The organism is Kitasatospora sp. NPDC041988, assembly GCF_055588525.1.
Map to the genome: position 1 here is coordinate 51,450 of NZ_JBVJCO010000032.1, position 45,994 is coordinate 97,443.

33 protein-coding genes and 9 pseudogenes are annotated in these 45,994 nt (G+C 71.1%); 20 read left to right on the forward strand and 22 right to left on the reverse strand.

Annotation, left to right across the window (positions count from 1 at the left end; genetic code table 11):
* Positions 1–118: 118 nt before the first annotated feature.
* Positions 119–1,381, reverse strand: a complete 1,263-nt coding sequence (locus tag ACZ6NC_RS28170) for an alpha/beta hydrolase family protein (protein ID WP_465736566.1) — start codon at positions 1,379–1,381, stop codon at positions 119–121.
* A gap of 197 nt (positions 1,382–1,578) precedes the next feature.
* Between ACZ6NC_RS28170 and ACZ6NC_RS28175 the strand changes: the two are divergent.
* Positions 1,579–2,106 (forward strand): annotated as a pseudogene (locus ACZ6NC_RS28175) (ATP-binding protein); the annotation flags it as partial.
* Positions 2,107–2,242: 136 nt separating this feature from the next.
* Entirely contained in the window at positions 2,243–2,971 is a 729-nt protein-coding gene (locus ACZ6NC_RS28180; protein ID WP_465736567.1) for an HAD family hydrolase, read from the forward strand.
* Positions 2,972–3,033: 62 nt separating this feature from the next.
* Here ACZ6NC_RS28180 and ACZ6NC_RS28185 read toward each other — a convergent pair.
* Together ACZ6NC_RS28185 and ACZ6NC_RS28190 are read right to left on the reverse strand one after the other, a co-directional pair.
* Positions 3,034–3,144, reverse strand: a pseudogene (locus ACZ6NC_RS28185) (transposase); the annotation flags it as partial.
* 13 nt (positions 3,145–3,157) lie between these two features.
* Positions 3,158–4,516: pseudogene (locus tag ACZ6NC_RS28190) on the reverse strand (ISL3 family transposase); the annotation flags it as partial.
* A 269-nt stretch (positions 4,517–4,785) separates the two neighbouring features.
* Between ACZ6NC_RS28190 and ACZ6NC_RS28195 the strand changes: the two are divergent.
* A pseudogene (locus ACZ6NC_RS28195) lies at positions 4,786–5,845 on the forward strand (MerR family transcriptional regulator); the annotation flags it as partial.
* A gap of 142 nt (positions 5,846–5,987) precedes the next feature.
* On the forward strand, positions 5,988–7,178 hold the full coding sequence (locus ACZ6NC_RS28200) for a hypothetical protein (RefSeq protein WP_465736568.1): 1,191 nt from the start codon (positions 5,988–5,990) through the stop codon (positions 7,176–7,178).
* Positions 7,179–7,411: 233 nt separating this feature from the next.
* On the opposite strand, the gene ACZ6NC_RS28205 is transcribed toward ACZ6NC_RS28200, so the two are convergent.
* From ACZ6NC_RS28205 to ACZ6NC_RS28215, 3 genes are all read right to left on the reverse strand, one after another.
* The gene (locus tag ACZ6NC_RS28205) at positions 7,412–8,305 is read right to left on the reverse strand and encodes an alpha/beta fold hydrolase (RefSeq protein ID WP_465736569.1); all 894 of its coding nucleotides are present in this window, start codon (positions 8,303–8,305) and stop codon (positions 7,412–7,414) included.
* A 93-nt stretch (positions 8,306–8,398) separates the two neighbouring features.
* Positions 8,399–9,403: an NADP-dependent oxidoreductase gene (locus ACZ6NC_RS28210; protein WP_465736570.1), complete on the reverse strand. Its 1,005-nt coding sequence runs from the start codon at positions 9,401–9,403 to the stop codon at positions 8,399–8,401.
* Positions 9,404–9,530: 127 nt separating this feature from the next.
* Positions 9,531–10,217 (reverse strand): SDR family oxidoreductase, encoded by a 687-nt coding sequence (locus ACZ6NC_RS28215; RefSeq protein WP_465736571.1) that lies wholly within the window; start codon positions 10,215–10,217, stop codon positions 9,531–9,533.
* Between the two features lie 110 nt (positions 10,218–10,327).
* Between ACZ6NC_RS28215 and ACZ6NC_RS28220 the strand changes: the two genes are divergently transcribed.
* The 3 genes from ACZ6NC_RS28220 to ACZ6NC_RS28230 all read left to right on the forward strand — a co-directional run bounded on the left by ACZ6NC_RS28220 (position 10,328) and on the right by ACZ6NC_RS28230 (position 13,108).
* Positions 10,328–10,888, forward strand: coding sequence for a TetR/AcrR family transcriptional regulator (locus ACZ6NC_RS28220; RefSeq protein WP_465736572.1), 561 nt, complete (start codon positions 10,328–10,330; stop codon positions 10,886–10,888).
* 73 nt (positions 10,889–10,961) lie between these two features.
* The gene (locus tag ACZ6NC_RS28225; RefSeq protein WP_465736573.1) at positions 10,962–12,146 is read left to right on the forward strand and encodes an IS630 family transposase; all 1,185 of its coding nucleotides are present in this window, start codon (positions 10,962–10,964) and stop codon (positions 12,144–12,146) included.
* Positions 12,147–12,478: 332 nt separating this feature from the next.
* Positions 12,479–13,108 (forward strand): class I SAM-dependent methyltransferase, encoded by a 630-nt coding sequence (locus tag ACZ6NC_RS28230; protein WP_465736574.1) that lies wholly within the window; start codon positions 12,479–12,481, stop codon positions 13,106–13,108.
* Positions 13,109–13,130: 22 nt separating this feature from the next.
* Here ACZ6NC_RS28230 and ACZ6NC_RS28235 read toward each other — a convergent pair.
* Both ACZ6NC_RS28235 and ACZ6NC_RS28240 read right to left on the reverse strand, forming a co-directional pair.
* A pseudogene (locus tag ACZ6NC_RS28235) lies at positions 13,131–13,622 on the reverse strand (transposase); the annotation flags it as partial.
* A 146-nt stretch (positions 13,623–13,768) separates the two neighbouring features.
* Positions 13,769–13,864 (reverse strand): annotated as a pseudogene (locus ACZ6NC_RS28240) (IS5 family transposase); the annotation flags it as partial.
* Between the two features lie 117 nt (positions 13,865–13,981).
* Here ACZ6NC_RS28240 and ACZ6NC_RS28245 point away from each other — a divergent pair.
* From ACZ6NC_RS28245 to ACZ6NC_RS28255, 3 genes are all read left to right on the forward strand, one after another.
* Entirely contained in the window at positions 13,982–15,559 is a 1,578-nt protein-coding gene (locus tag ACZ6NC_RS28245; protein WP_465736604.1) for an ISL3 family transposase, read from the forward strand.
* Between the two features lie 534 nt (positions 15,560–16,093).
* Positions 16,094–16,483: a hypothetical protein gene (locus ACZ6NC_RS28250; protein ID WP_465736575.1), complete on the forward strand. Its 390-nt coding sequence runs from the start codon at positions 16,094–16,096 to the stop codon at positions 16,481–16,483.
* Positions 16,484–16,660: 177 nt separating this feature from the next.
* Complete coding sequence (locus ACZ6NC_RS28255) at positions 16,661–17,530, forward strand: hypothetical protein (RefSeq protein WP_465736576.1); 870 nt, start codon at positions 16,661–16,663, stop codon at positions 17,528–17,530.
* A gap of 117 nt (positions 17,531–17,647) precedes the next feature.
* Here the strand turns inward: ACZ6NC_RS28255 and ACZ6NC_RS28260 are convergent, their stop codons facing one another.
* A complete protein-coding gene (locus ACZ6NC_RS28260; RefSeq protein ID WP_465736577.1) occupies positions 17,648–17,776 on the reverse strand; it encodes a hypothetical protein in 129 nt (42 codons plus the stop codon).
* 430 nt (positions 17,777–18,206) lie between these two features.
* Here ACZ6NC_RS28260 and ACZ6NC_RS28265 point away from each other — a divergent pair, with 430 nt between their 5' ends.
* A complete protein-coding gene (locus tag ACZ6NC_RS28265; RefSeq protein ID WP_465736578.1) occupies positions 18,207–18,770 on the forward strand; it encodes a hypothetical protein in 564 nt (187 codons plus the stop codon).
* 73 nt (positions 18,771–18,843) lie between these two features.
* The gene (locus ACZ6NC_RS28270) at positions 18,844–19,254 is read left to right on the forward strand and encodes an IS5 family transposase (protein ID WP_465736579.1); all 411 of its coding nucleotides are present in this window, start codon (positions 18,844–18,846) and stop codon (positions 19,252–19,254) included.
* Between the two features lie 404 nt (positions 19,255–19,658).
* Here the strand turns inward: ACZ6NC_RS28270 and ACZ6NC_RS28275 are convergent, their stop codons facing one another.
* Together ACZ6NC_RS28275 and ACZ6NC_RS28280 are read right to left on the reverse strand one after the other, a co-directional pair.
* Positions 19,659–20,498: a hypothetical protein gene (locus ACZ6NC_RS28275; protein ID WP_465736580.1), complete on the reverse strand. Its 840-nt coding sequence runs from the start codon at positions 20,496–20,498 to the stop codon at positions 19,659–19,661.
* Between the two features lie 215 nt (positions 20,499–20,713).
* Positions 20,714–21,277, reverse strand: coding sequence for a ricin-type beta-trefoil lectin domain protein (locus ACZ6NC_RS28280; RefSeq protein ID WP_465736581.1), 564 nt, complete (start codon positions 21,275–21,277; stop codon positions 20,714–20,716).
* 356 nt (positions 21,278–21,633) lie between these two features.
* Here ACZ6NC_RS28280 and ACZ6NC_RS28285 point away from each other — a divergent pair, with 356 nt between their 5' ends.
* From ACZ6NC_RS28285 to ACZ6NC_RS28305, 5 genes are all read left to right on the forward strand, one after another.
* Positions 21,634–22,587: a LysR family transcriptional regulator gene (locus ACZ6NC_RS28285; protein ID WP_465736582.1), complete on the forward strand. Its 954-nt coding sequence runs from the start codon at positions 21,634–21,636 to the stop codon at positions 22,585–22,587.
* Positions 22,588–23,603: 1,016 nt separating this feature from the next.
* A complete protein-coding gene (locus tag ACZ6NC_RS28290) occupies positions 23,604–24,551 on the forward strand; it encodes a WD40 repeat domain-containing protein (RefSeq protein WP_465736583.1) in 948 nt (315 codons plus the stop codon).
* 24 nt (positions 24,552–24,575) lie between these two features.
* Positions 24,576–25,628, forward strand: a complete 1,053-nt coding sequence (locus ACZ6NC_RS28295) for a hypothetical protein (protein ID WP_465736584.1) — start codon at positions 24,576–24,578, stop codon at positions 25,626–25,628.
* A gap of 1 nt (position 25,629) precedes the next feature.
* The gene (locus ACZ6NC_RS28300; protein ID WP_465736585.1) at positions 25,630–28,389 is read left to right on the forward strand and encodes a toxin glutamine deamidase domain-containing protein; all 2,760 of its coding nucleotides are present in this window, start codon (positions 25,630–25,632) and stop codon (positions 28,387–28,389) included.
* Positions 28,390–28,395: 6 nt separating this feature from the next.
* On the forward strand, positions 28,396–30,114 hold the full coding sequence (locus tag ACZ6NC_RS28305; protein ID WP_465736586.1) for a YrhB domain-containing protein: 1,719 nt from the start codon (positions 28,396–28,398) through the stop codon (positions 30,112–30,114).
* A gap of 82 nt (positions 30,115–30,196) precedes the next feature.
* On the opposite strand, the gene ACZ6NC_RS28310 is transcribed toward ACZ6NC_RS28305, so the two are convergent.
* The 4 genes from ACZ6NC_RS28310 to ACZ6NC_RS28325 all read right to left on the reverse strand — a co-directional run bounded on the left by ACZ6NC_RS28310 (position 30,197) and on the right by ACZ6NC_RS28325 (position 34,653).
* Positions 30,197–31,963 (reverse strand): serine/threonine-protein kinase, encoded by a 1,767-nt coding sequence (locus ACZ6NC_RS28310; protein ID WP_465736587.1) that lies wholly within the window; start codon positions 31,961–31,963, stop codon positions 30,197–30,199.
* Positions 31,964–32,509: 546 nt separating this feature from the next.
* Positions 32,510–33,745 (reverse strand): S1 family peptidase, encoded by a 1,236-nt coding sequence (locus tag ACZ6NC_RS28315; protein WP_465736588.1) that lies wholly within the window; start codon positions 33,743–33,745, stop codon positions 32,510–32,512.
* A gap of 46 nt (positions 33,746–33,791) precedes the next feature.
* On the reverse strand, positions 33,792–34,208 hold the full coding sequence (locus ACZ6NC_RS28320; protein ID WP_465736589.1) for a hypothetical protein: 417 nt from the start codon (positions 34,206–34,208) through the stop codon (positions 33,792–33,794).
* Positions 34,209–34,224: 16 nt separating this feature from the next.
* Entirely contained in the window at positions 34,225–34,653 is a 429-nt protein-coding gene (locus ACZ6NC_RS28325; RefSeq protein WP_465736590.1) for a hypothetical protein, read from the reverse strand.
* 619 nt (positions 34,654–35,272) lie between these two features.
* On the opposite strand from ACZ6NC_RS28325, the gene ACZ6NC_RS28330 reads away from it, so the two are divergent.
* A complete protein-coding gene (locus ACZ6NC_RS28330) occupies positions 35,273–35,917 on the forward strand; it encodes a dihydrofolate reductase family protein (protein WP_465736591.1) in 645 nt (214 codons plus the stop codon).
* Positions 35,918–35,945: 28 nt separating this feature from the next.
* Here the strand turns inward: ACZ6NC_RS28330 and rpmF are convergent.
* The 6 genes and pseudogenes from rpmF to ACZ6NC_RS28360 all read right to left on the reverse strand — a co-directional run.
* Positions 35,946–36,047 (reverse strand): annotated as a pseudogene (gene rpmF / locus ACZ6NC_RS28335) (50S ribosomal protein L32); the annotation flags it as partial.
* A 157-nt stretch (positions 36,048–36,204) separates the two neighbouring features.
* Positions 36,205–38,637 (reverse strand): glycoside hydrolase family 95 protein, encoded by a 2,433-nt coding sequence (locus tag ACZ6NC_RS28340; RefSeq protein ID WP_465736592.1) that lies wholly within the window; start codon positions 38,635–38,637, stop codon positions 36,205–36,207.
* A 124-nt stretch (positions 38,638–38,761) separates the two neighbouring features.
* The gene (gene larC, locus ACZ6NC_RS28345; protein WP_465736605.1) at positions 38,762–39,319 is read right to left on the reverse strand and encodes a nickel insertion protein; all 558 of its coding nucleotides are present in this window, start codon (positions 39,317–39,319) and stop codon (positions 38,762–38,764) included.
* An 81-nt stretch (positions 39,320–39,400) separates the two neighbouring features.
* The gene (locus tag ACZ6NC_RS28350) at positions 39,401–40,135 is read right to left on the reverse strand and encodes a FadR/GntR family transcriptional regulator (protein ID WP_465736593.1); all 735 of its coding nucleotides are present in this window, start codon (positions 40,133–40,135) and stop codon (positions 39,401–39,403) included.
* Between the two features lie 515 nt (positions 40,136–40,650).
* Positions 40,651–41,055: an RICIN domain-containing protein gene (locus ACZ6NC_RS28355; protein ID WP_465736594.1), complete on the reverse strand. Its 405-nt coding sequence runs from the start codon at positions 41,053–41,055 to the stop codon at positions 40,651–40,653.
* Positions 41,056–41,092: 37 nt separating this feature from the next.
* Positions 41,093–41,326, reverse strand: a pseudogene (locus ACZ6NC_RS28360) (beta-xylosidase); the annotation flags it as partial.
* A gap of 458 nt (positions 41,327–41,784) precedes the next feature.
* Between ACZ6NC_RS28360 and ACZ6NC_RS28365 the strand changes: the two are divergent.
* The gene (locus ACZ6NC_RS28365; RefSeq protein WP_465736595.1) at positions 41,785–44,196 is read left to right on the forward strand and encodes a SpoIIE family protein phosphatase; all 2,412 of its coding nucleotides are present in this window, start codon (positions 41,785–41,787) and stop codon (positions 44,194–44,196) included.
* A 76-nt stretch (positions 44,197–44,272) separates the two neighbouring features.
* On the opposite strand, the pseudogene ACZ6NC_RS28370 reads toward ACZ6NC_RS28365, so the two are convergent.
* Positions 44,273–44,897 (reverse strand): annotated as a pseudogene (locus ACZ6NC_RS28370) (ABC transporter permease); the annotation flags it as partial.
* 7 nt (positions 44,898–44,904) lie between these two features.
* On the opposite strand from ACZ6NC_RS28370, the gene ACZ6NC_RS28375 reads away from it, so the two are divergent.
* Entirely contained in the window at positions 44,905–45,891 is a 987-nt protein-coding gene (locus ACZ6NC_RS28375) for a discoidin domain-containing protein (RefSeq protein ID WP_465736596.1), read from the forward strand.
* Positions 45,892–45,994: the final 103 nt, after the last annotated feature.

Consider the following 45,994-nt stretch of genomic DNA (forward strand, 5'->3'; position numbering starts at 1 on the left):
GAAGAGGAAGCCGCGGTGGGGAGAGCGGTCCTCTTGACCACGTGGCGGGGTGGTAGGCAGGTTGGGGTGAGGGTGGGACAGCCTCCCTTTTGCGCCCCCCCCCCACGCCGTACCGGGTCTACGGGTGGTACACGACCTCCGGGAAGGCCTTCGACGGTCCGTCGAGCAGGTTGCCGCAGTGCCGGTTGCGCAGGTGGAGGTCGAAGAAGGCGCGCGGGTAGGCCTGCTGGATGAGGACGCCGCGGTCGGGGTCGATGGTGCCGACCTTGGACTGGATCTGCTGCTCGGTCATGCCGAGCAGCCTGCCTGCCTGGGGGATCAGCGTCATGTTGTCGCCGTACGAGGAGTGCACGGCGCCGGTGGCCTGGACGTCGAGGCGCCAGCCGCGCAGGTGGCCCCAGAAGGTCTCGACGTACGGGCTGGCGGCCCGGGTGTAGGCGGCGGTCATCATCATGAACGGCCGGTCGATGTCGGTGGTGATGGCGGGGTTCGACTCCATCCGGCCGTCCAGGGTGAGGCCGGCGCGGATACGCTGGTCGGCGACCATGGCGAGGGCGGCGGCGGTGCCGCCCTTGGACCAGCCGGCGACGCCGATGTTCCGCGCGTCCAGGCCGCCGAGCAGGCCGGCCGGCAGGGCGCGGCCGTCGACGTCGGGGTTGCGTCCGTTGGCGAGGTCGACGACGCGTTCGAGCAGGAAGAGCAGGTCGGCGGCGTAGTCCCTTGGGTACAGCCCCGGGGCGACGCCGTCCCGGGTGACGACGGTCCCGTCCGGGAACTCGGTGATGCCGTCGTGGGTGTGGTCGACGGTGACGACGGCGAAGCCGTGGCTGGCCAACTCCTGGACCACGATGGTGTGGTCGGCGCGATGGCCACCCGCGCCGTGCGAGTAGAGGACGACGGGCAGCGGCCGGCCGGTCCGGTGGACGGGCGCGCACTCGTGGCCGGCGGTGAGCGGGGCGAGCGCGAGAGGGAGCGGGAAGTCGACGTCGTCGAGGAAGGCCTTCAGGGCGCCCTCGGTCATCCAGGGGGCGAGCGGGTACGCGTCGGCGTCCGCGGACCGGGCGGGGTACCAGACGGTGGCCATCAGCTCGCGGAACCGTCCGGGCCTGGCATTCGGGTCGAGCCGGGACTCGTCGCGCAGGTGCAGCGGCACCATGCCCACCGGGAAGGGGCCGGTGGGAGCGGGCAGGGTGAGCCGTGCGGGGGAGCCGGTGCCGGAGCGGACGGTGCCGGAGGATGTGGGAGCGGGAGCTGCCGAGGCCGTGCGGGCGAGGCCCAGCGGCGCGACGGCGCCCAGGGCGAGGGCGGCGCCAAGCATACGGCGGCGGGTCGGTCCGGTACGGCGTGCGACCGGCGTGGTGTCCATCGGCGTGGTGTCCATGCGCGGAACGCTGTCACGCGGGGCGGGTGGGCGGCATCAGCCCACCGATTGATCCTCCGTCACCTCGTATTGGCCCAAGGGCTGATGCGGAACGGGTGCGGGCGGGACCCACTGCGGCCCTGGCCGACGGATAGCCGGATGATGGGAAGACTGGATGGCCGGAGGGACGGACGAACCCGAGTGTCGACTTCGCCCCCCAACTCCCCGCCGCCGCCATCCGCGACCTCGCGGCCCTGCGCTGGCTGCAGGGCGGGGAGTCGGTCATCCTGCACGGAGCCGTCGGCGTCGGCCAAACACACATGGCCACCGCCCTTGGCCACCTGGCCATCCGCCGCGGGGCCGAGGTCCGCTTCACCAAGACCACTCGCACCCTGGCCCAGCCGGCCGGCGGACGCGCGGACGGCACCTGGACCAAGCGCCTGCGCGACCCCGCCCGGCCGGCCGTGCTCATCCTGGACAACTTCGCCATGCGCGAGCTCACCCCCGCCCAGGCCGACGACCTCTACGAACTCATCGGCGAGCGCACGGGACAGTCCTTCATCCTGACCTCCTACCGCGCCCTGCCGACTGGTATCCCCCTGTTCCCCAACCCCGTCGTCGCCGAGTCCCTGCTCGACCGGCTGATCAACAACAGCCACCAGCTGTTCATGAACGGCCCCAGCTACCGGCCGAACAAGCGACCCAAGACCGACCCGACTGGCACTCCCACCCCCACCCAAACCTGAGCAACGACCAGAGCAGGTCGCACCTGGGAAAACGAACGACCTTGACCCGCGACGAGGACCGGCCACCATCACGGCAACGAGGAAGAATCGGGACCTCGCTCCGGCCGCTGGACGCGGTGACGCTAAGGTCCTGGCCATGCCCACCACCGCTGTCATCTTCGATTTCTTCGGGACGCTCACGCCCAGCACACCGACGAACGTGTGGGACGAACACGCCGCGCGGAGCGCGGCACCCCTTGGTATCCCCGCACCGGCCTGGCGCGCGACGTTGGACGCCTCGTTCCCCGAGCGGGCAACCGGAAGGCTGGGCGACCTGTCGGCGACATTGCGCGCCCTCGCCCGCCGCAACGGGATCGATCCGAGCGACGAAGCCCTGGCTGCCGCCTGCACCGCTCGGCTGGAAGCACAACGCGAACTCTTCGTCCTGCGTGACGACGCGGTCCCGACCTTGACCGAACTACGCGCCCGGGGAATGCGGGTGGGGGTGCTCAGCGATTGCGCTGCGGAACTGGCCGAGAGCTGGTCGCGCCTGCCTCTGGCCGAGCTGGTCGACGCCCGGGTGCTCTCCTGCGAGGAAGGCCGACGCAAGCCCAGTCCCGAGCTGTTCCACCTGATCGCACGCCAACTCGACGTCGCCCCAGAGGAGTGCCTCTACATCGGCGACGGTGGCGGGGACGAACTCACCGGCGCATCCAACTGCGGCATGCAGGCCTTCATGCTCCGGGCCTCAGACTGGGCCGACAACGACGCCCACCAACGAGAGGACGACTGGCCCGGCCCGGCGCTGCCCTCACTGACTGCAGTCCTGTCCCTGCTGTCCATCGGAGTGGCCACTCCGACTGGCGTCAAGGCCAAACCTGAGTAACGATCAAGCCAGGGCCGCACCTGGGGAATAACGGGTTCTGTCGCTGATCTTGTGATCGGTGGTCAGGTTCGGTGCAAGATCCGCTTCCGTAGAAGGTCGAAGTTGGCGCGGCCGTATCCGGCCCGCTTGATGAGCTTGACTCTCGTGTTCTGTCCCTCGACCTGGCCGGAGCTCCAGGGAGTGCAGCGCGGGCAGGGGGTCTTGCTCGACGCGCTCCATCCAGCCGGGCAGCTGGTCGCCGCGCAGGTCGCGCATCATCTCGGCGAAGTCGCGGACGTGGTCGGTCACCGCGTCGAGCTCGGGGCAGCCGGCGCGGATCTCCTTGAAGGTGAGGGCGTCCTCGTCGGTGAGGTTGCCTGGATTGGTCATGGTCCACCGGACAACGCGGCGGGGCCGTGGAGCGGGCCTGGGCGCCGGCGCGGGAGCCGAGGGGGTGAAGGTTCGCAGGTAGCGGCGGACGGCCTGGATGCTTCCGGTGAAACCAAGGGCGGTGATGTCGCGGTGCAGTTGGGCGGTGTCGTGGCAGCCCTCGTTCCACCGCTGGTGGAGGTAGGGCCGGTACTCGTCCAGGATCGTCGACCGGTTGACCGCCTTGACCAGGAGCTCGTCGATGCTGGTCGCGCGGGCGAAGCGGCGGACGGTGGAACGGTCCAGCTGGAGCCGGTGGCAGATCGACTCCAGCGAGGCGCCCTGGCCCAGCAGGTCCTGGACGAGGCTGAACCGTCCCCGGGTCCGGACCACCAGGCGGCGCTCGCGCCCGCAGACGTCCAGGGTCCCGACTGTCCCGACCGGTGCCGCCACCAGGCCTTCGTCATCAGTGGGCGCGTCGGTGGGGTCGGGGGCCGGCGGTCTCTCGAACACGGCCCGCACGCAGGCGAAATGAGCACCGACCGTCTTCTCCACCGCCTCGCCGACGTTCTTCCACAGGTGCCACGCATCGGCTACCTGCACCGCTTGCGGGGCACCAGTGCGGGCACCTTCCGCGTAGGAGCCGGCCCGGTCCCGACAGATCACCTCCACCTCAGGGTGGTTACGGAGCCAGGCGGGCAGCGGTTCTGCCTCGCGTCCCGGTAACACGTCGACGGGGCGTCGCCGCTCCAGGTCGACCAGGACGGTGGCGTACGAGTCGCCCTTCCGTAGCGCGAAATCGTCGACGCCCGGCACCCGGACCTGCCCGACTGGCTCCTCGGGGAAGGCTCTGAGCAGGCGTAACAGGGTGTCCTTCGCCACCGGGAGCCCCAGCGCGACCGCGAGTCGAACTCCAGCCCGCCCGGCCAACGCCAGCGCGATCGAGGTCAGCGTCCCGCGCATCAGCGGGGTGTAGCGGGCATGCGGGCTGGTCAACCCGGTGACCTGCTCGGCGAACGTCACGGCCGCGCAGGCGGCGTTGAGGCACCGGAAGCGGCGTATCAGCAGCTCGATGATCACCCGGGTGCCGCTGATCGCCGCGTCAGACAGCCGTCGCAAGTATCGGCCGTGCACCCGTCCCGATGTGCTCCGGCAGTGCGGGCACAGCGCGTCGGCCGCACGGACACGGGCATGCATCGTGATCCCGTCCGCCGACCGCTCGACCAACTCCACCACGACACCGGACAGATGAGGCAGAAGCACCTCGAAACTCCGCGAAGTACACGCCGGGCAGGATGACAGGCGCCACCGACAACGCCTGCTTCTCTGGACCAGACCATCGCTCTGGCTTGCAGGAGTCGCCTCAGACCGCTGCTTCGCGTTCGGCTCTTGATGCTGTGAGTGAGGCTCTTGACCCTCACGTGGCGTCAGGCTGCATAGTCGGTGCGGTGGACGATCACTGGACCGTGGGACACGTGGCCGAGCTGGCAGGGCGTGAGCGTCCGCACGCTACATCACTATGACGGGCTCGGGCTCGTTCGGCCGTCGGCGCGGACCGTGGCCGGCTACCGGACCTATTCGGCGGGCGACGTGGAGCGGCTGCGGGAGGTGCTGGCCTACCGGCGGTTGGGCTTCGGCCTGCGGGAGGTCGCCGAACTGGTCGGCGACCCGTCCGCCGACGCGGTCGCGCACCTGCGCCGACTGCGCGGCCTGCTGCTGGAGCGGCGTGATCGCGCCGACGCCATGGTGGCAGCCATCGACAGGGAACTCGAGGCACGGGCGAAGGGACTCAAGGTGACACCGGAGGAGTAACTGGAGATGCTCGGTGCACGGCTGTACGACGAGATCGGCGGTGCCTACACCGCGACACGGCGTACCGAGCCGCGGATCGCCGCGCAGATCTGGGACGCGCTCGGCGACGCGCAGACGGTGCTGAACGTCGGAGCCGGCACCGGCTCCTACGAGCCTGCTGATCGCGACGTGACCGCGGTGGAGCCGTCGGCGGTCATGCGGGGGCAGCGGCCTGCCGGCTCGGCGCCGTGCGTCGCCGCCGCCGCGGAGAGCCTGCCGTTCGAGGACCATTCCTTCGACGTCGCGATGGCCGTCTCCACCGTTCACCACTGGGGGGACCCGGTAGCGGGGCTGCGCGAGATGCGGCGCGTGGCCCGCCGCGTGGTGGTGCTCACCTTCGACACCGACGAGCCCGGATGGCAGGACCGGTTCTGGCTCACCCGCGACTACCTGCCCGAGTTCGCCGCCGTCCTCACGGAATTTCCCTCGCTTGCCGGGATGGCCGACGCGATCGGCGCCCGCGCCGAGCCGGTGCCCATCCCGTGGGACTGCACTGACGGCCTGTTCGAGGCGTACTGGCGCCGACCGGGGGCGTATCTGGAGGACCACGTGCGCCGTGCGATGTCGGTGTGGACGAGGGTCGGGCCGGAGGCCGAGCAGCGGGCGGTACGAAGCCTCAGTGACGACCTCGACTCCGGCCGGTGGGCCGAGCGCACAGCCCCGCAAGCCCCGATCAAGAAATCGCGACGGCAGCCGCGACCGGGCCCCAGCGTCCCTTTCTGTGCTCCTCCATGCCGGGCGTGCGCCATTGCCGGGGGCCCGGTTGTGGCGCTGGCCAGCGGCGGGCCCAGGGCGTCGGGGCAGCGAGAATGGCGGGATGGACGGACTGGGTGGGGCGCTGGCGCGCGCAGCTGCGGATGGCGATGTGGTGGACGGCTGGCTCCGGGGGCTGGCGAGTAATCGGGTGCTGCCGGTGGAGATGCTGGCGCGGCTGCTGGAGTTCGACGAGCTGCCGATGCCGGGCTCCTGGCTCAAGTACAGGACCTTGGATGCCGCGGCGACGGAGCTGCTGGTGGCTTCGCCGCGGATCCAGCACCGGCTGGACGTTGCGGAGAACGCGACGGCGGACGTCGACGTGCTGGCCCGGCTCGCGCGGGATCCGGAACCGCGGGTCCGGTTCGTGTACGCGGTGATGCTCTTCGAGTACAAGCGCCGTATTCCTGCCGGGGTGCTGGAGATCCTGGCGCAGGACCCGGAACCGAAGATCCGGCGGATCGTCGGCGCCGGTGAGAAGCCGCCCGTCACGGTGCGGGAGCCGCAGCCCGTACTGACGGCGGAGCAGCGGGTCGCGCACCCGGATCCGGCGGTGCGGATGAAGGCCGCCGCTGATCCCGAGGTACCGACCGTCCTGGCCCTGCGACTGGCGGAGGATCCCGAGAACGACGTCCGGCTCGCGGTGTCGATGCGGGAGGAGCTGACGGAGGAACAGCGCACGGCCATCCCTTGCACGGTGTGGCAGGACTTCTGGTCGCCGCCGTCCTGGATCGCACGGCAGGCGACCGATCCGGATGCGGCCGGCCGGATCGCGAGGTCGGCGCACGTGGGGCTGCGGCGGGTGCTCGCGGCTCAGCCTCACCTGGCGCCGGACGTGGTGGCCCTGCTGGCGGCGGACGAGGACGAGTGGGTGCGGCGCACGCTGGCCGAGCGGTGCGAGGACGCGCCGCACGAGCTGTTGGTGGAGCTGTACGCCACGGTGCAGGACCGGTACTGGTCGGGGTTCCGCTACCACCGTAACTTCGCCCGGCCCGGGTTGGCCCGGTTCGCCGACGACCCCAACCCGCGGCTGCGGCACGCCGCGTTGGACGACCCGGAGGCCGGACCCGAGCTGGTGCTGCGGCTCGCCGACGACCCCGAGGTGGGCGGCTGGGCGGTCGGCGACCCCAGGCTGCCCGCCGACGAACTGCTCCGGCGGCTCACCCTGCCGGCACATGCTGCGGCTGCCGCAGGCAATCCGGCACTGCCGGTGGCGGTCATGCAGCACCTGCTGGACCTCGCCCGGGCACGCTGACCTTAGTGGTCTGCGTCGTAAGTCCTTCGGGGGTTGACTTCGAGGCTGGGCGTCGGCGGGCTTGCGGCCAGGTGACGGGGTAGATCTGGTATGCGATGCCGAGGGCATTCTCGGGGTGCCGATGGGAATGCCGGCGTACAGGAGGCGTCTGATCGGGGCAGGCTGGCTCGCCCGGGCCCGCCTTGTCCCGGTCGCGCCTGGGGCGAGGCGGCGGAGGGATGTGGCGTCAGGAGTCAGGCCTCGGGCTGTGCTTCGAGGAATGCGAGGGCTCTGGCCACGAACTCGTTGTGGAACTGGAAGATCCCGCCGTGTCCGGCGTCCGGGTAGAGGGGGACGAGTTCGCTCCGGGGCAGGCGTGCGGCGAGGTCGAGGGTGTTCTCGCTCGGCACCATCCTGTCGCTCTCGCCGTTGGCCACCAGGACTGGCTGGTGGATGCGCGACAGGTCCGCGGGCGCTTGCAGGCCCCATCGGTGGATGGCCTTGAGCTGGGCGCGGAACGACGTCAGCGAGATGGCCCTGTCGCGGTCGCTGGTGCGTTCCTTCAGCCGTTCGAGGAAGGCGCGTGCTTCGCGTCGGCCGTGTTCGGTGTCGGTGAAGAAGAGGAACTGCTTGGGGTCCTTGCGGGTCAGGAAACCCTTCAGGATGTCCCGGAGGGTGAGTACGGTGACCTTGTCGATGCCGGGGCCTCCGGCGGGGCCGGTGCCCGCGAGGACGACCCTACGCACCAGCTGCGGTTCCTCGGCTGCGATGACCTGGGCGATGAAGCCGCCCATCGACAGGCCGAGCAGGTCGACCTGCTCGAAGCCCAGGGCTCGGATGAACAGCACCGCGTCACGGGCCATCGCTTCGATGGTGTCGGGGGTGGAGCCGCCCGACGCGCCGACTCCGCGGTTGTCGAAGGCGATCACCTGGCGCCGGGCGGCGAGTCCGTCGACGCCGCGGGGGTCCCAGTTGTCCAGGACAGCGGTCAGGTGGTGAAGCAGGATCAGTGGTACGCCGCCTCCTTCCGGGCCGAGCTGGCGGTAGACGAAGTCGACGCCGCGCACGGACACCGAACGGGTCGGTGCATCTTTGTACGACGACGACGGGGCGGGCGTGGGGGTGGGGGAACTGCGCGGTGCGCTCATGATCGGTTCCTGGGGGTGTGGAGGGTAGGGGTGGTGGGGGGCGGGATCCTCTCGCTGCCCGGGGCCTGGCGGTGGTGCGGCGGGGGCTGGTGCTCACACCGTCGCGATGACGACCTTGCCGGCCTTGGCGCGTCCCTTCTCGGCGTACTCCATGGCTTCGCGGGTCTGCTCGAAGGGGAAGACACGGTCGACGACGGGGCGGATCTTCCCGGCGTCGACGAGCCTGGTGATCTCGCGCAGCTGCTCGCCGTCGGCCTTCATGAACAGGAAGGAGTACGTCACGCCCCGGCGCTTGGCGTGGCGCCGGGTCGTGAAGCTCAGCGCGTTCATCGCCTGGCGCAGGACCGGGTTCGCGCCCAGCTCGCGGGCGAAGTCCGCGTCGGGGGGCCCGGCGATGCTGATGACCTTCCCGCCGGGCTTGAGGATGCGCAGGGACTTCTCCAGGGTCTTGCCGCCGAGGGTGTCCAGGACGACGTCGTAGCCGTCCAGGACGTCCTCGAAGTCCTGGGTGCGGTAGTCGATGACGACGTCCGCGCCGAGTTCCTTGACCAGGGCGGTATTGGCCGCGCTCGCGGTAGTGGCCACGTGTGCGCCCAGGTGCCCGGCCAGTTGGAGGGCGATGGTGCCCACCCCGCCGGAGCCCGCGTGGATGAGGACCTTCTGGCCCGGCCGGACCCGTGCCTTCTCGACCAGCGCCTGCCATGAGGTGAGGGCGACCAGGGGAAGGGAGGCGGCCTCCGCCATGGTGAGGGTGGCCGGCTTGTGGGCCAGGTCGTCCTGGTGGACGGCGATGAGTTCGGCAAAGGTGCCGATGCGGTCCTTGTCGGGCCGCGCGTAGACCTCGTCGCCCACCGCGAAGCGGGTGACGGCCGAGCCGACCTTGACCACCACTCCGGCGAGATCGTTGCCCAGGATGAGAGGCAGGCGGTACGGGAGGATCCGCTTGAAGGCACCGTCGCGGATCTTGACGTCCAGCGGGTTGACGCTCGCCGCGTGGATCTTGACCAGCACATCGTTGGCGCCCGGCTTCGGATCGGGCAGCTCGGCGGCGCGCACCGCGGACTGGTCACCGTACTTCTCGATCAGATACGCCTTCATCGTCATCTCCGTTTTCCGCCCGCAGGGGGACGGGGGCTCCGCTCGCTCCAGGCTTGCCCCGGTACGAGATACTTTCTCCTCTGCACTGCTGGTTCAGAGGGCTCCGCGCCGATGCGGCGGGGGTGCCTCACCCCGCATTCGGCGCGGCGGCCAGGCTCTGCTTCACGTGCCGGGTGACGTCGTCGGCGAGGATCTCGGGCAGGCCCGTCTCGATGCCCGACAGAGCCTGGGCGGCGACCTCGGCCGGGTCGGCCTTCTGCTCGGCGGGAACGCCGGCGGCCATGTCGGTGTCCATGTATCCGACGTGCAGCGCCGTCACGGCGATGCCGCGGAGCGCCAGCTCCTCCCGGACCGCACCGGTCAGCGCCCAGGCGGCGGCCTTCGCCGCGGCGTAGGAGCCGAGGCCGGCCGGGTGCAGCCAGGACAGGACGGACAGCACGTTGAGCACGGCGCCGCCGTCGTTGGACTCGATGACCGGGGCGAAGGCCCGGGTCACGGCGAGCGGGCCGAAGAAGTTCACCTCCATCTCCAGGCGCACCGCGTCCAAGCCACCCGCGATCAGCGGCGTGCCGGTGGAGATGCCGGCGTTGTTCACCAGCAGCGTCGCGTCGGAGGCGGTGCGGGCCGCCTCCCGGATCGACTCCGCGTCTGTCAGGTCGAGCCGCAGCGGGACGGCCCCGGGCAGGTCCACCGTCTCGGGGCGGCGGGCCGCCGCGTACACCTTGGCCCCGCGAGCCATGAGCTGGGCGGCCAGATGCCGCCCGAGCCCCCGGTTGGCGCCGGTGACCACCGCGACCGCGTCCTTCAGTTCCATGAGCACTCCCAGCGTTGAGGGCGGCGACGACCGCACGATAGATTGCATCCGTCATCTAAATCTCAGTCTAGAATAGATTTCACTCGACATCCAACTGGGAGGGGTGACCGATGGGCCGCGTATCGCAGGCACAGGCACAGGAGAACCGCCGACGGGTCGTGGAGACCGCCTCCCGGCTGCTCCGGGAGCAGGGCACCCACCTGAGCGTCGCCGACCTCATGAAGTCGGCCGGCTTGACCCACGGCGGCTTCTACAAGCAGTTCGCCTCCAAGGAGGCCCTCATCGACGAAGCCACCGCCCACGCGTTCTCCGAACTCGCCCAGCACCACAAGGACGGGCTCGATCAGTACGCCGGGCAGCGCGACGCCGCCCAGCGGGCGCTGATCGACGCCTACCTCTCCGTCGAGCACCGCGACAGCCCGGCTGACGGCTGCCCCGCCGCCGCACTCGCCACCGACATGGCCCGCGACGGAGGAGAAACCGAGGCCCGCCGCGTCTACACCCAGGGGGTGGGCGACTTCGCCGACTTCCTCGCCGCCAAGGACCAGGACGGCATCACCCGGCTGTGCACCATGCTCGGCGCACTCGTCCTGTCCCGAGCCACCAACGGCACCCCGCTCTCCGACGAGATCCTCACCGCCGCACGCACGGCACTGATCGGCACCAACTGACCGCAGAGACGGTGCAGGGCTGCACGCCGCAGGAAGGGCGCGCTTCTTTGCACCCTGTCGCCATCCACTTCTCGTGAACGGCTCTCCCGCGTTGCATCGCACCGCCGCACGCCCGATCTTCCTGACGGCCTCCGAGCGTGAGCGGCTGAAGAAGATGGCCTACGGCCACAAGACAGAGCACCGGCTGCGCCAGCGCGCCCAGGTCGTCTTGTACGCGGCTCGGGGCCGCTCCAACGCGCGCATCGCCCGCGAGACCGGGCTGCACGTGGACACCGTCCGCACCTGGCGCGACCGTTTCGCCGGGAACCGGCTGCCCGCCCTGTCCGACCGCAAGCGTTCCGGGCGTCCCGCCTCCTTCGCCCCGTTACAGAGGGCCCAGGTCAAGGCGCTGACCTGTCAACTGCCAGCGGAGAGCGGCACGCCACTGTCCCGCTGGTCGGCCTCGGAGCTGGCCCGCGAGGTCGTCGCCCGCGCCATCGTCGACACAATCTCCGCCTCCACAGTGCGACGCTGGCTCGTCCAGGACGCGATCAAGCCCTGGCAACACCGGTCCTGGATCTTCATCAGCGACCCCGGCTTCCGGCTCAAGGCAGCCCGTGTCCTTGACCTGTACACCCGCGCCTGGGACGGCGAGCCGCTCGGCGCGGACGAGTATGTGATCAGCGCGGACGAGAAGACCTCCATCCAGGCCCGCTGCCGCTGTCACCCCACCCTCGCCCCCGGGCAGGCCAGGGCGATGCGGGTCAACCACACCTACGGGCGCGGCGGAGCACTGGCCTACCTGGCCGCCTACGACGTCCACCAGGCGAAGGTGTTCGGCCGCTGCGAGCTGACCACCGGCATCGGCCCGTTCATGAACCTGGTCACCCAGGTCATGAGCCAGGAACCCTACGCCAGCGCGAAACGCGTGTTCTGGATCGTCGACAACGGCTCCTCCCACCGCGGCAAGGCCGCAGCAGCCCGGCTGACCACTGCGTTCCCGAACGCGGTACTGGTCCACACCCCCGTGCGCGCCTCTTGGCTGAACCAAGTCGAGGTCTATTTCTCCGCCGTACAGCGCAAGGCCCTCTCGCCCAACGACTTCACCGACCTTGGCCAATTCGGGAACCGGCTCCGAGCCTTCGAAGACCGCTACAACGCCACGGCACAGCCGTTCCAGTGGAAGTTCACCACCTCCGACCTGGACGATGTGCTGGCCAGGCTCGACCGACACGCCGCCGATCACCCAGACGAATCCTTGCCCCGACTCGCCGCATGATCAACCCCCGAAGGACTTACGACGCAGACTACTTAGGCGAGCGGCTGATGCACGGCCTGCGGGGCGATCAGCCCGCCGTCCAGCGAGAGGTACCCGACCACTTCGGCCAGCACCACCAAGGTCATCAGGCCTACGCAGCGTCACAAGATCAGCGACAGAGCCGAATAACGTGATCGTGGGCCTGGAGAATGACGGGCTCTGGCGCTGATCTTGTAACGCGGGCTGTAGGGCCTGCCCCGTGATCATGTGGCGGGACGGTAAGTCTCCAGGGGTGGGGGTCGGCACGAGGCCGGAGAAGCTGCGAAAGTGCGCGGATGCTAGCTTCGCTTCCCGTGATGGATCACCAGGGCGAGACCAGGGCGGCCTACGACGGGGTCGTCGAGCTGTATGCGTCGATGTTCGCTAATCGGTTGGAGACTCAGCCGTTCTCGCGGAACATGATCGGCACCTTCGCCGAGCTGGTGCGCGGGACGGGGAACCCGCGGGCAGCCGATGTCGGGTGTGGGCCTGGACATCTGACGGCCATGCTGCACGACCTGGGGCTGGACGCCTTCGGGCTCGACCTCTCCCCGGGCATGGTCGACCACGCCCGGCGGGCCCATCCGGCGCTGCGGTTCGACGAGGCACGGATGGAGGCCCTGCCGATCGAGGACTGCGCGCTCGGCGGCGTGCTGGCCCACTACTCGATGATCCATACCCCGCCTGGGGAATTGCCCGCGCTACTCGCCGAGCAGGTGCGTGTCCTGGCACCAGGGGGCCTGCTCCTGGTCTCGTTCTTCGCTACCGACGGACCGGAGCCGGTCCGCTTCGACCACAAGGTGACGCCCGCCTATAGCTGGCCGGTGGACCGGTTCGCCGAGTTGCTGGCCGAGGCCGGGCTCGTCACGTTCGCCCGGCTGCTCCACGACCCGGCCTCCGAACGAGGCTTCCTCGACGCCCACTTGCTGGCCCGCCTACACTAGCCTCCGCGTTTCGGTTGGGTCTGGCTGACTTCTCGGAGTGGCAGGTGACCAGGGTGGCGTCGATGTCCAGGACCAGGCCTGGCAGTTCACGCCCTCCGGCGTGCGCTGGAGGCAGGGTGCGTCCGGTCTCGTCCGCTTGCAGCCAGGCGACCTCGCGCGCTCGGGCCCGGGCTGTTCGCAGCGCGGCCAAGGCAGCCGGGCTGATACCTGCCAGCACCCGCCATGCGGTGGAGGTGGAGGCGACCGGACCGAACACGTCGCCCTGGTCTCGCAGCACGGCCGGGTCCCGGATCGCCTCGCCGCCGTCGGCGAGCATCACCGCCAGATCCACCGCGACACGGCCGGGATCGTGCCCGGTCCCGCGCGGTCGCAGCCGGCGCAGAGCGTCGGAGAAGGCGCTGGTCAGCGTCGTGGTGTCGGCCAGATCCGCGAGCAGACGCGAGCCGGCGTGGTTGACCACTCCGTGCCCGTCGGCGCTGACGACGAGCCTCGGACGTGAGCGGGTAAGGTGCACGCAGAAAGTGCCTTCCTGCTGGTACGACGGAGACCTTAGACAAGCCTCATCGTCCCAGTTCAGAAGGCACTTTCGCGTTCCCGCTCACGATCCGGTCCCAGCCCGACGTGAAACGCGCAGGCTAGGGCCTGTTTCGAAAGTGCTGGTCACAACCACTCGTTGATGGCTGCCACCAGCACGGTCGCTTCGTAGCGGACGGCGAGTTTGTCGTATCTGATGGCTACCGCGCGGTGGCCTTTGAGGTGGCCGGGGGCGAGATCCACCCGGCTACCTGTCAGCGGACACGGCAGACGGCTCTGATCAACATTTCGGGATGACCAAGCGTGACTGCCGGTCAGTTCGATCTTTGAACAGTGGTGCTGAGTGATCCCATACTTGATGTGTTGCTGCCGCATCTGACGGCCGTCGCAGTCGAAGACGTCCAGGTCATCGGTGCGCGGGTGCGGATCACCGCCTCGACCACCGCGGATACCGCATCCTGTCCGGGCTGCGGGACGCGGTCGCACCGTGTCCATGACCGCTACCGTCGGCGGCTTGCCGACGCCGCGGTCGGCGGCCGTCCAGTCACGATATGCCTGGCGGTTCGCCGGTTCCGGTGCGAGGCGTGGTCCTGCGCACGGCGGACCTTCGCCGAGCAGGTCGAAGGGTTGACCTTCCGACACGGTCGGCGAAGCCAGCTCCAGCAGACGGTGCTAACGACGATCGGCCGCTTCCTGGCCGGCCGGGCCGGCGCCCGGCTCGCGGGCATGCTGCACAGCCCGGCGACCCCGAACACCCTGCTCCGCCGCCTGCGGGCCCTGCCAGCCGAACCGCCGCTGAGGAGTCCGCGGGTGCTGGGGGTGGACGACTTCGCTCTCAAGCGGGGCCATGTTTTCGGGACCGTGCTCGTCGACATCGAGGCCGGCCGCGTCGTGGACGTGCTGCCGGACCGCACCGCGGAGACCTTCACTGCCTGGCTCCGGCAGCACCCGGGGGCAGAGATCGTGTGCCGGGACCGGGCCAGCGCCTACGCCGAGGCCGTCCGCACCGCCGCCCCGAAAGCGGTCCAGATCGCCGATCGCTTTCACCTGTGGCTGAACCTGTGCAAGACGGTCGAGAAGTGCGTTGTCGACCACCGCCGCTGCCTCGCTCCATCCGAGGAGGACCAGGACGTGGTGACGCAGCAGCCCGCCCAGCCACCAGCGATCGAGGGCAAGCGCGCGGCGAACACCCGGCGCAACTTCGCCGCCGTGCACGAGATGTACGACAAGGGCGTCACCATCGACGTGATCTCTAAGGAACTGCGGATGGACCGCAAGACCGTCCGCAGGTACGCCCGTGCGACCGCGGTCGAGGAACTGCTATGCCCACCGGGGCATAGGCCGAACAGGCTGCAGCCCTGGGCCGAGTACCTAAACATGCGCTGGCAGGAGGGCTGCACCGACAGCGGCCGACTGTTCCGCGAGCTCCGCCAACGCGGCTACCGGGGCAGCAGCCGCAGCGTCCGGCGCTGGCTTGAACCCCTCCGCTCGGCCGAAGCCCCGACACCCAAGAGGTCCGAGGCACCCACCGTCCGGCAGGTCGTTGGCTGGCTCACCCGCCATCCCGACAACCTCAGCTCCGGCCAGGAGCTCCGCCTCAAGCGGATCCTGGCCAGCTGCCCCGAACTCGCCGACCTCCGCGGGCAAATCAGCGACTTCGCCAAGATGATGAAGAACCTCGAAGGCCGACTCCTGCCGAGCTGGATCAAGGCGGTCGAGGGCAGCGGCCTGCCGCCCCTGCACAGCTTCGCCCGCAACCTCTACAAGGACTTCGACGCCGTGACCGCCGGTCTGACCCTGCCCTACTCCAGCGGCATGGTCGAGGGACACGTAAACCGGGTCAAATTCCTCAAACGCCAAGGCTACGGCCGTGCCAGCTTCGAACTACTCCGACGCCGGATACTCCTCACACCCTGAGCCCGGCGCGCCGACTGCAGTGCGCGAGACTGGCGGCACGCCTGCCACCGCCCCTCTCGCGTCCTCGGAACAGATCCACGCCCACCTCGTCAGCCAGCTCAACGACACCCTCCGCCGACCGGGGATGTGGGAGGTGAGCTCGCCATCCGGCTGGCGCTGGACCACCTCCTGTTCGTTGAACGCCGACAGGAAGCATGGGGCTGTACGTGGAGTGTGGCCCGGCCTATCACCGACGGCACTCCCGCCGAGCACAGCCAGGCAGGGAGCGGCGCAGGTTGCGCATGGCGTGGGGCGCACTGGGTAGTGCCCTTCGGGGCATCATCCACCACCGCGCGCGACCCGCGCCTCCGATTGCCCAGCCGCCCGTACGCGCACCCACGACCGCCTGGCGGATTCGGCCCAAGGTGACCTGACTATGCATTACCTTGTGTGTCTCGGAACGAGAGTAGCCAACAAGGCCGACAAACACAGAGGAGATCAAGGGTGTTGACAGAGGCCCTGCTTCAGCTGGTAGCCACGGGGGGCGGAGCGATCGTGGCGGCTGCAGCAACCGACGCCTGGCAGAGCACTAAGGGGGGCGTGGCCCGGCTGTTCAGCCGCGGGGACGATCGGGAGGAACAGCGTATCTCCGTGCAGCTCGACCGAATCCCGCAGCAGCTGGAGCAGGCGTCCGAGGCGGAGCAGGATCAGATCCGGACCGCGCTCGCAGATCGCTGGCGGGTGAAGCTGACAGAGCTCCTGGAGGAGTATCCGGAGCTCGAAGACGAGCTCCGGGCACTCGTTGAGCAAGTTCGCGCGTCGGCGCCGGAGGCGCAGCAGTCCTTCACCCAGAACAACCACTCGCACGACCAGTCCCGGCAGTACGTCGTCCAGCACGGCACGATCGTGATCAACGACGGTTCGGACGCCCGGCAAGAATCATGATGTCCGCCGATCGCGGGGGCACCCAGGAGAACAACGCACACGGCAACGCCCGCCAGTACATCGCTCAGAACGGCAACGTCATCGTTCCGGAGGCACCCCGAGGAAGCCGGCCACCGGGCGAAGCACCGCGGGTGGGTCAAGTGGGGCCTTATCGGCCTCCTGGCCGTCGCAGGTGTGGTGACGTACTTCGTCATCAGGATCGAGGGGTACTCCAAAGTTTCCAACGACCTTGCTCGGCGCGGCCCGGAGCTGAAGTCCGATCTAGCGGTGTCGCAGGTGTCGGCCTACATCAAGGGAGGCATCGACGGAGAGGAACACGATGGCACTGCCGAGAACGCGGTGCCCACGAAGGTGACCAACCTCTACGGGCCCCACATCGACATCACGCTGGGGAATATCGCCAACGGCACCTCCTTGGTCACGGAGGCCAGCATCACGTTCAATCGGCTCCAGTCCCTGAAACCGTGCGCCGCAGTCGGCGGGGAACTGGTCATCTCGGCGAATTACCAGTTCAAGATCCCCGAGAACCAGCAGCCTGTACCGCCGGCGAAGCCCTTCACCCTCACGAAGACGATTAGCTACGAGGTGACCGCCAACACGCACGACCGCCTCATGCTCACGGTGGGCCTGCCAACGACGATCGAGGGTGCTTCGCCATGGCTCGGCGTGGTGGACGTCGTTCTCGAACACGACGGAGGGCAGCAGCTCAAGATCGGCCCCATCGCCTTGGTGGACACCGGCGACAACTCTGAGTTCTACCCCGCCGGCGACAAGTGGAAGATCCCCGAAAAGCCCGCTGATGGGTGCATCGACGAGAACATCAAGCTGGTCACCGAGGTCTTGAAAACACCAAACCTTGTCGTTTCAAGGGAAGTTGCGGGCTTGGACCGCGCCCTTCGGCATTTCAAGGCGTCGCCTACTGGGCAGCCTAGGGACGACGTGCCGTCACCGTTCGCCCCGAGCCCTACCAGGAACCCGTCCACAGGACCGAGCGTGGATGGCGAGCCGTCAGCTCCCGCTCCTGTCGACACTAACGTCTACCGCTGACGGGCGGACCTTAGGGCGCCGCAGTGGCATGTTCGTTTCCCGGAAGATCCCAGGTCAAAGCCCTATCCGCTGTCGGTCCGGAGGGCTAGTGTCTTCGCCACTGCGGCCCCACCACAGTCACCGCCAGGTCGCCGGGCTGTGCAGCATGCCCGCGAGCCGGGCGCCGGCCCGGCCGGCCAGGAAGCGGCCGATCGTCGTCAGCACCGTCTGCTGGAGCTGGCTTCGCCGACCGTGTCGGAAGGTCAACCCTTCGACCTGCTCGGCGAAGGTCCGCCGTGCGCAGGACGACGCCTCGCACCGGAACCGGCGAACCGCCAGGCATATCGTGACTGGACGGCCGCCGACGGTAGCGGTCATGGACACGGTGCGACCGCGTCCCGCAGCCCGGACAGGATGCGGTATCCGCGGTGGTCCAGGCGGTGATCCGCACCCGCGCACCGATGACCTGGACGTCTTCGACTGCGACGGCCGTCAGATGCGGCAGCAACACATCAAGTATGGGATCACTCAGCACCACTGTTCAAAGATAGAACTGACTGGCAGTCACGCTTGGTCATCCCGAAATGTTGATCAGAGCCACTCCTACTGTCCCTTGACAGCTACCCGACAGTTCCAAGAGCCGACCCTCAAGAAAAAGACCACGCCACTACGCCCGGACTAAGCGATCATGGCAGTCATGACGGATGCAACTGGACCGGAGCCGCTGGGCATATGCCTCGTGGCCAATGTCGCTCAGGAGACCAGCCACGGCGAAGGTGGCCTGGAGATCCATAAGGGGCTGCGGCACTTCGCGCCGGGGGCGAAGGTGTGGATCGCACCGCCGGCCTGGGGCGATGGCGGCGAAAGCGTCATTGTGGCTGGACGTCATCGGGGTAACCACCGTCGTTACATGCGGATCGTGATCAAGAGCCGATTCCTGGTGAACTTCCGGGTTCGTGCCGTCTACAGCCCGGCGCTGGTGCGTGCGTTGACAGAGGCGGAGCCTGGTGCGGAGAAGGAGTTCGGCGCCCACTTCTTGTGGCCTCTGGAACAGGCGGAGAGCTGGGCTCGGTCCTGGAACACGCCGAAGATGGAGGCCCGGGTGGACGACCACCGCAGTCGGGCCCACCTGGTCACCGATCCTCCGCCCATGGAGCTGCAGCTCGACGGCGTCACCGACTACCCGGCCCATTTCAACGCCCGTGGGACACGCTACTCGCCCGAGCCGCCACCGGTGGAACCGTCGCCGACGATCGGCTGAGGGAAATGACCCGGCCCCCTTTCAGTAGTGGATCAAGGTCGTGCGATGATCTCGCTCCATGTCGCGGGGAGATATGACGGACGCCCAGTGGGCTGTGCTGGAACCGCTGCTGCCGCGGGGAATCAAGCCCGGTCGGCCACCGGTACACACCAAGCGGCAGCTGATCAATGGCATACGGTTCCGGACCCGCGCTGGCATCCCGTGGCGGGATGTGCCCGAGCGGTACGGGCCGTGGGAGACGGTGTACAGGCTGTTCCGCCGCTGGCAGCGCGACGGCACGTGGCACCGGCTTGTCGAGCAGCTCCAGGCCCGGGCCGATGCGAAGGACCTGATCGCCTGGGACATCTCCGTCGACTCCACGATCGCTCGCGCGCACCAGCACGCGGCCGGTGCGCGTAAAAGGGGGACCTGCAGGTCGAACCGCCCGGCGGCGTCTGCACCGAGCCCGACGACCACGGGCTCGGACGCTCTCGCGGCGGTCTGACCACCAAGATCCACCTGGCGGTCGAGCAGACGCAGAGGCTGATGTCGCTCGTGACCACGGCCGGACAGCGCGGTGACTCCCCACAGTTCCAGGTCGTCCTTGGCCGTATCCGTGTGCCGCGTCTCGGCCCGGGGCGGCCGCGCACCCGGCCGGACAAGGTCCGCGCCGACAAGACACCCCATGCAGCTATCGGTCAAGCAGCTGCGGCGAGTGGTGAGGGCTTCGGTGGGGCGAACGCGATCGCCTCGTCGAAGTTCTGGCGGCTGGTCAGGCAGTGGTGGAGCTGACCGAGCATGCGGTTGAACAGGTTCCGGAGGGCGAAGCGTGGAGAACGGCCGCCTCCGCTGTCCCGGAAAGAACCGCAGATCAGCAGGTCGAGTGACCAGCGAGGTTGAAGATCAAGCTCAGGGTCGTTCGAAGAACTGCAGGACGCCGCCGACCGAGAAGCACACCGCGCCGGCGAAGGTGCCCCAGTTGGCGATGTCGACGTTGACCAGGCTGCCGGTTTCCGGTCGGGTGAAGGCGGCCAGCGCCGAGACCAGGAAGAGCACGGACCCGAACTGGTTGACCGCGACGATCCACCAGCCGAGGCTGCGCGAGCGCCAGCACGGGTGGCCGTGGCAGACCTCGACCAGCGCGAGGTGGCCCGAGACCAGGAACAGCACGCACCCGACGATGTCGGGGGCCCAGATCAGCCGGTTCGTCTGCTCGGCCGAGAGCCCCTGGAGGAAAGAGTCCAACAGGTTCACGCCGAACACGAGCGTCCCGACGAACAGGACGAAGGTGCTCAGCCAGTCGATCCGCGCGGGCTCGTAACTCCACCACCGCCAGCCGCGCGTCACCAGCGAGTCCGTCACGCCGGAACGGCGCGGAGCGTTGATGGCCTGGAGCAGCGAGGTGTAGCCGCCGGTGTTGAAGAAGAGACCTCCCGCGAAGTAGATCGAGGCGATCCCGGTCGCGGAGGCGGACCCGGCCTGGGCGACGACGGCGCCCAGCGCGAACAGGGCGCCGCCGATCGTGAACGCGACGGCGGCGAGGGCGTTGAGAGTGCGCAGGCGGTGCAGCGCCGTGTCGTCCGCACTGCGCGGTGGGGCCTGCCCCCCGCCCTCGGTGCGGACCCTGAGCGCCCCGCGCTTGCGGGCCAGGCGCGACTCCCAGACGGCCGAGCCGCCCTCGGCCAGCCGCCAGGTGAGCCGGGTCGTGAACGGTCCGGCGCCTTCGGCGCGCTCATCGAGGCGAACCACGGCGCCAGCCTAACGCCGCGCGTGCCACCCGGCCCGGGACCGACGGCGTGTCGTGGCCGCGCAGACGGCTGAACCTGGGCCGACCGGGCTACCGGTCACGCGGGGCCGTGGAGGCCGCTCCCGCCCGGCGCGGCACCCGGCCCCGGAACGGTCACCGGAGCAGGAGGCGACACGCCCCCTCGGTGACATTCCCTCACCGAGGGGGGACGGCACGGTCAATCGAGGCTGACCCACCAGTCGTAGTAGGTGTTCGGGATGTTCGCGCTGTTGTCGGTGTAGACCGCATTGGCAATACCCGGCGAGGTCCTGGCGTAGGTGGCGAGCTCGGAACGCAGAAGTCCCACGTTGTCGTAGCGGTAGGTGAACTTCCATTGCTGCCCCTTGGCGTTCTCGTTGCACTGGGAGGTCCAGACGGCGTTCGCCTTCTCGTCACTCCCGGACTTGTAGTCCGTGGCCAGGCACTTGCCGGTGGCCCGGTTGGTGAGCATGTTGTGCCGGGGGCCCGTCCAGTACCAGTCCTGGTGCCAGCTGCTCGCACTGCAGTTGGTTTCGTAGGCGACATCGGTGTCGCCGCCCGTCAGGCAGCCGCGTTCCGTGCTGTCGAACGTCCAGTAGGTCGTCGCGTCGACCTGCTCCGAACCAGTGCCCCCGCCGGTCACCGCGTCCGCTGCGGTGGGTAGGACGAGCGTCAGCGCGGCGGCCGCGAACGCCGCCCCGAGGACTCGACCTGCTCCGCGACGGCCGGCCCGCCGCGTAGCTGCCGCATCTGTGTTGCGCATGTGTATTTCCCTCTCTAAGTCGAAACGGTTCCGCATGGAACGCCGGAGCTCGAACACGACGACCGGGCAACGACTTCTTCGACAAGTGCAGATTCGACGAGAGTTGCGGTCGGTCGTCCGTTCTCTTTCGTGTGACGGCATATTCGCCCGCCGTTGTCGCCCACCCGAATTCTGCGCACCATCTCCCGGGTCGGGCTCTCCCCCGCGATCCGCACCTCCGCGGAATGTCGGGCAGGTATTCATCATGGCCTGCGGGAAGAGCGGCTGGGAAGGACGCATTGTTGTCATCGGGGACGCGATTGATACCCTCGCCTGCATGGGTAGTGCGCGGCCGCGCCACTCTGACGGGGGGAACCATGGCGACCGATCCGAGTACACATCAGTTACGCCTGCTACTGGTGCTGGCCGAGGAGTTGCACTTCGGCCGTGCGGCGAAGCGGATGTTCATCAGCCAACCCGCGTTCAGCCGACAGATCCACGCCCTCGAGGAGCACTTGGGCGTGCCTCTCCTGGAGCGGTCCACGCGACGAGTGGAGCTCGCGGCGGCCGGGGAGGCGCTGCTGCCGCACGTGCGGGCCGTCGTGGACGCCGTCGACTCCCTGCGCGGCGCGGCCGAGGCCCAGGCGCACCCGGCGACTTCGGGCCGGGTGCGGCTCGGTTCCTACATCACGGCCCTGCCCGCCCTGCGGATCCTTGTCGACGAGCTGCGTGAACACCATCCGTCCTGCCCGGTGGTCGAGTGGCACGCCGTTGACCACGTGGAGCAAGTGCGGGCGCCACTGGACGGGGAGCTCGACGCGGTCATCTGCTACGGGCCCTTGCCCACGGGCTTCGAGACGCTGCAGCTGGGCACCGAGGCGCGGTTCGTCTGCATTCCGGACACCCATCCGCTGGCGCGGCGCGAGTCGGTGGTCCTCGCGGACCTGGCGGACCTGCCCGTGATCGGCTTCGCCCGCCACGTACACCGGGAGTACCGCGAGTTCTGGGCCGCCGACCCACGTCCCGACGGCACCCCCGTGCGGTACACCGACCACACGGCGACCACCCTGGAGGCCTACGTCTCCCTGGCCAGCCTGGGGCACGGCATCCGCTTCACCACCGAGAGCGGCATGGCGTTCATGGCCCGGCCCGGCCTGCGCTTCATCCCGGTCACTGACCTCGCTCCGTGCACGGCCGTCCTCGCCTGGCCGGCCGACCGGCCCCCGACCCCCACGCTGGGTGCACTCGTGCGCGTCCTGCGCGCCCACGCTCGCACCACGGACGAGGAGACCCTGCGCGCCACCGGCAGGCGCTGGTGGAACGCCCTCTGAGTTCCCGGCGGAGATGCCGGTCGGGTCCGAGGTGAGCCTCTCCCGCGCACCCGCCCCGCCGGCCCGCCAGCCCCCGACTACGACCGCTCGGGCCGCTCGGCGAAGTCCAGGACGGTGACCGAGCGGCGACGCGTGGCCGGCGGCGGGACGGTCAGCGCGAGCGGCAGCAGGGCGCCGACCAGTGACGTTGAGGATCACCGCGCGGGTGTCGGCCGTGCCGAGCTCCGGCCTGGCGACCTGGACCGAACGGACGCCGCCCCCGCCGAGCCGGCCGCCGTCGGTGCGGCTGTCGACCAGCCGCGGGGGCGTCAGGGGCGCGTACTTGGCGGTCGTGCCGGGCTGGTAGTAGCCGACCACGTCCAGGACGACGTCGGTGGTGCCGGCGTGGTCGTAGACGGTGATCGCCGGAGTGGTGCCCGGTCTGACCGCGATGGTGGCCAGGTTGGACTCCGTCTTGCCGGCCGTGAAGTTGAGGCTGGAGGTGTACGGGACGTTGCCGAAGTCCGCGGCCGCGAGCGAGAGGTAGCCGTCGGCGGTCGGGTTGGTGGCGGTCACGTTGACCACCACCGCCGTCGTGTCGGCGGGTACGACCGGGTAGGTGGTCGGCGGCATGTGCGAGCCGAACGCCGCGAGCGGGGTCGTGTAGTGCTCGTCGGGGTTGAGCGGCCTGCCGGCCAGTTGTGGCGGGGCGGTCGGCCGTGGGTCCTCCGAGTCGGTTGTGGTCCCTTTGAGACGGAGTAGCGTCAATAGGGGAAGTCGCCCGCAGGCTCGAACGTCGAGCGGCCGGAACCGTTCGGGGTTGAGCTCTCGGCCGGGCCCGTCGCACAACGGCAGGAGCTGACATGGGACCGCAGGGCTCACCGCGGGATCGCGCGTCCGTGCCGCCCCCGGGCCCCCCGCCGTCCTCACCGCCACCGGGCCCGCGACGGGGACCGTCGGGGCCCCCGCCCGGGCCGCGTCGTGGACGCCCGGTCGGACCGCCGCCCCCGCAGCCCCTCCACTGGCGGATTCCGGACGTGCCGTCCGAGGTGGTGCGCCGGTTCGAGGGCCACCAGGACGCTGTGACCTGCGTGGCCTTCTCCACGGACGGTCGGCGTCTGCTGTCCGGCGGCCAAGACCGTACGTTGCGGCTCTGGGATGTCGGCGAAGGGGCCGAGGTCCGGCGCTGGCTGGCCGACGAGACCGGGGTCGTGTGTGCCGCCCTGTCGCCGGACGGCCGGCTCGCGGTCTCCGCCGGGCACCAGGGGCCGGTGCGGCTGTGGGACACCGCCGGTGGAACGGAGGTGCGCCGCTTCGAGGGCGAAGAGGCCGGGACCCTCGCGGTGGCGTACTCCCCGGAGGGGCGGCTCGTCGCCACCGGTGGCAGGGACGCCACCGTGCGCTGCTGGGATCCGGCCACCGGGCAGGAGCTCCGCCGCCTCCGCGGCCACCGTGCGGGCGTCACCTCCGTCGCCTTCTCCCCCGACCGGCGCCTGGTCCTCTCCGGCGACCTGCGGATCGAGACCGGCGACGACCACGTGTTCCTGTGGGAGCTGGAGAGCGGGCGGGAACTGCGCCGGTTCGGCGAAGAGCTGTTCGCGGTGACCTCCGTCGCCTTCTCGCCCGACGGCCGTCTCGCCTTCGCCACGACCCTGGACGCGCTGCTGTACGCGTGGGACGCCGCCAGCGGCCGTGAAGTGGGCCGCTTCGAGGTGGGCGTCGGCAACGTCCTGTGCCTCGCCGTCTCCCCGGACGGCAGCCGACTGCTCACCGGCAGCGGCTCCGACTTCTACGCGACGGACCGGGCGACGGGGCTCGGCGTCGACAACACCGTGCGGCTGCTGGACGCGTCCGACGGCGGCGAGATGCGGCGGTACGACGGGCACACCGGCAACGTGCTCGACGTCGCGTTCGCCCCGGACGGCCGCCGTGCGGCCTCGGCCGGCGCGGACCGGACCGTCCTGCTGTGGGACACCGCCACCTGACGCGGACCTGGCCGGAGTGAACGGATGGCAGCACGACCCCCGGGCGCAGGCGACGCACAGGCGGTGCGCCGCCCCGAGCGGCGGGGTCCGCCGGCGCCGTTCGACGGGACGCTGACGGCGGTCTGCGCCCTCCTCGGCCTGCTCCCCGTCGCACCGCTGCTGGCCTGGGCGTCCGGGCTCGGGCCGTTCGGCGTCTGGTTCTGGGCGGTGACCGTGCCGAGCTTGTCCCTGCTCGCCGTCATCGGCGTGGCGACCGGTCGCTCGGCCCGCCACCACCGCCTGCACGCCGCGCTCGTCGCCGGCACCGTCGGCGGGCTGCTCGGCACCGTCGCCTACGACCTCTTCCGGCTGCCGTTCCTGCTGACCGGGTACCGCCTGTTCGCGCCGATCGACTCGTACGGGCTGCTCATCCTGGGCGCCGACTCGTCCAGCCCCTGGACCGGCCTGTGCGGCTGGCTCTTCCACTTCGCCAACGGCATCGGATTCGGCATCGCCTACGGGGTCGTAGCACGCGGCCGCCGCTGGTACTGGGCGCTCCCCTGGGGAATGGCCATCGAGACCATGGCCGTGGCCTCACCGGTCGCGGGTACCTACGCGCTGCGCGGAACCGGGCTGCTGGTCATCGCGTACGGCGGGCACCTGGCGTACGCCGTACCGCTGGGCGTGCTGGTCGCCGACCCCGAGCGCACCTCCCGCCGGCTGCGCGAACTTGGCACCCACACCACGGCGTACGCGCTGCTCGGCGTCCTCGTGGCCCTGGTGGTCTGGCAGCGTCCGTATCCGATGCCGAGCCCCGTCAAGGCCGGCGAGCAGGTGGCCGCGGGACCCAGCGCGATCGTGGCGAACGGCCGGTTCTCGCCGCAGTGGCTGCGTGTGCCGCCGAACGGCTGCGTGAGTCTGCGCAACGACGACGCGGTGACCTACGCCCTGTCCTGGGCGGGTACGCCGCGGGGACCCCGCCTCGAACCCGGCGACACGACGCGGGTGTGCTTCGCCGACCCCGGTGTGCTGCGGGTACGCACCTCCGCGCTGCCGTACTCGGGGGGATTCATGATCGTGGACCGGGCGGAGGAATAAGATGACGGTTCCTGCTTCGCAGCCGCAGACGGCGCCTCCGGGTGTCCGGCAGATCTTCCGGCAGTTCCCCGGCTGGCTGCGCGGCCATGCGCTGACCGCCGTGCTCACCGCAGTGGTGGGCGGCCTCTTCGGCTACATCAGCAACGTCTGGCTGATCGCGGTGCGCTACGAGGGGACGGCCGTGCCGCCCGGGTCCCCCGCCACCAGCAACGGCAGCTTCTTCCAGGGCGCCCTGTTCTGGGCCCTGTTCAGCGCCGTGGTGTTCGGCGTCGCCGGCTACTGGCAGGCGGTGGGCACGTCCAGGTTCCTGGCCGATCTGCGCGGGATGCCCCATGCCCTGGCCGGCCTGGTACGCGGCGACCGTGCGGCGTACGTGCACCTGCTGTGGGGCGCGGCGGTCAGCATGATCGCCGCCGTGGTCCTGTCGCCCTCGGTGGGCGCGGTCCTCGCGATCGGCCTGCTCGCCGTCCTGCCGGGCGTCCTCGGCAGCATCCTGTCCAGCGTGATCCACCAGATCTGGTCGGCGTTGGTCAGACGGATCGCCCCGACCCGGCACCGGCGGGTCACCGGGATCACCGGCATGACCGTTGGCCTCCTCGGGTCGGCCGCCGCGTTGCTGATCGCCTTCTTCGTGGCGCGGACATGGGTGAAACTGCTGCTGGCCGGGGTGTTCGCGGTGCTGGCGGTCCTGATCGCCAGGTCCCGCCGGCCCTCCTCCGCCACCCCCGCGCTGATCCTGCTGGTGCTCGGGACGGCGGCCGGGCTGTACCAGCTGATGGACGCGCCGCCCGCCCACGCGGACGACGGCGGGTGGACCGAGTGCCAGGGGACAGCCTGGCTGGACTGCGCCGGCAGCACGGCCGTCCTGGCCAACTCCACCGTCGGAGCCGTCGTCGCCGCCGCGGGTGCCGTCGTCGGGACCTTCGCGGGCTGGCTGGCCGGGGCCCTCAGCGGCTTCGACGGCGGACGGCCCCCGGGCGCCGGTCCCTCCGGGGAGTCCCCGCCGGGCGCCGGGCCGTCGACGCCGTCGGCCGGGGCGGCCCCGCCGACCGGACCGCCCGGACTGCCGCCACTGCCCGGGCTGGAGCCCCTGGCCCTAGGGGCACCGCTGCCTCCGCTGCCGCCGGGACCTGAGGCGGCCACACCCGAACCGGCCGCAGTGACCGAGGCCCCACCCGGCGGCACCGACGGCCGGATCCCCTACACCGAGGCGATCCGCGCCCGCCTCCACCAGCTCGACATCGAGACCACCGATCCCTCCCGGTACGGCCGGTTCCAAGGTCTGCTCGCCGGCCTCGACCCCGCCAAGGGACTCACCCCCGAGTGGCTGGGCGCCCTCCAGAAACTGGAGGACGACCACAACGCGGCGAGCAACGCCCGCCTGACCACGATCAAGAAGGAGCAGGATGCCTTCGCCAAACAGGGGATGACCGACCTCGTCGCCGCCATCAGAAAGGTCACCAAGGCGGAGCACGACTACGACGACTACATCAAGCAGCTCAACCGGGTCGAGGCCGCCACGAACGTCGTGACCGGCCTCATCGGCAGGCTGGAGCCGGGCCAGCAGGACGTGGCGAACCGGGTCCTCACCCGGATCCAGGAGGGCGCGCCCGGCACCGACAAGGAGGGGCAGATCCGCACCCTCACCAGCGTGGTGCTCCACCAGGCCCAGGCCAAGGCGGAAACGGCCGCGGCCGCGGCCGGGGCCGTCGTCGAGGACTTCGACGCGGCGGCGTTGACCGCCAAGCAGGCCGCCACCCAGCTCGCCCTCACCGCGCTGACCGGCGGCGCCGTCGCCGTGGGACTGGTCACCACGGCCCAGGTGGGTGCGCTCTCGCTCACCGCCGCAGCGGTCCGCGGGGCCACCACGGGCTACGCCGACGGCGGCGGAGTCCTCGGAGCGGCCTGGGGGACCACCAAGGCGACCATGCCGGTGAACACCCTCCAGGCCACCGCCGACCTGGTCGGCGGGAAGGGCGGCGTCGGGGACCTCCTGGTCGCCGTCGTGCAGGACGCGGGCAACGTCGCGACGCTCGTCGCGGTGGGGAGCGGGCTGCGCAGCATCCTCCCGCGCACGGCACCACCCGTGGCCGAACCGGCGGTCCCCGGCCCGGCTGCAGCCGGTGGCGCGGCGGTCGGTGCGGCAGAAGCCGGTGGTGCAGGAGCCGGTGCGGGCCCGAAGGCGCCGGGGCCGCCGGGGCCGGGCGCCGCACCGCAAGCCGTCTCCAGGACCCTCGGTAAGGAGGGGATCACCGACGTCGAGGGATTCCTCAAGGGCGTCAATCCCAACCCGTCCCGCCAGGGGCTCGGCTACACGAAAGAGGGTCTGTTCCATCCGGACGGTAGCGCCAGAAAGCCGCTCGAACGGGCCCCCGACACCAATGTGACGAACTGCGGCAACTGCACCATCGCCACCGACGCGAAGCTCGCCGGCAATCCCCTGCCGCCCGCCCCGCCCTCGTCCGGGTTCCCGGTCGACCTCCTGGAGAACATGTACGGCAACCGCTTCACGAAGGTGCAGTCCAGGATGACCATCGACTCCACGCTGAAGGTGGCGGGCCCGGGATCGTGGGGCATCGTCCTCGGCGAGTACCAGATGGCCCCACCGCCCGGCTCGCCCCCCGGCACGCCGAGCGTGCCGACGGCCCACGTCTTCAACGTGGTCAATGACGGCGGGGTGGTGAAGTACCTCGACGGGCAGACGGGCAAGCCCGCCACGTTCACCGGATTCGTCCGGTTGCACTTCATGAGGAGGGGGTGACCGCACATGACGGAATTCGCGGATGCACACCGGCTCGCACAGGACTACGTGCGGAACCTGTCGGTCAGCATGGACGTCGAGCTCGTCCTCGTCGACGACGCCGTCACCGACGAGGAATGGTGCTGGGTCTTCCCCTACGATTCACGGGCGCACCTGGAGAAGGGCGACGCCAGGGACGCGCTCATCGGGCTGGGCCCGCTGGTCGTCGTGCGGGAGACCGGAGTCCTGCACCAGCTCGGCAGCAACACGCCGCCCGACCAGGCCCTCGCGGTGATGCGCCGCTCGACCCTGGCGACGGAACCCGCGGCGACCGGCGCCCCGCCCCCGGCTCCGACCCCCCTCGGCCTCACCCGCGCCGTCGCCCTGGACCGGGCCGAACTCGCCTCGGTCGTCCGGCACCTGGGGCTGCCCCCGCCCGCGCTGCTCTCGCCGCTGGCCGACCTGCTCACCGACGGCGCCGGCCCGGGCGGCGGCGGCACGCCCCGCGATCCCGACGGGCTGCTGCACGACTTCCGGGAGCTACCCGAGGCCACCCTGCGCAACGCCCTGCTGCCGCTGGTTGTCCCCGACCGCGTGGTGGACGCACGCGCCGCCCTGTTCGACGGCGCACCGACCCCGTGCCGGTTGTACGCCTCGCGCCGGGCCGGCGACGTCTTCACCGGACTACGGCCCGCGTTCGACCGTGACTACGAGCTGCTGGCTCCGTACGTGGCGGACGACCTGGCCCGGTGGGTGCAGTCGCAGCTGCAGTTCTCGGCGGCGGCGCCGATAGCGCCGCTGGAAGAGGACCTGGGCGCCGAGCAACTGGCCTTCCTCCTCACGCTCGTCGACGCCTACAAGACGCGCTCCTTCCGTGCGTTCACCGGACGCCGCCCGATGCCGACGCCCATCGCCCTCTCCCCGGCCGATGTGCTGGAGGCCCAGAACGACGCCCTCCTAGTCGCTGACCGGCGCTGGCTCACCCGGGCGGTCACGGAGCTGTTCGCCCTGCTCGTCCATCCGGGCGGACGCACCGACCTGGCCCTGCCGCTCGTCACGGAGGAGATCGCCGAGCGGGAACTGCGCCGCTACACGGACGCCGGCCACCTGACGCGGGTGGGCACCGCAGCCGCGCCGCGCTACGAGCCCTCGCTCGCCTTCGCGGTCTTCGCCGGCACGCTCTTCACCTGGACGAGCGTCCTGTCGCTGCACGACATCCAGCTGACCGGATGGGAGCAGGGACGAGCCACGGGCCAGGAGGAGTTGCTGCTCTTCATCGTCACGCAGCCGGTCCTGTGGACCGTCCTCAGCGACGGCCTCACCCGGGCAACGGACGACTGGTCCCAGGTGCGCTTCGCCCTGCGGTCGCTCAGCCTGGCGGACGCATCGGTGCTGGCCGACGAATTCCTGCGACCGCTCCCCCTGGGACCGCTGCCCGACGAGATCTACGCACCGGCCGCGGCTCCCTCGTCCGTGCCTTCGTCCGTGCCCTCGTCGGCGCCCGCCACGGCACCGCCACCCCCACCCCCACCCCGAAGCGCACCGGTCTGGCGGCCCACCCACCTCGTCCCCGAGGGCGGCATGGAGGCCTGGACGGAACCCGACCCCGACCGCGAACCGGTCGCCCGGATCGATGCGGGGGTCGAGCTCCAGGTCCTCGAACGCGCCGGCGACTGGGCGCGCATCGTCTGCTCCAACGGCTGGTCCGCCTGGGTCGACGGACGTGTGGTGGAACAGCTCCGGTAGGCGGTTCGTACGGGCGGTTCGTACGGGCGGTTCGTACGGGCGGTTCGTACGGGCGGTTCGTTCGGATAGTCCGCGCGTGGTGTCACGACAGGCTGTAGGTGCCGAGCGCCGTGTCGAAGACCTGCCGGCACGTGGGCCAGTCCTGTTCCGGACAGCCGACGTAGATCAGGTGCTCGTCGCCGTTAGCGTCGATGAACGACTGGTCGATCGCGTGCCGGGGACCGAACTGTCCAGCGTCCCAGGCGAACTCCCACACCGCACCCGGGAAGCCCAGGAACGTGTTGGGTTCGAGGGTGATCCGCCGGTAGTCGGCCAGCGTCCCCGCGACGCTCCCTTCCAGCTCCAGGAAGTGGCTCTCGGAGCTCTGGGACACCTTGGCATTCAGGTTGAACCGCAGGAGGTGGGTCCCGTCGTCCGCGGAGTAGTCGATCTCGTTGCCCGTCACGCTGCGCGTCCAGCCGATGGGCACGGCCACGGTAAATCCGGCCGGGTCGGTGATCAGCTGGTAGCCGGCGGGCAACGGAGTGGTGGGCGGCTCGGTGGGGGTGGTCGGCGGCTGCGTCGGAGTGGCCGGGGCCGGGGTGGTCGGCGGCTGCGTCGGAGTAGCCGGGGCCGGGGTCGTCGGCGGCTGCGTCGGAGTAGCCGGCCCCGGGGTGGCCGGTGCGGTGGTGGTCGCGGGTGCCCTGGCGGTTTGACCCCCGTTGTACAGCGCGGTGGCCAGCCCACCGCCCGACAGGAGCAGGACGAGCACCGCGACCACGGCCAGCGCCGCGGCACGCCGCCGGCGTCCGCCCTCTCCGACCGCCCGGTCCGCCCCGCTCCCCCCGACGGCAACGGGAGCCGGAGCCGGCGGAACCGCGGTCGGCTGCGTCGGCGCCGCAGGCGGGATCGTCTCGGTGGGCCGATGGGCCGGCTCCCCACCGGCGGAGGCCGCCGGAACCGCGGTCGGCGGGTGGGACGCGGTCGCAGGAACGGTCGTGTCCACCACCGCCCCGGCCGCCACCGCCGCCAGCAGACGCCGTGCCTGGTCGTCGGTCGGGCGCGCGTCCGGGTCCTTCCGCAGCAGAGCGTCGAGGACCGGTCCGAGCGGGCCTGCCAGGCGCGGCTCGGGCAACGGGTCGGCAACCACCGCGTGCAGGGTGCCTCCGGCCGTCGGGCGGCCGAACGGTGCCCGGCCCTCCACGGCCGTGTACAGCGTGGCGCCCAACGACCACAGATCGGATACGGGCCCCGGCTGCCGGTCACCGGTGATCTGCTCCGGGGCCAGGTAGTCGGGCGAGCCCACCACGTCGCCGGCCCGGGTGACCCGCGTGGATCCCTCGAACGCCGCGATGCCGAAGTCGGTGAGCACGACGCGGCCGCCCTGCTCCAGCAGCACGTTGGCGGGCTTGACGTCCCGGTGGACCACCCCCGCCTCGTGCGCCCGTTCCAGGGCCGCGAGGACCTGCGCCCCGACCCGGGCGGCCTCGCGCGGAGACAGCGGGCCGTCCGCGGCGATCGCGTCGGCGAGCGACCGTCCGTCGACCAGCTCCATGACGATCCAGGGCCGGCCGTCCTTTTCCAGCACGTCGTGGACGGTGACGATGCCCGGGTGCTTGACGCGGGCCGCCGCTCTCGCCTCCCGCTGCATCCGGGCGTGCAGGACGGTGACCTCCTCCCCCGGCAGGCCTCCGACGCTCACCTCCTTCACCGCCACCTCGCGGTCCAGCACCTGGTCGTAGGCCCGCCACACCGTGCCCATCCCGCCCCTGCCGAGCAGAGCGCCGAGCACGTACCGCCCACCCAGAAGCCGTGACTCCTGCGGGCCCTCGCTGCCTGAAGCCGGTCCGGGTCCGTCCTGCGTGCTCACTGCGTACCCCTCACCTCGGGCGCGGACGCTGCGGTCGGGATCCCTTCCAGTCTCCCGCCTCCCGGCAAGGGTGACTACCGCCGAGATCGGACACCAGGGAGACCTCCACCCGCACCGGCGACAGCCCGCGGCCCTCGTCGTCACGCACCCCCGGCGTCGTGGCGAGCCTCTCGGCGCGCCCCTTCGGAGGGACGGCCGGCCCAACCGTGCCACGACCAACCGCCGCCGAAGGGGCGGGACGCCTCGCCCGCCGGTGAACGGGCACGCACCCGCCCGTCCCTTCCCAGTCCCAGCCGACGCCCGCCGCGGGACAGCGCCACGGACTTGCACCGTGTCCCCCTGGGGTGTGGTGCTCACGTCGTTGGACCGGTCTCCTTCAGGACCAGGTCAAGTTCACGGCATTGACGTCGCCCGCAGCGCAGGCGGGGCAGAGCAGTGGCGGGGCGATCGGTTCTGAGGAACGCTGGGGCGCAGGAAGTCGGCTCGGCCGACTTCCTGCGCTGTGGAGCTCTGGGTGCTCCGCGTCTCACCTACGGTGAGAAGCCATCACCACTGTGCCCAGTCCACCGTGGAGATGGTGTAGCCGTAGTCCCGGGCGACTGTGGCGAGTGGCTGGATGTAGGTGTAGGCCTCGAACGGGCTGGTCGATCCCCCGACCACCGTGCCGAGGGCCTTGTCGCCGAAGATGGCCGCTCCGCCGCTGTCGCCGTCGTCCGACCTCATGTTGTCGACCTTGATCAGGTGTTCCGTGGTACCTCCGCCGGCGGAAATGCTGGCGTCGGCGGTGTTGAACTCGCCACACTTCCAGCCGGTTTTCCAGCCCGACGAGCAGGCCCAGTCGCCCTTTTCCATCTCGGATTCTGGGTCGGCGACGTAGCCGTTGTAGAAGTTGTAGACGTTGGCGACGTCCGTCTTGATCATCTTCCCGGTGGGGTGCCACGCTCGCGGATTGTCCATCCTGATCAGCGCGTAGTCCGAGGTGGGGAACTCCCGGTCGGTCACGACTCCGATGCGGGTGTTGCCCCACTGGTCGGGCCAGTTGTCGTCTCGCCGGATCACCGTGCCCGTGTCCCAGCAGTGGCCGGCGGTCATCAGGTAGGTCTGACCGGCCTGCTGGATCATGATGCCGGCCGAGCAGACGCCTATCTTGCCGTCGCCTTGCAAGCCGTCGCCCCCGACCAGGCCGGTCCGGGCGTTGGCGGTCCCCTGGTGGGTGGTGACGTCGACCTTCGCGCGGTCGGCTCCGGTGACACCGGCCGCGCGCAGTACCGCCTCGGCGTCCTGTTCGGCCTGCAGGTCCAGCAGGACGCGGTTGGCGCTGGTGTCCACCTCCCACGAACTGTCCGACGGCATCAGCCCCTTGCGCCCGACCGCGTTGAGCCGCTCGTAGACCTCCTTGAGGTCGGCGGTGGTGTAGGCGGCACGCTGCGGGATGATTCCGGCGGCCTTGGCCGCGCGCTCCCCCTCGTCGTCCACCACGTTCGCATGGACCTCGCCGCGCATCACGTCGAGCCACACGCCCGCGGCCTTCGCGCCCTGACCGGTACGGAACGCCTTGGCGGTCTTCGACAGCCCGTCCTGCGCGGCGAGGCGCTGCGCCACCTGCTGCTCCGGGAGGCCGAGTTGGGCCGCCACGGCGCTCGCGGCGGTCTGCGGGGTGAACGGCGACGGTAACGCGACCGTTGCCGCGGCCGGGCTCTGCGCCGAACCCGGCGCCATGGCCAGCCCGGCGAGCAGGACCGCCGTCGCGCCCCTGGCGAGGGCCTTCCTGGGCACCTTCATGGTCGTCTCCTTGGATGGATTCACGTGCGGGGGTGCGGGACCTCGCTCAGGCGAGGAGGTTCATCCGCGAGGACATCAGGCGGTACTGGCCGGACGCGTAGTCGTAGGAGACGTAGCCCGTCCAGTACGCGCCGATCAGCGAGTCGGTGAGCGCTCGGGTGAAGGTGTACGAGGTGCCGTACGAGGCCCACTGCCAGGCGCCCGAGATGTAGGAGTTCACGCCGCAGTCCTGCGGATCGCAGGAGTACAGCCCGACCCAGTCGTACTTGCCGACCGGGTTGCCGCCGTAGTCCCAGCCGATCGTGACGACCTGGGTCTCCTTCACGTGGACGGCGGCGGCCCAGGTGCCCGGCGCGGACCGGGCGGCGGCCGAGGAGGCCACTGCCGGGGCCGGCCCGGCCGCCGAGGCAGCCTGGACCGGCAGCGCACAGAACAGCGCGAGGGCCAGGGCCGTCGTCCTCATCGACACGGCCATGGACTCAGCTGATCGTGGACTTGTGGGACTCGATGATGCGGTACTGGCCCGAGGAGTAGTCCCAGGAGACGTAGGCGGTCCAGTAGTCCCCGCTGACCGCCGCGGCACTGGTCACGTACGAGGTGCCGCGCCCGTAGGCCCACTGCCAGTCCACGTAGCTGTTGACGCCGATGACGCCCGGGTCCTGCTTGTACAGGCCGATCCAGTCGTACTTGCCGACGTTGTTCGGCGGGGTCCAGTTGATCTGGATGTAGCCGCCGTTCTTGGTGGCCCAGGTCGTGGGCATGTCGGCGGCCTGGACCGAGCTCTGCACCTGCCGGACGCCGGTCGGCACCGCCGCCGACGCGGTGGCCGAGCCGGCGAGGGGCAGCGCGACGGCCGTCACCAGGGCGGCGACGGCCGCGGCGCGGGTACGGAAGGGGATACGGGACATGTGAGTCCTCCTGCGGAGTCTGCCGACGGCGCCCACCCGGTGGGTGCCGCTGTCCTTGACCGGACCCTCATCACGGTCACGGACGGCGGCAGACAGGCGATCAACGCCCGGGTCAGCGCCCTGTCCGACGCCCCGGTAGACGACCGATGGACGCCGACCCGGAGAACTCCCGCACCACCTGAGGACTCCTCACAGAAATCGTGGGCCGTCCCCGGCACGGCACTCGGCCGCCTCGGCGAGCCGTCGACCGCGATGAGAAGACCGAGCAGGAATCCCGGGCCCGCCGGCTCGACGCCCAGGCCGAGTGGCGACGCCTCCTCCTGGGCGCCGACGGCGATACTGACCGCCAGAGGGTGGCCCGGTCGCCGCCCGCCTCGACGCCGTCGCGCAGTTGCTCGACCACGCCGGTGCCCGGGGCTGACACCACAGCCGTGGATCGCGCCGATGGCTCGGCAATGGCGCCGGACACGGGCCAGTCGCCCAGGTCGGACGCGGCCTGTGATCTATCGTGAGCGGGAGTGCCGGTGCGGTGTCCCGGTCTGGTGGCGTAACCAGGGCACCATGCTGCACGCTTCACGATCGGTCGGCATGTGCTCTTCGAGGAAGTCGGGAGTAAGGCATGGGCCTCATCCACATCGAGCTGTTCGCAACCCTCGACCTCGTCGGGCAGTCGCCCGGCGGCCCCGACGAGGACCCGGTGGGGTTCCCGTTCGGCGGCTGGCAGGCGCCCCTGCTGAACGAGGTCGCCGGGGCCCAGATCCTCGCCGCGTACGAGGGCACGGACGCCCTCCTGCTCGGCCGGCGAACGTACGACATCTTCGCCGCCTACTGGCCGTACCAGGAGGGCGGCGAGGACAACCAGATCGCCACGCTCTTCAACAGCGTCCCGAAGTACGTGGCCTCCCGCGGCACGCCCGACCTCCCATGGGCCGGATCCACACAGCTCGGCCCGGACCTGGCCGGCGCGGTGCGCGAGATCCGCGACCGGCACGAGCACGTGAAGGTCGTCGGGAGCCTGAACCTGGTTCAGACCCTCCTACGCGAGAAGCTCTTCGACCGGCTCGACCTCTGGGTGCACCCCATCGTGCTCGGCGTCGGAAAGAAGGTGTTCGACGGCGGCGCCGTGCCCACGAACGTCACACTCCTCGAACCGCCGGTAGCCAGTGCGAACGGCACCGTGTACCTGCGCTACGGGCTCGCCGACGGCATCCCCGGGACGGGCGACATGAGCGCGCCCGACCGCGGTCTCGGGCACGACGACTGAAGCCACCCCCGCACCAGGTGGGATCCGCGCCGTCGGCGGTGACGGGCACCACGTCCGGCGTGCTCGCCTTCCGCTGGGCACGGCGGTGGCGGGCGTTGCTGCGGGACGTCATCCGCTTGGGTACGGCCATCAGCTCGTCAGCTCCGTCCCGCCTCGCCTGGAGTACGAGATCTCGGTGGCCACGGCGTACCACCCGACTTGCGGTACGCGATCGTCTTGTTGATCAGGTTTCCGCCGTCGGACTCGACCGCTGTCTGTTCGTGATGCCCTCAAGCGATGACCCTCCCTCAGTGCCCGACGGGTCCGTGCCCGACGGTCTGGTCGGGGTAGGAGAGCCGGTACCGGCCGCCCGCCGCGAGGCGCAACCGGAAGCGCCGCGCGTCGCCCGGAACAGCGGCCGCCGCGACCAGTCGGCCCTCCTCGTCCGTCAGGACGGAGCCGCCGCCGCGCTCGGGCAGGTGCAGGTCGACCGTCGTGTCCCGGGCGGCCCGCAGCTCGGCGCCGGTCAGCACGCCCCGGCGCCAGCTCAGGCCGACGGTGAGCCCGCCCCGGGCGCGCAGGCCCCGGACGTCACCGTCCGGCCAGGACGGCGGCAGTGCGGGCAGCAGCCGCAGGATGCCGTTGTGGCTCTGCAGCAGGGTCTCGGCGATGGCGGCGGTGATGCCGAAGTTGCCGTCAATCTGGAAGAGCCGCGGAGGGTGCAGGTCGAGGAGGTTGGGGGCGATCGAGGTGGCGAGGAGGCGCTCGACGGCGTGTCCGGCGAGCGGGCCGTCGCCCAGGCGGGCGGCGAGTGCGGCGACCCAGGCGAGGCTCCAGCCGGTGCCGCCTCCGCCGTGTTCCAGGCGACGGTCCAGGGCGCGGCGGGCCGGGTCGAGGAAGGTGTCGTCGCCGAGCGGGTCGACGGCGCCGCCCGGGTAGACGCCGTAGAGGTGGGAGAGGTGGCGGTGGCCGGGGTCCTCCTCGGGAAGGTCGTCCCGCCACTCCAGCAGGCGGCCGTCGGCTCCGAGGGCCGGTGGCCGCAGCCGGGCGCGGGTGCGCGTCAGCTCCTCCACGAAGCTGTGGTCGACGCCGAGCTCGCGAGCCCCGGCCACGGTGTTGTCCAGGAGTTCGGCGGCGAGCCAGTGGTCCATGGCGCAGCCGGCGTCGACGGCGGCCAGGCCGCCGCCGGGCAGCCGGAACGCGTGTTCGGGCGAGGTGGACGGGCAGGTCACCAGGGTGCCGTCGGCGTCCTCGGTCAGGAGGTGGGTGAGGAAGCGGGCGGCCTCGCGCATGACGGGGTACGCGCGGTCGGCGAGGAAGGCGCGGTCGCCGTGGAAGAGGTGGTGGTCCCAGAGGTGGGCGGCCAGCCACGGCCCGGCCATCGGCCAGGTGGCCCAGACCGGGTCCCCCGACACGGGGTTGGTGGCGCGCCAGAGGTCGACGTTGTGGTGGCAGCACCAGCCCGGGGCGTCGTAGTAGGCCCGTGCCGTGGAGCGGCCGGACTCGGCGAGGTCGGCGACGAGGTCGAACAGCGGCTCGTGGCATTCGGCGAGGCCCGTGGTCTCGGCGGGCCAGTAGTTCATCTGGAGGTTGATGTTCGACGTCCAGTCGGAGTTCCAGGGCGGCTTGACCTCGTTGTTCCAGATGCCCTGGAGGTTGGCCGGCTGGGAGCCGGGCCGGGAGGAGGCGACGAGCAGGTAGCGGCCGTAGGCGAACAGCTGGGCGGTGAGCCCCGGGTCCTCGGCGCCCGCGTTCGCGGCGGCGAGGCGTTCGTCGGTCGGTCGCCGCGCCGCCTCCGCCGGGCCGTGGAGGCGCAGTGCTGCCGCGCCGAAGAGTCGCCGGTGATCGGCCAGGTGCGCGGCCCGCAGCTTGTCGTAGTCCTGTCCCTCGGCCTCGTCCAGCCATCGGTGTGCCTCGGCGAGCGCCGCCTCGGGGCCGTCGGGCCCCACGCGCCAGTCCCGGTACCCGGTGCCGACGGCGACCAGGAGCACCACCTCGTCGGCGCCGGTGACCTCGATCCCGCCGTCCACGGCGCGGGCGCTTCCGTTCACCGTCCGCACGCGTGTCGCGGCGGCGAATCCGGTTCCCTCGCCGTCCCGGTAGACGGGGGCCACGCCTTGCCAGGGCGACATCTGCGCCGGGGCGCGCCCGTGGATCGACAGTGCCCCGGACCCGGGTTCGACCGCCGGGGCCGTGGCCGGATGGGGCGTCGTGAGGCTCGCCCGGAGGGTGAGGGCGCCGGGGACGTCCGCGCTGAGGCGGACGGCCAGCAGGCCCGCGGGCGCGGAGACGAAGCTCTCCCGCCAGTACCGGACTCCTCCCGCCGTGAACGACACGGTGTGCACGGCCTCGTCGAGGTCCAGCTCGCGCCGGTAGTCGGCGACGTCGTCCTCGCCGCGGGACGGGAAGGTCAGCAGGAGGGTGGCGAGCGGCTGGTACGCCTCGGCGTCGGGGCCCAGGAAGTGGGCCGCGGCGATCGCGTGGGCGCCGGCGTGATCCCGGTCGCGCAGCACCGCCTCCCGCAGGGCGGGCAGGTGGTCGGCGGCGCCCGCCCGGTCGCGGGGACCGGGGCCTCCTGACCACAGGGCGTCCGCGTTGAGCTCGATCCGCTCGGCGGGCACGCCGCCGTACGTCATGGCGCCGAGCCGGCCGTTGCCGAGCGGCAGCGCCTCCAGGAAGCCGTCGGCGGGGCGCCGGTACCAGAGCGGGTCCGTGGAGGGCTGCTTTGCGTCCGTGGGCACGTTGTCATTCCGATCGTGGGCGCGGCGGGCTCCGGCGTCCGGGCGGAGCGGCCGGAAGAAGGGGGTCAGGGGGCGGTACCGACGGTGCGGCGGTGGCCGGTGGCCGGGCGGCTCGGTGGTCATCTCAGGACTCCTCGGCGACGGGCTGCCGTTCGTGGTTGAGCCGGCCGGAGACGAAGCCGTCGATCACGACGGGTGCCGCACCGAAGCCGGCCCCGGCCAGGGCGTCGGTCAGGGCGGTCAACTGTGCCGCCTCGGCCAGTACTTCGGCGTCGAGTTCGCCCCGGACGGTGTCCCCGAGGTCGCGCACGCGCAGCTGCTCGGACCGCAGCCCGGCCCGGTTGAGGGCCTCGCACACCGCCGTCTCGGCGCGGTCGACGCGGGCCAGGCGGTGGCCGGTGACGGGGATGCCGTAGCGGATCCGGCTGGCCAGGCAGGGGGTGGCCGGCCTCGCGCCCGACAGGTCCGCGCCCGACGCGTGCAGGCGGCGGCCCAGGGTGACGGACACGACGTTCGGGCGGTCGGACAGGACCCGGGTGCCGACCCCGTAGCCCGTCGCCAGCGGCGTCATCGTGGGCGGCGGGCCGTAACGGGCGTCGGCGGCCCGGAGCGGTGCGGCCCCGGTCGGCGTGACGGTCTCCCCGCGCAGGTCGGTGCCGGTCACCGCGGCCCCGGAGAGCAGGGCGCCGGTTCAGGTCCCACACGTGGTGGTGCGCGTCGACTCTCACGCGTGGTCGCTCCTCGGCCGGTGGGTGACGGACGATCAGTTGTGGGTGTGGTCCGGCCGGGATCCGGGTGCCGGGGCGGGGATCTCCTCCCCCTCGGCCAGGTGGTCGCGCAGCCAGCGTTCGGTGGTGTGGACGTGCATCAGGGCGGCGGCCTGGGCGAGGTTCGGGTCGCGGGCGACGAGGGCGTCCAGGATCGCCTGGTGCTCGGCGATGGTCCGCTCCGCCGCGTCGTCGTCCGCCAGGCCGCGCCAGACCCGGGCCCGCAGCGTGCGCCCGGAGATGTGCTCCAGCAGCGTGGCCAGGGTCTCGTTGCGCGTGGCGCGGACTACTGCCCGGTGGAAGTCGGCGTCGTGCCGGGTCAGCAGCTCGACGTCGTCCCGGGAGTCCCTCATGGCCTCCAGGTGGCGTTCCACCTCGGCGAGGTCCTCGTCGGTGATGCGGGTGGCGGCCAGTGCGGTGGCGACCGGCTCGAAGAGCCTGCGCACCTCGGTGAGCTCCAGGACGGTGTCCCCCTGCAGCAGTTCGACCGCGCCGCCGAGCCCTTCCAGCAGCAGACCGGGCGCGAGGCTGGTCACATAGGTGCCGTCGCCCCGCCGGATCTCCAGGACCCGCGCAACGACGAGCGCCTTGACCGCCTCGCGCATCAGGTTCCGGGAGAGGCCGAGCTCGGCCGCGAGCTGCTGCTCGGGAGGGAGTTTCGAGCCGGGTGGCAGCTCGCCCTCCCGGATCATCCGACGGATGCGGGCGATGGCTTTGTCGGTCAGGGACACGACGCCAACGTAGCAGGTGATCCCATGTCTTGGAAGGCATCCGACATCCAGGCCTTCCCGACTCCCGCAGGTGAAGAGGAACTTGTCCACTCCCCGGCCGCCCACCGGACGCCCGGAGGCTGACTTTCCTGCCGATACATCCCATGTCTCGACCGGAGGGGCCGGCCCGAGCGCAGCAGCTCATGATTCGGCGCAGGCCGTTGCCTGGATGCCGTAGAGCTCGGCGTGCCGCCCCCGCCGGGCCAGGAGTTCCCGGTGTGAGCCGGTCTCTTCGAGCCGCCCCCGGTCGAGCACCAGGATGAGGTCGGCGCCGGTGACGGTCGAGAAGCGGTGCGAGACGATGACCGTGATCGCCCCGGTGCGTGCGGCGAGCTCGCGGGCCCGGGCCGTCCCGGCGCGGAGACGGCGAGCTGTGCGCCGGCTACCGGGGGTCCGGCTCGTGGGCCCATCTCGGAGTCCGTGTCGCCGCCGATCCCTCGCATCGCCGGCGATCAGCGGCGACAACGGAGGCTGCGTCACACCGCGGAACGCCGGAACTGCTGGTTGGCACCCGTGCCGCAAGGCCACTGGATGAGGCGGGCGCCGTCGGCGGTGGCGACGTTGGCGACGTCCAGGCACTTGCCGCTGTGCCGGGCGGCCAGGCGGTAGGAGCCGCCACCCTGGTCCTGGAACTGCCACTGCTGGTCGGTTCCGGTGCCGCAGCTGTACTGGTTCACGAACGCCGCGTCGGCGGTGGAGGCGTCCGCGACGCCCAGGCACTTGCCGCTGTGCTGGGCGACGACGCGGACGTAGCCGTCGCCCGCGCCCTGGAGGCGCCACTGCTGGTTGAGGCCCCGGTTGCAGGTGTACTGCTGTGCGATCGCGCCGTCGGCGGCGGAGTTCTCGTTGACGTCGAGGCACTTGCCGCTATGCCGGGCCACGAGGTTGTCGTACGGGCCGCCACCGACGCCCGTGATCGGAGACGGCCCGGAAGGTGTTGTCGGCGTAGCGGTTCTCGCCGAACCAGTAGTAGTACGAGCCCACCTTGATCACCCCGCCGCCATGGGCGTGCACCACAGCTCCTGCGGTGTCGGTGAACTGCGTCCCGTTGGTCACGGTGACCGACTCGGCCTGGGCGGGCGCACCGGCGGCCAGCAGTGTGACGGCCCCCAGGAGGAGGGCGAGGAGGAGGGTGAAGGCACGTTTGGACATCGGTACTCCACTGCGAGTGAGTGGGGGATCCTGTGGGAATCCGTTGGGATCTGCCGCAGGACGCTAGGCACTAGGCGTGCCCACGTCAATAGCTACTGCAGGGTATATACATCCCATGTCATAAAATCGGCCGTCAGTTCATCGTCCCGAAGAACCACCATTTTCCGGCAACTCCACCCCAGCCATGGGCAGAGGCCCCGTTCATACTCGCTGATTCATCCCATGGCTGCCGTCGTACGGCGCCACCAGTCCCCCAGGTGGCCACCCTCCGGCCTGTGCGTTTCACGCTGATCCACCCACCTGGTCCGTGTTGTTCTGTGCACCGTCAGGCGAGGGCGGCGTGACGCCTCCCGGCCGCCTGACCGGAAGCGCGCACGGCGGGGGCCGGACCTAGGCTGGAACGCAGGCACCGGAATGCCGTTCCGGTGTGCGCGGCTGCCCGGGCGGAGGTCTGGCACGTGGATTCGGCTGGTGAACGGGACGCGCCCAATGCCGTCGTCGTGATCGACCCGGACGGCGTGGTGAGCGGCTGGAGCGAGGGCGCACTGCTGTTGCTGGGCTGGACGGCGCGCGAGACCGTCGGCCGCCCCGTGACCGACCTTCTGGTCGATCCCCGGCCCGGGTTCCCGGGGGACGGCAACTCCGCCCCTCTGATCACCCTGCGCCACCGGGACGGTTCCACCGTGGACGCCGTGGTGTCGACCCACCCGCTGAGCGGTGCCGACGGCCTGGCGCTGGGCCGCGCGGTGACCGTGCAGCGCTGGGGGCGCCGCCCGGTGATCGCCGACCGGGCCTTCGAGCAGTGCCCCTTCGCCCTGGGTGTCTACGATCCCGAGCTCCGGTTCCTGTGGGTGAACGCCGCCGCGTGCCGGGTGATAGCGCACTCGGAGGAGCAGGTGCTCGGCGAGAAGTACCGCGAGCTGTTCCCCGAGCTGGACGGCGTCGCGTACACCAACAAGCTCTCCGAAGTGGCCCGGACGGGCGAGGCCGCGCGTCTCATCACGATCTTCCGCCCGCTCGGCAGCGCCTACGCCAACGCCTGGGCCACCAGCATGTGGCCCGTCCGGGACGCCGAGGGCAGGGTCCGCGCGGTCGCCAACTGGGGCTTCGACATGAGCGCCGAGTACTGGGCCCGCCAGCGCCTGCTCATCCTCAACGAGGCCAGCAGCGGCATCGGCCGCACCCTCGACGTGATCAGCACCGCGGAGGAGCTGGCCGGCACCTCGGTGCCCGGCTTCGTCGACCTCGTCACCGTCGACCTCTTCGACGAGGTGCTGCGCGGAGAGGAGCCGCCCTCGGTCGCCGCGGTCGCCGCCGGTGGAACCGTCACGCTCGGCCGGGCCGCCCGGCACACCTCGCGGGAGCACCCCACCTGGCCTTCCGGAGCCGGGGCGCCCGTCGTCTACGCCCCCGGTTCCGTCCCCGCCCGCTGCATGGCCACCGGCGCGTCCATCGTCCAGCTCGCCGCCGAACCCGACCAGGGCGGCGAATGGGCCTTCGGCCCCGGGCTGGCGGCCGACCCCGCCCACTGGCCGCCCGGCAACCCGGTGATCGACCGGACCATCGCCGCGCAGGGCCTGACCGGCCGGATCACCGTGCCGCTGCTGGCGCGCGGCGCCCTGCTCGGCGTCGTCGCGTTCGCCCGCAGCGACCGGCCCGAGGCCTTCACCGCCGACGATCTGATCCTCGCCGAGGAACTGGCCGCCAAGGCCGCCGTCGCCATCGACAACGCCCGCCGGTACACGCGCGAACACACGACCGCGCTGACCCTCCAGCGCAGCCTGCTGCCGCAGGGCCTTCCGGGCCACGGGGCGGTCGACGTGGCCTCCGGCTACCTGCCCGCCGGGGCCGGCGCGGGCGTGGGCGGCGACTGGTTCGACGTCATCGCGCTGTCCGGCGCACGGGTCGCGCTGGTCGTCGGCGACGTCGTCGGCCACGGCGTGCACGCCTCCGCCAGCATGGGCCGGCTGCGCACGGCCGTCCGCACCCTGGCCGACGTTGACCTGCCGCCGGACGAACTGCTCACCCACCTGGACGACCTGGTCCTCCACCTGCGCGACGACCCCCGGCCCGAAGGCGGTTTCGAGCCGACCGGCGAGACCGGCGCCACCTGTCTGTACGCCGTCTACGACCCGGTCTCCCGCCGCTGCGCCATGGCGAGCGCGGGCCATCCGCTGCCGCTGGTCATCTCGCCGGACGGCACCGGCACCCCGGTCCTCGCGCAGCCGGGGCCCCCGCTCGGCGTCGGCGGGCTGCCGTTCGAAGCGACCGAGATCGAGCTGCCCGCGGGCAGCCTGCTCGCCCTCTACACCGACGGGCTGGTCGAGAGCCGGGAGCGCGACGGCGAGCAGGGGACCACCGACCTGCTCCGGATCCTCAGCGAACCGGCCACCTCGCTGGAGGCACTCTGCGACACGGCGATGAAGGCTCTCCTCCCCGACCATCGCACCGACGACGCTGCCCTGCTGCTCGCCCGTACCCGGGCGCTGGACCCCGACCACGTCGCCGCCTGGGACATCGAGCGCGACCCGGCGCAGGTGGCGCGCGCCAGGCGACTGGCCGCCGACCAACTGGCCGCCTGGGGTCTGGAGGAGGAGGCGTTCGTCACCGAGCTGGCCGTCAGCGAGCTGGTCACCAACGCCATCAAGTACGGCGCGCCGCCGATCAGGCTGCGACTGATCCGCGACACCTCCCTGATCTGCGAGGTCTCCGACGCCAGCGACACCAGTCCCCACCTGCGCCGGGCCCGCACCTTCGACGAGGGCGGCCGGGGCCTGATGCTCGTCGCCCAGCTCACCCAGGGCTGGGGCACCCGGCACAGCACCAACGGCAAGACGATCTGGTGCGCCCAGAGCCTCGGCCCGACGTGATCCCGGACGTCATCCGAACGGCTGAAGGACCGTACGCGTCCGCCCGGCGGACCGCGCTCGTGCCGCGGCCCGTCGACTACTCCTGCTTCTCGCCGGAGGCGTAGCGCGAGATGATCAGCGCGATGATGATGATCGCGCCGTTGAGGAACTGGTTCCACAGCGGCGGGACGCCCGCGAGGGTCATGACGTTCACCACGAGCTGGAGCGTGAGGACGCCGGTGAGGGCGCCGAAGAGCGTGCCCCGGCCGCCGTTGAGGCTGACACCTCCGATCACGGTGGCGGCGAAGACCTGGAAGATCCAGCCGTTGCCCTGATCGGCGGAGATCGAGCCGTAGTGGCTGGTGTAGAGGATGCCGGCGAATGCCGCGAGCAGGCCACCGAGGACCAGCGCCGTGGTCGGGCAGGACGAGCCAGACCGCGATGACGGGGGCGACGCCGATGGTGGATTCCAGGGAGAGGTCCATCCGCCCGGCGATCAGGATGAGCGCCTCGGCGAGGACCAGCAGGCTCAGCTCGGTGCCCTGCTGACCGACGCCGAGGAGGTTGTCGGCGGTCAGGAAGGCGGGCGAGACCACGAAGCCGATGACGCCCAGGACGAACAGGACCGGAACGAGCGACAGATCGCGGTAGCGAGCGAGGTCGAAGCGGCGGCCGGCGGGGGCGGCGACCGCCGCGCCGGGGAGCTCAGTGGTGGAGGAGGGGGGCTACGTGTCGAGCGGGCCCATCCGCTTCGGCCGCCTGGTCCAGAAGGCGTTCAGCATCTCCGGCACCACGTGGGGGTACGACGGCGACCACGCCATCTCCCTCTCCGCGGCGCTGGCCGTGTTCGTCAACGCCTTCGTCCGCGACATGTGCGTGATCGTCAACGTCGGCCCGGACGCGGCCGGTGCGATCCCGAGCTCCCAAGCGGCGGTGCTCCGCCAGGTCGGCGGGTTCATGAGCGCCAACCGGGAAGCGCTCTACAGCACCCGCGGCGGCCCGTGGAACCCGGTGGACGGCCAGTACGGCTTCACCTTCGCCGACCGGACCGTCTACGCGCACCTGCTGGCCGGATACAGCGGCGGCGGCGGCAGCTTCACGACCCCGTCACTGGGCGACGCAAAGGTGACCTCGGTCTACGACGTGGTCTCCAGGAGCCCGCTCTCCTTCAGCGCGGCCGGCGGGAACGGCGTCACCGTCACCGGCATCGATCGCACCCGCTACCCGGACGACACGATCGTGGCGATCGTGCTCGACCGCCCGGTGGTCCCGACGGACATCGCCCGCGGCTGCCCGGCCACGGCCGACAGCGTGGAGACCTCGCACGGCAACGTGTCGGCCAACGCGGTGGACGGGGACACCTCCACCCGCTGGTGCGCCGCCGACGGCAGCACCGGCCACTGGCTCCGGGTCGACCTCGGCTCGGTGCGCCCGGTCACGGGCGCCCGGATCGCCTGGGAACTGCCCGGGAAGGCCTACCGCTTCCGGATCGACGGGTCGACCGACGGGTCCGTCTGGACGACCCTCGCCGACCAGAGCGGAAACACCGCCGCCGCGCAGGTGCAGACCTTCACCTTCACGGCCCGGACCCGCTACGTCCGGGTGACCGTCACCGGCCTGGACACCGGCGCCTGGGCGTCGGTCCGCTCGCTGGAGGTCTACGACCGCCCCTTCCTGGACCCGGCCGTGCCGACCTCCGCCACCGCAGCCGGTTGACCGGTGCGGGGGGGGGGGGGGGGGGGGGGGGGGGGGGGGGGGGGGGGGGGGGGGGGGGATGGGTAGACGGGCGACAGGCGCAGACGGCGGGCCAGGGCGGCCC

Excerpts from the sequence above, each read along its gene's own strand:
- ACZ6NC_RS28170 (WP_465736566.1), bottom strand. The coding sequence starts at position 1,381 with ATGGACACCACGCCGATGGACACCACGCCGGTCGCACGCCGTACCGGA.
- ACZ6NC_RS28180 (WP_465736567.1), top strand. The coding sequence starts at position 2,243 with ATGCCCACCACCGCTGTCATCTTCGATTTCTTCGGGACGCTCACGCCC.
- ACZ6NC_RS28200 (WP_465736568.1), top strand. The coding sequence starts at position 5,988 with ATGGACGGACTGGGTGGGGCGCTGGCGCGCGCAGCTGCGGATGGCGAT.
- ACZ6NC_RS28205 (WP_465736569.1), bottom strand. The coding sequence starts at position 8,305 with ATGAGCGCACCGCGCAGTTCCCCCACCCCCACGCCCGCCCCGTCGTCG.
- ACZ6NC_RS28210 (WP_465736570.1), bottom strand. The coding sequence starts at position 9,403 with ATGAAGGCGTATCTGATCGAGAAGTACGGTGACCAGTCCGCGGTGCGC.
- ACZ6NC_RS28215 (WP_465736571.1), bottom strand. The coding sequence starts at position 10,217 with ATGGAACTGAAGGACGCGGTCGCGGTGGTCACCGGCGCCAACCGGGGG.
- ACZ6NC_RS28220 (WP_465736572.1), top strand. The coding sequence starts at position 10,328 with ATGGGCCGCGTATCGCAGGCACAGGCACAGGAGAACCGCCGACGGGTC.
- ACZ6NC_RS28265 (WP_465736578.1), top strand. The coding sequence starts at position 18,207 with ATGACGGATGCAACTGGACCGGAGCCGCTGGGCATATGCCTCGTGGCC.
- ACZ6NC_RS28270 (WP_465736579.1), top strand. The coding sequence starts at position 18,844 with ATGACGGACGCCCAGTGGGCTGTGCTGGAACCGCTGCTGCCGCGGGGA.
- ACZ6NC_RS28280 (WP_465736581.1), bottom strand. The coding sequence starts at position 21,277 with ATGCGCAACACAGATGCGGCAGCTACGCGGCGGGCCGGCCGTCGCGGA.
- ACZ6NC_RS28285 (WP_465736582.1), top strand. The coding sequence starts at position 21,634 with ATGGCGACCGATCCGAGTACACATCAGTTACGCCTGCTACTGGTGCTG.
- ACZ6NC_RS28295 (WP_465736584.1), top strand. The coding sequence starts at position 24,576 with ATGGCAGCACGACCCCCGGGCGCAGGCGACGCACAGGCGGTGCGCCGC.
- ACZ6NC_RS28300 (WP_465736585.1), top strand. The coding sequence starts at position 25,630 with ATGACGGTTCCTGCTTCGCAGCCGCAGACGGCGCCTCCGGGTGTCCGG.
- ACZ6NC_RS28305 (WP_465736586.1), top strand. The coding sequence starts at position 28,396 with ATGACGGAATTCGCGGATGCACACCGGCTCGCACAGGACTACGTGCGG.
- ACZ6NC_RS28315 (WP_465736588.1), bottom strand. The coding sequence starts at position 33,745 with ATGAAGGTGCCCAGGAAGGCCCTCGCCAGGGGCGCGACGGCGGTCCTG.
- ACZ6NC_RS28320 (WP_465736589.1), bottom strand. The coding sequence starts at position 34,208 with ATGAGGACGACGGCCCTGGCCCTCGCGCTGTTCTGTGCGCTGCCGGTC.
- ACZ6NC_RS28325 (WP_465736590.1), bottom strand. The coding sequence starts at position 34,653 with ATGTCCCGTATCCCCTTCCGTACCCGCGCCGCGGCCGTCGCCGCCCTG.
- ACZ6NC_RS28330 (WP_465736591.1), top strand. The coding sequence starts at position 35,273 with ATGGGCCTCATCCACATCGAGCTGTTCGCAACCCTCGACCTCGTCGGG.